This is a genomic window from Facklamia languida CCUG 37842 (assembly GCF_000245795.1).
Lineage (GTDB): Bacteria > Bacillota > Bacilli > Lactobacillales > Aerococcaceae > Facklamia > Facklamia languida.
The window spans coordinates 805,227-862,897 of sequence record NZ_JH601133.1 but is presented as its reverse complement, the minus strand read 5'-3'; the positions used below and the strand labels follow the sequence as shown (position 1 = coordinate 862,897).

At 46.3% G+C, this 57,671-nt stretch carries 45 protein-coding genes, 2 tRNA genes and 3 rRNA genes (1 of these 50 only partly in view); 13 read left to right on the top strand and 37 right to left on the bottom strand.

From position 1 onward, the window contains the following. On the bottom strand, window positions 1–331 hold the 5' portion of the coding sequence (locus tag HMPREF9708_RS03925; RefSeq protein ID WP_006308798.1) for a LysM peptidoglycan-binding domain-containing protein. Its footprint begins 962 nt before the window's first position; the window shows 331 of its 1,293 coding nt (coding positions 1–331); its start codon is at window positions 329–331; the stop codon falls past the left edge of the window. Between the two features lie 262 nt (window positions 332–593). Here HMPREF9708_RS03925 and HMPREF9708_RS03920 point away from each other — a divergent pair, with 262 nt between their 5' ends. The 3 genes from HMPREF9708_RS03920 (at window position 594) to HMPREF9708_RS03910 (ending at window position 4,306) form a co-directional block, all read left to right on the top strand. After that, window positions 594–2,618, top strand: a complete 2,025-nt coding sequence (locus tag HMPREF9708_RS03920) for an acyltransferase family protein (protein WP_198004228.1) — start codon at window positions 594–596, stop codon at window positions 2,616–2,618. Between the two features lie 43 nt (window positions 2,619–2,661). After that, on the top strand, window positions 2,662–3,315 hold the full coding sequence (locus HMPREF9708_RS03915; protein WP_006308796.1) for an IMPACT family protein: 654 nt from the start codon (window positions 2,662–2,664) through the stop codon (window positions 3,313–3,315). A gap of 319 nt (window positions 3,316–3,634) precedes the next feature. Further along, window positions 3,635–4,306, top strand: a complete 672-nt coding sequence (locus HMPREF9708_RS03910) for a VIT1/CCC1 transporter family protein (RefSeq protein ID WP_006308795.1) — start codon at window positions 3,635–3,637, stop codon at window positions 4,304–4,306. 82 nt (window positions 4,307–4,388) lie between these two features. Here the strand turns inward: HMPREF9708_RS03910 and rlmH are convergent, their stop codons facing one another. Next, a complete protein-coding gene (rlmH, locus tag HMPREF9708_RS03905; RefSeq protein WP_006308794.1) occupies window positions 4,389–4,871 on the bottom strand; it encodes a 23S rRNA (pseudouridine(1915)-N(3))-methyltransferase RlmH in 483 nt (160 codons plus the stop codon). An 82-nt stretch (window positions 4,872–4,953) separates the two neighbouring features. Here rlmH and HMPREF9708_RS08600 point away from each other — a divergent pair, with 82 nt between their 5' ends. Next, window positions 4,954–5,079, top strand: a complete 126-nt coding sequence (locus tag HMPREF9708_RS08600) for a hypothetical protein (protein WP_006308793.1) — start codon at window positions 4,954–4,956, stop codon at window positions 5,077–5,079. 78 nt (window positions 5,080–5,157) lie between these two features. Here the strand turns inward: HMPREF9708_RS08600 and HMPREF9708_RS03900 are convergent, their stop codons facing one another. The 10 genes from HMPREF9708_RS03900 to HMPREF9708_RS03855 all read right to left on the bottom strand — a co-directional run bounded on the left by HMPREF9708_RS03900 (window position 5,158) and on the right by HMPREF9708_RS03855 (window position 18,699). After that, window positions 5,158–6,447 (bottom strand): S1C family serine protease, encoded by a 1,290-nt coding sequence (locus HMPREF9708_RS03900; RefSeq protein ID WP_006308792.1) that lies wholly within the window; start codon window positions 6,445–6,447, stop codon window positions 5,158–5,160. Between the two features lie 144 nt (window positions 6,448–6,591). Then, window positions 6,592–7,419: an MBL fold metallo-hydrolase gene (locus HMPREF9708_RS03895; protein WP_050814300.1), complete on the bottom strand. Its 828-nt coding sequence runs from the start codon at window positions 7,417–7,419 to the stop codon at window positions 6,592–6,594. 92 nt (window positions 7,420–7,511) lie between these two features. Then, the gene (locus tag HMPREF9708_RS03890) at window positions 7,512–9,425 is read right to left on the bottom strand and encodes a DUF2207 domain-containing protein (RefSeq protein WP_006308790.1); all 1,914 of its coding nucleotides are present in this window, start codon (window positions 9,423–9,425) and stop codon (window positions 7,512–7,514) included. Between the two features lie 20 nt (window positions 9,426–9,445). Beyond that, the gene (locus HMPREF9708_RS03885) at window positions 9,446–11,329 is read right to left on the bottom strand and encodes a DUF2207 family protein (RefSeq protein ID WP_006308789.1); all 1,884 of its coding nucleotides are present in this window, start codon (window positions 11,327–11,329) and stop codon (window positions 9,446–9,448) included. 112 nt (window positions 11,330–11,441) lie between these two features. Then, window positions 11,442–12,332, bottom strand: a complete 891-nt coding sequence (gene yycI / locus HMPREF9708_RS03880; protein WP_006308788.1) for a two-component system regulatory protein YycI — start codon at window positions 12,330–12,332, stop codon at window positions 11,442–11,444. Between the two features lie 52 nt (window positions 12,333–12,384). Next, complete coding sequence (gene yycH, locus HMPREF9708_RS03875; protein ID WP_006308787.1) at window positions 12,385–13,809, bottom strand: two-component system activity regulator YycH; 1,425 nt, start codon at window positions 13,807–13,809, stop codon at window positions 12,385–12,387. After that, entirely contained in the window at window positions 13,806–15,671 is a 1,866-nt protein-coding gene (locus HMPREF9708_RS03870) for an ATP-binding protein (RefSeq protein WP_006308786.1), read from the bottom strand. Before HMPREF9708_RS03870 ends, yycH begins: the two co-directional genes overlap by 4 nt. A gap of 12 nt (window positions 15,672–15,683) precedes the next feature. Beyond that, window positions 15,684–16,388, bottom strand: a complete 705-nt coding sequence (gene yycF / locus HMPREF9708_RS03865) for a response regulator YycF (RefSeq protein WP_006308785.1) — start codon at window positions 16,386–16,388, stop codon at window positions 15,684–15,686. A 157-nt stretch (window positions 16,389–16,545) separates the two neighbouring features. Beyond that, the gene (locus tag HMPREF9708_RS03860) at window positions 16,546–17,235 is read right to left on the bottom strand and encodes an O-methyltransferase (RefSeq protein WP_006308784.1); all 690 of its coding nucleotides are present in this window, start codon (window positions 17,233–17,235) and stop codon (window positions 16,546–16,548) included. A gap of 75 nt (window positions 17,236–17,310) precedes the next feature. Then, window positions 17,311–18,699, bottom strand: a complete 1,389-nt coding sequence (locus HMPREF9708_RS03855) for a hemolysin family protein (protein WP_006308783.1) — start codon at window positions 18,697–18,699, stop codon at window positions 17,311–17,313. A gap of 242 nt (window positions 18,700–18,941) precedes the next feature. Here HMPREF9708_RS03855 and cbpA point away from each other — a divergent pair, with 242 nt between their 5' ends. After that, window positions 18,942–19,577 carry a cyclic di-AMP binding protein CbpA gene (cbpA, locus tag HMPREF9708_RS03850; RefSeq protein WP_006308782.1) on the top strand — a complete coding sequence of 212 codons (636 nt, stop codon included), beginning with the start codon at window positions 18,942–18,944 and terminating at the stop codon, window positions 19,575–19,577. 45 nt (window positions 19,578–19,622) lie between these two features. Here the strand turns inward: cbpA and HMPREF9708_RS03845 are convergent, their stop codons facing one another. The 8 genes from HMPREF9708_RS03845 to HMPREF9708_RS03810 form a co-directional block, all read right to left on the bottom strand. Continuing rightward, window positions 19,623–20,249 carry an MBL fold metallo-hydrolase gene (locus HMPREF9708_RS03845; protein WP_006308781.1) on the bottom strand — a complete coding sequence of 209 codons (627 nt, stop codon included), beginning with the start codon at window positions 20,247–20,249 and terminating at the stop codon, window positions 19,623–19,625. A gap of 39 nt (window positions 20,250–20,288) precedes the next feature. After that, window positions 20,289–20,690 (bottom strand): holo-ACP synthase, encoded by a 402-nt coding sequence (gene acpS / locus HMPREF9708_RS03840; protein WP_006308780.1) that lies wholly within the window; start codon window positions 20,688–20,690, stop codon window positions 20,289–20,291. A gap of 3 nt (window positions 20,691–20,693) precedes the next feature. Further along, entirely contained in the window at window positions 20,694–22,193 is a 1,500-nt protein-coding gene (locus HMPREF9708_RS03835) for a DEAD/DEAH box helicase (protein WP_006308779.1), read from the bottom strand. A gap of 79 nt (window positions 22,194–22,272) precedes the next feature. Next, window positions 22,273–23,667, bottom strand: a complete 1,395-nt coding sequence (locus tag HMPREF9708_RS03830) for a UDP-N-acetylmuramoyl-tripeptide--D-alanyl-D-alanine ligase (RefSeq protein ID WP_006308778.1) — start codon at window positions 23,665–23,667, stop codon at window positions 22,273–22,275. Between the two features lie 12 nt (window positions 23,668–23,679). Then, a complete protein-coding gene (locus HMPREF9708_RS03825) occupies window positions 23,680–24,768 on the bottom strand; it encodes a D-alanine--D-alanine ligase (RefSeq protein WP_006308777.1) in 1,089 nt (362 codons plus the stop codon). Beyond that, complete coding sequence (locus HMPREF9708_RS03820) at window positions 24,765–25,544, bottom strand: hypothetical protein (RefSeq protein ID WP_006308776.1); 780 nt, start codon at window positions 25,542–25,544, stop codon at window positions 24,765–24,767. The genes HMPREF9708_RS03825 and HMPREF9708_RS03820 overlap by 4 nt, the downstream gene beginning before the upstream one ends. A gap of 104 nt (window positions 25,545–25,648) precedes the next feature. After that, window positions 25,649–26,206: a LemA family protein gene (locus tag HMPREF9708_RS03815; RefSeq protein WP_006308775.1), complete on the bottom strand. Its 558-nt coding sequence runs from the start codon at window positions 26,204–26,206 to the stop codon at window positions 25,649–25,651. Window positions 26,207–26,305: 99 nt separating this feature from the next. After that, entirely contained in the window at window positions 26,306–27,019 is a 714-nt protein-coding gene (locus HMPREF9708_RS03810; RefSeq protein WP_006308774.1) for a glucosamine-6-phosphate deaminase, read from the bottom strand. Between the two features lie 209 nt (window positions 27,020–27,228). On the opposite strand from HMPREF9708_RS03810, the gene HMPREF9708_RS03805 reads away from it, so the two are divergent. The 3 genes from HMPREF9708_RS03805 (at window position 27,229) to HMPREF9708_RS03795 (ending at window position 29,289) form a co-directional block, all read left to right on the top strand. Continuing rightward, entirely contained in the window at window positions 27,229–27,906 is a 678-nt protein-coding gene (locus HMPREF9708_RS03805; protein WP_006308773.1) for a hypothetical protein, read from the top strand. A gap of 31 nt (window positions 27,907–27,937) precedes the next feature. Continuing rightward, window positions 27,938–28,303 (top strand): ArsR/SmtB family transcription factor, encoded by a 366-nt coding sequence (locus HMPREF9708_RS03800; protein WP_006308772.1) that lies wholly within the window; start codon window positions 27,938–27,940, stop codon window positions 28,301–28,303. A gap of 167 nt (window positions 28,304–28,470) precedes the next feature. Next, entirely contained in the window at window positions 28,471–29,289 is an 819-nt protein-coding gene (locus HMPREF9708_RS03795; RefSeq protein ID WP_006308771.1) for an AraC family transcriptional regulator, read from the top strand. 88 nt (window positions 29,290–29,377) lie between these two features. Here HMPREF9708_RS03795 and glmM read toward each other — a convergent pair whose 3' ends face one another. From glmM to yidD, 4 genes are all read right to left on the bottom strand, one after another. After that, the gene (glmM, locus tag HMPREF9708_RS03790; protein ID WP_006308770.1) at window positions 29,378–30,739 is read right to left on the bottom strand and encodes a phosphoglucosamine mutase; all 1,362 of its coding nucleotides are present in this window, start codon (window positions 30,737–30,739) and stop codon (window positions 29,378–29,380) included. 40 nt (window positions 30,740–30,779) lie between these two features. Continuing rightward, the gene (locus tag HMPREF9708_RS03785) at window positions 30,780–31,811 is read right to left on the bottom strand and encodes a CdaR family protein (protein WP_006308769.1); all 1,032 of its coding nucleotides are present in this window, start codon (window positions 31,809–31,811) and stop codon (window positions 30,780–30,782) included. After that, window positions 31,804–32,658: a diadenylate cyclase CdaA gene (gene cdaA / locus HMPREF9708_RS03780; RefSeq protein ID WP_006308768.1), complete on the bottom strand. Its 855-nt coding sequence runs from the start codon at window positions 32,656–32,658 to the stop codon at window positions 31,804–31,806. Before cdaA ends, HMPREF9708_RS03785 begins: the two co-directional genes overlap by 8 nt. Window positions 32,659–32,720: 62 nt before the next feature. After that, window positions 32,721–32,981, bottom strand: coding sequence for a membrane protein insertion efficiency factor YidD (gene yidD, locus HMPREF9708_RS03775; protein ID WP_006308767.1), 261 nt, complete (start codon window positions 32,979–32,981; stop codon window positions 32,721–32,723). An 85-nt stretch (window positions 32,982–33,066) separates the two neighbouring features. Here yidD and HMPREF9708_RS03770 point away from each other — a divergent pair, with 85 nt between their 5' ends. Then, window positions 33,067–34,164: a M24 family metallopeptidase gene (locus HMPREF9708_RS03770; RefSeq protein ID WP_006308766.1), complete on the top strand. Its 1,098-nt coding sequence runs from the start codon at window positions 33,067–33,069 to the stop codon at window positions 34,162–34,164. A 41-nt stretch (window positions 34,165–34,205) separates the two neighbouring features. Beyond that, the gene (locus tag HMPREF9708_RS03765) at window positions 34,206–35,012 is read left to right on the top strand and encodes a biotin--[acetyl-CoA-carboxylase] ligase (RefSeq protein WP_006308765.1); all 807 of its coding nucleotides are present in this window, start codon (window positions 34,206–34,208) and stop codon (window positions 35,010–35,012) included. 78 nt (window positions 35,013–35,090) lie between these two features. Here HMPREF9708_RS03765 and HMPREF9708_RS03760 read toward each other — a convergent pair whose 3' ends face one another. From HMPREF9708_RS03760 to HMPREF9708_RS03730, 7 genes are all read right to left on the bottom strand, one after another. After that, the gene (locus tag HMPREF9708_RS03760; protein ID WP_006308764.1) at window positions 35,091–35,897 is read right to left on the bottom strand and encodes a formate/nitrite transporter family protein; all 807 of its coding nucleotides are present in this window, start codon (window positions 35,895–35,897) and stop codon (window positions 35,091–35,093) included. Window positions 35,898–35,978: 81 nt separating this feature from the next. Then, window positions 35,979–37,304 (bottom strand): polysaccharide deacetylase family protein, encoded by a 1,326-nt coding sequence (locus tag HMPREF9708_RS03755; RefSeq protein ID WP_006308763.1) that lies wholly within the window; start codon window positions 37,302–37,304, stop codon window positions 35,979–35,981. A 220-nt stretch (window positions 37,305–37,524) separates the two neighbouring features. Then, a tRNA-Thr gene (locus HMPREF9708_RS03750) sits at window positions 37,525–37,597 on the bottom strand. A 118-nt stretch (window positions 37,598–37,715) separates the two neighbouring features. After that, window positions 37,716–37,788, bottom strand: a tRNA-Asn gene (locus tag HMPREF9708_RS03745). 19 nt (window positions 37,789–37,807) lie between these two features. Further along, window positions 37,808–37,923 (bottom strand): 5S ribosomal RNA (gene rrf, locus HMPREF9708_RS03740). 74 nt (window positions 37,924–37,997) lie between these two features. Next, window positions 37,998–40,867: ribosomal RNA gene (locus HMPREF9708_RS03735) — 23S ribosomal RNA — on the bottom strand. Window positions 40,868–41,101: 234 nt separating this feature from the next. Then, window positions 41,102–42,650: ribosomal RNA gene (locus tag HMPREF9708_RS03730) — 16S ribosomal RNA — on the bottom strand. The 16S, 23S and 5S rRNA genes sit together here with 2 tRNA genes alongside, the layout of an rRNA operon. 729 nt (window positions 42,651–43,379) lie before the next feature. Between HMPREF9708_RS03730 and HMPREF9708_RS03725 the strand changes: the two genes are divergently transcribed. Next, window positions 43,380–44,042: a prepilin peptidase gene (locus tag HMPREF9708_RS03725; RefSeq protein WP_006308762.1), complete on the top strand. Its 663-nt coding sequence runs from the start codon at window positions 43,380–43,382 to the stop codon at window positions 44,040–44,042. A 39-nt stretch (window positions 44,043–44,081) separates the two neighbouring features. Here the strand turns inward: HMPREF9708_RS03725 and rpoC are convergent, their stop codons facing one another. From rpoC to HMPREF9708_RS03700, 5 genes are all read right to left on the bottom strand, one after another. Further along, entirely contained in the window at window positions 44,082–47,738 is a 3,657-nt protein-coding gene (gene rpoC, locus HMPREF9708_RS03720; protein WP_006308761.1) for a DNA-directed RNA polymerase subunit beta', read from the bottom strand. A 100-nt stretch (window positions 47,739–47,838) separates the two neighbouring features. Then, complete coding sequence (gene rpoB / locus HMPREF9708_RS03715; RefSeq protein WP_006308760.1) at window positions 47,839–51,438, bottom strand: DNA-directed RNA polymerase subunit beta; 3,600 nt, start codon at window positions 51,436–51,438, stop codon at window positions 47,839–47,841. A gap of 429 nt (window positions 51,439–51,867) precedes the next feature. Continuing rightward, window positions 51,868–52,533, bottom strand: coding sequence for a potassium channel family protein (locus tag HMPREF9708_RS03710; RefSeq protein WP_006308759.1), 666 nt, complete (start codon window positions 52,531–52,533; stop codon window positions 51,868–51,870). Between the two features lie 18 nt (window positions 52,534–52,551). Further along, complete coding sequence (locus HMPREF9708_RS03705) at window positions 52,552–53,895, bottom strand: TrkH family potassium uptake protein (RefSeq protein WP_006308758.1); 1,344 nt, start codon at window positions 53,893–53,895, stop codon at window positions 52,552–52,554. 166 nt (window positions 53,896–54,061) lie between these two features. Further along, entirely contained in the window at window positions 54,062–54,673 is a 612-nt protein-coding gene (locus HMPREF9708_RS03700; protein WP_006308757.1) for a class I SAM-dependent methyltransferase, read from the bottom strand. 97 nt (window positions 54,674–54,770) lie between these two features. Here HMPREF9708_RS03700 and HMPREF9708_RS03695 point away from each other — a divergent pair, with 97 nt between their 5' ends. Beyond that, window positions 54,771–55,607, top strand: a complete 837-nt coding sequence (locus HMPREF9708_RS03695) for a Cof-type HAD-IIB family hydrolase (RefSeq protein ID WP_006308756.1) — start codon at window positions 54,771–54,773, stop codon at window positions 55,605–55,607. Window positions 55,608–55,617: 10 nt separating this feature from the next. Beyond that, window positions 55,618–56,220: a thioredoxin family protein gene (locus tag HMPREF9708_RS03690; RefSeq protein ID WP_006308755.1), complete on the top strand. Its 603-nt coding sequence runs from the start codon at window positions 55,618–55,620 to the stop codon at window positions 56,218–56,220. A gap of 176 nt (window positions 56,221–56,396) precedes the next feature. Here the strand turns inward: HMPREF9708_RS03690 and HMPREF9708_RS03685 are convergent. Next, a partial coding sequence (locus HMPREF9708_RS03685) for a G5 domain-containing protein (RefSeq protein WP_006308754.1) occupies window positions 56,397–57,671 on the bottom strand: 1,275 nt, incomplete at its 5' end.

Genomic DNA, 57,671 nt, shown 5'->3' with positions numbered 1-57,671 from the left:
CACCTTCTGGTGACTGGATAGCCAGTTGGTCAACGTGGTGATAATTATCATATTGTGCAACGATCACTGTTCCCGGGAAAATCAAATCAACATTGTCAATATGATTGATTTCAGCTAAGTAGATCAAATCGACCCCTAAAGCCTTCGAAATGACCCCTAAAGTATCCCCGTATTTAACGGTATAAGCCACTTTGTTCTGTTCATCAACGTGAATATCAGCGGCTACTTGGTCAACGGTTCGTGCTTGCCATCCTTGGGCAGAAACAATGGCTGCTGGACCAAATCCTAAGACTAGGGCTGTCCCAATGAGTAATTTTTTCTTTAACTTCATGAAGCCGTCTCCTTTTCTTATTCATTTATTTTTAAAATTCATAATGATTTGATTTTAAATACTTTATTACTACATGACTCATTCTAAAGTCTTAGTGAGGGAACGACAAGCCCTTCTTCAGCTTTTTAAATCATTTGATAAGGGCTTGTAATATTAAGGTAATATTTCTCTTTTTTTGTGAAGATTTATAGTCGTGTCCGCTTGAAGGGTCATTTTTATGGTATAATTAGAGACGATTTTGACTTAATAAGGGTTGATGATGATGAAACATATAAAAGCTTTAGATGGTTTAAAGGGCTTCTCAATTATTGCAATTATTCTCTATCACCTCTGGCCTCAGTATGTTCCCGGAGGTTTTCTGACAGTTAACCTCTTTTTGGTAGTAGCTGGTTATTTTATGGCCAACAAATTTGCGAGCTCGGATGTATTGGATGACCGTCGAGCAATGGGTCAAACCCTCAAGAAGACCATCGCAAGAATCTGGTTTCCTTTACTTTGGCTATTAATTTGGATTGTCATTGGCTTACTACTCTTCAATCCCGACCTTCTCAAGTCCATGCAGAATGAGCTGCTGGCTTCTTTATTTTTCTTAAATAATGCCTTCCAGTTAGCCAGCCAGAAGTCTTACTTTACGGACATGGCCATTGCGTCGCCACTGACTCATCTGTGGTATATTGCAATATATGTCCAATCCTTCCTAGTCTCACTGCCACTCTTATGGTTATGTCAGCGTAAGATTCACTCTAATAACTTCAAAGCCATCATCTGGCTATTAATCTTTGCAGCTTGTTGTTACATCAATTATAGCCGCTACATCCCACATGCAGACCCAAGTCCGGTCTATTACAGCCTACTTACGCGCTACGCTTCCTTTGCGATGGGCATCGCGACTTTTTACCTGATTCCCGTTATTAAACAGGCTCTACAAAATGTGACACTCTTTGAACGACGACTCTTTTATTTCTTAATGACCCTGGGTTCTTTTATCCTGATGATCACGCTGATCTTAAAAGTAGATGACCAGAGTCCAGACACCTATCAGGTTTGGCTCCTCTATTACAACCTATTAGCTGCTTTTTTCATCATCGGGGCCCAGCAACAGTTCGTCATCCTTGAGCGGTTGATTGGGAATCCCATCTTGTCCTGGTTCGGTAAAAGGTCCTATAGTTTTTACTTGTGGTACTACCCGGTGATCGTTTATGGGTTGAACTTTACCCGCGACTTCCAAAGCCATGTAGATTGGTTGAAGGCACTCATCTTAGTTGGAATTCTCTTCACTGGCTATGCCTTCTACCTCTTCTTTGAGTCTAAGCGCTTTGATTTCTTATTCGGAAGTAACTTTAATTTCAAGGAAAATGGTCAGAAATTAACCCAAGCCCTACAAGCCCCTCTCACCCATTTAGGTTTGTTAAGTCGTCTCCTCTTCTTCATTATCTGCATGGGCTACTTCGTGACCGGGCTCGTTTATGCTGACAATAAGATCCCTCTCGCTCTGTTAGAGTTAGAGTACGGCCTTTACCGTGCGAACCCTGCCCCCTTCTACCCCTATCCCTTCTACCAGGTCGAAGGCGAAATGAAGACGACCCGGCAAACACTTAAAGATTTCGATCAGACCTTTGATACCCACTTCCTACTACCAAGTAAGGCCAGCCACCCGATTGAGCAAGCCTTCAAGGAAGATATCCGGTCATCCGTTTCGGCTGATTTAACCCAATTATCTGAAAATAACCAAACGATTCTGGCTGAAGTTGCCAATCTTAATCCCGACTTCTTAGACCTCCTAGAACCTACAGAAATTATCAAGTCCTATGACCTGCCGGTCACCTTGTTTGGTGATTCCCTAGCTAAGCTCACAGGCTATACCTTCAGCACTCTCTTTACTCAGAGTGAGACCTACGGCTATCCGAGTATGGATATCTGGCATTCTTATGATCGCTTCCAGGCCTTGTTGGATGAGGGGCTGGTAGCTGATACCCTCGTCATCAACCTTGGCACAAACTCAGGTCTCGATGACGAGGGGATGGATCAGTTGATTGCCATGGCCGGGGATCGTGAGATCTATTTTGTCAATACGAATTCCGCTGTCCAGCACGTCGACATTGTAAATGACTGTATTAAGACAGCCGCCAAAAAATATCCCAATGTCCACGAGGTTGATTGGCACAGCCTAGCTCTCGGCCACCCTGAATATTATATGGATGATGATATTCATTTGTCCCTGGAAGGTGAAATTCTCTACACAGCCACGGTTGCTAAGGCTATCTATCAGCAGTCGCTCAAGCCCTAACCCCATCTGAAACTCTTGTCATCATAAGATTAAGGAGGACCATATGCTCAAGCGTTTTATCAGTGTTCAAGAAGGGACGGCTTCCCAGACCCTCATCAAGCAATCCTCTTTCTTCTGTCACTTGAAGATGACGCTTACCGTTGAGGAAGCGGATGCTTTTATCCGTCAGACCAAGCGCCAGTATACTGGACATACAAATTGTTCAGCCTATATTGTGGGCAATAGCGGTGAATTTCAACGGGCGCGGGACAATGGGGAGCCTTCTGGTTCTGGCGGCCTGCCCATTCTTGAGACACTGAAGCAGTATCACTTGTCAAATGTGACAGCAGTCGTTAGCCGAAAGTTTGGTGGCCAGCTGCTTGGCATCCCTGGTCTTAAGCGGGCGTATGGGGGAGCGGTCAATAAGGCCATTTTAGAGTTAGGCTTGGCTGAATGGCGCTTGCAGACACAGATCAGCTGCCATATTCCTTATCATTTTGTCAACCAGGTTGACCAAGCCATTCATGAAACAGATTGGATCTTCCTAGAAAATATTGACTATCTAGAGCAAGTCTGCTTGACTTGCTTTGTCACCCATGAGGACCTGGATTCCTTTCTTACCCTGTTGAAAGACTTAACCAATGGCCAGGTTGAATTCGCTCAAGGGGATCAGCGATATGTTCCCTATCCGCTGAGTGACAGTCTGACTTCAAGCTAAGCCACCCTTTAACCGATCCTCCTCTCACATCTTTGACCTAAGAACGCTTCACGATGACATTCGACCGAGTCATTATCATTTAAATTTGAAACTTTATTTAAATGACAGATAATATTTGACAATTTTAATTTCTTGGTATATAATTACAATCGAAAGTTAAATAATTTGAGCAAGTGGAAGACAGACGTCTTCTGCCCGGTTGAACCGTGAGAAGTTCGACAGCAGATCTAATGAACACATCTGTGAGACAGTATCAATACTGTCCACCGGTGTGTTCTTTTTTAACTTTCAAATATTTTTCAGTTAGGAGTTGTTTTTGATGACAGAAAGAGCATTTAATAAGGGTGAAGGCCTTAAGAGTATGGTTTACGGTGGATTAGATGGGGCGATTACGACTTTCGCAGTCGTAGCTGGTGCTACAGGTGGTGAACTAGATATGAGGGTTATCATCATTCTCGGCTTTGCTAACTTACTCGCTGATGGCATTTCCATGGCTGTTGGGGATTACTTATCTAGTAAGTCTGAGAAGGAATATGATGAGAACAACCGCAAAAAGCAACAAGCCCTATCAAGTAGCCCCCAAGGATTAGCCCAAGTCTACCAAGACAATGGGATGCAGGCGGAGGATGCGCAAAAGGTCGCAGACATCTTGTCTAAATACGACCAAGACACACAGGATGAATTAATCGGATTTAATTCTGAACCAGAATCTCATCCGCTTTACAATGCCCTCATCACCTTCTTCTCATTTGCAATCTTTGGACTTGTTCCCCTCTTGGTCTTTATCGCTTCTTACTTCAATCCCGGTCTTATTCCTTATGCCTTTCCAGTTTCCATTACCCTCACCTTTGTCACCCTCTTTATCTTAGGGACTGTTAAGGCCTTTGTAACAGATGGCCATGTGGTGAAATCAGGGATGGAGATGCTAATCATAGGTGGTTTAGCAGCCGTTGCTGCTTATGGAATCGGCTTCTTCCTAGGTGGCATCTAGTGCATTTCGCCTGACCTATTGGCTGAGTCTAACGACTAAAGGGCTTCGAGCTTTTAATCAAAACGCTCGAGGCCCTTTTGACTTATTTATGGTAAGCATGGTGGTTGATGATCCGGAAGGCACGATATATTTGTTCAACCAAGACCAGCCGGATCAATTGATGGGGGAGGGTAATCCGGCCAAAGGAGACCGCCCAGTCGGCTTGCTGCTTTAATTGGTCCGCTAAACCGAGGGAGCCCCCAATCACAAAGCAGACCTTTGAATGCCCATAGGTCGCATAATCGGATAATTGAGCGGCCAGGTCTTCCGATGAGACCAAGTCCCCTTCGATCGCCAGCACCACCAACTTATGCTGGGGTGTAATTTTTTGTTGAATTCTTTGAGCTTCAATTGCGAGAATTTGCGCCTTCTCAGTCGAGGAGAGGGCATCAGGTGTTGCTTCATCGGCCAACTCATGAATTTTCACATGAGCATAAGCTGATAAGCGCTTTAAATACTCTTCTATGCCTTGCTTTAAATATTTTTCTTTCAGCTTACCCACACATACGATATCAATTTGCATCATCTCAATCCCTCTTTTCTATTTGTGGCTTCCTATCCTAAGCTTTATGTTATCATAAGAATAGACGAACGAACAGGAGGCCCTTATGAAACTCACCCTTGGTCCCCGCCAGTGGTCCATCCCTTTTATGATTAAGCTGAGCTTTGTGGTCCTCGCAGTCGCCAGCCACCACACCTTTGAAAAATACGATTATCTCGGCTATTTTAATTAGTTATCAACAGATTTATCCACAAAACAAAAAGATATCCACAGCATCTTGGTGAAGACTGTGGATATCTTTTTAGTTTGCCTAAAAATCAAAGGGTAAATCTGGTTCGGTTGCTTGTTCTTGCTCTTGTTCCTCTTCTCCGAAAGGTAGCGGTTGTGCATTTTGATTGTCGATTGCATCTTCCAAATGAACAGTCAGGTCAATCTCTTCTTGTTGGCGGCGGACCTTAATCGTGATCGTATCACCAACCTTATATTGGTAGAGTTTTTGCTTCAAATCAGTATAACTTTCAATCGCTTGCCCATCTACTTCGGTAATTAAATCATATTTCTGAAGGCCAGCCTTATCTGCCGAACTGTTCGGTACCACCTCTGTCACAAAGGCCCCTTTGGTATCCTTCTCATCAAGTCCCATAACAGAAGTTCGATATTCTGGATTCACAATGGTCAGACTCGTATAACGCACTCCTAGAGATGGACGGACCACTTCACCGTTGGCTTCTAATTGGCTCACGATATCCACAACATCAGAGGACGGAATCGCAAACCCCATTCCTTCAACCCCCGTTGCAGAGAGTTTACTTGAGGAAATTCCAATCAGCTGACCGGTTGAATTAATCAAAGCACCCCCTGAATTACCTGGGTTGATCGCAGCATCAGTCTGCAAGAGATTCATATCCCAATCGGAAATGCGATCCCCATCTGTATCCACAGGCACTGAACGGTTCAAACCAGACACAACTCCCTTGGTAACGGAAGAAGCAAAATTACTTCCTAGAGGAGACCCTATTGCAATGGCTGTTTGGCCAGGTTGAATTTCATCCGAATTCGCAAATTCCAGGGTCTTATCAACAGACTTGGCATCAATCGTGAGGACCGCTAAGTCAGAAATCGCATCGCTACCTACTAGGTCTGCCTTAACGACCTCTCCATTCTTAAGGGTCACATCCAGGGCTTGAGCCCCTTCAACCACGTGATGGTTCGTCACAATATAAGCTTTGTCTCCTACAATTTTATAAACAACACCTGAACCCTCTCCAACAGTTGTCAAGCTTTCGTCTTCCTCACCCGGATTAAAATACTGGTTTCCTTGATAATTGGAGAAAGGATCTGAAGCACGGCCTTGTTTATTGGCAATGGAAACAACCGCTTCACTAGCCCTTTTGACGGTATCAACAATTTGCTTTTCTTCGCCAGCTAATTCATCAGGAGCAACTGTTTGAACAGCCGGATTTTCTTCTTGCGAGAAGATATGTGACATATTACCTGTTGTTACCCCCGTCGCTAGTAAAACGGCTAAAGCTGTGCCTGAGATTCCCATACAAATTCGTTGCCAACGTTTGGTATCATGACTCCATTGATTATCTTTCATATGTTTTGTCCTCCTTTTATTTACATATTGGAGTATAGCACTCGCTTATTAAGAAAGTGTGAATTAAAAAAGGTGAAATAACTATCTAAAAAAGAAAAACTAGCCTCTCTTCTTCAAAAAATATGAAGAAAGGAGGCTCCTTAACTACAAATCATGCAAGAGAGTGGCTTGGCTAGGGTCCGTCATATGTAAGGTCAGGTCTGATTGAGCATCAATATCATACTGGTTTAAAACCCTCGTCACCGTATCCAAGGCGAGCTGCTTGGTGTTATTATCGCGACTCAGATGGCCCAAGTAAATGTGTTTAGACTTTGGCCCCATCAGATCACGAATGGCCAAGGCGCCATCTTCATTCGATAAATGCCCCTTATCCGACAGGATGCGCTGCTTCAAGGACCAGGGATAAGCGCCATAGCGCAACATTTCAATCTCATGGTTGGATTCAATCAAGTAGGCATCAGCATTCTTCAATTGCCCACGCAAACGATCCGGTAAGTAGCCCGTATCGGTTAGCATGACAAATTGTCTTTTACCTTTCTGAAAGGCATAGAATTGTGGATCGGCCGCATCATGGCTCACTGGATAGCTGAGGACGTCAAGATCTCCAAATTCTAAGAGGGTTCCAGGCTCAATATAGCGCTTATTTTCCTTGGCAATCGGACCCAACATGGGTTCCATGGCCAACCAGGTGGCGTGATTGGCGTAAATAGGTAGATTGTAACGACGGGATAGGACCCCAACCCCATGCACATGGTCCTTATGTTCATGGGTCACAAAGATGGCATCCACTTGCCGGATATCACGATTGATGGATTGAAATAAGGCTTCAATCTTCTTGCCGCTCAAACCAGCATCCACAATAATGCGCTTTTGCTTGCTTTCAATATAGGTACAATTTCCACTTGATCCACTCGCGAGGATGGAGAACTGCAGATCAGGGGAGGAAGGGCATAGAGGAGAGGACCCCGTCATGAGATCAGGCTTTTGATAGAGTTGGGCCAATTGATCAGCAAATGGACGCGAACTTTCTCTCATTCTCCATACCTCCTCTTCCTAATACCTGTCTAAAATCCACCAGAACTTGTTCCTCCACCAGATCCCCCCATTGAACCGCCAGAAAAACCACCACCAAATCCACCTGTATTGGTCCCCGAAAAGCCTCCCTTGGACCCTTGGCTAGCAGGAGTCGCTGCTTGGATAGACCGGCCAATTTGTTGAGAGACCATGTTGGATAACCAGTAAGAATCCAGATAGCCCCCTCCATAAATAGTTGTTTGAGTCTGAAGCTCTTCTGCCGTGAACTCCATTTCAAGGGCCTCAGCGACTTTGTCCGCCACACCTAAGCTAGTGGCATAGACCAAATACTCTTCCCATAAAGGTAGGGAAGCAATTTCTCTCATTTTAAAATTCCCAATATCCTTAAGCATCCGCCTAAAGGCTTGCCATTGGTTATATTTTAAGTCTTGATCATGGGTCCGAAGGGGATGCCGCGCACTCTTAATGGCGACAAAGAGGACTAAAATGACCGTGACCACTAAGGAAATCAAATAGTAAGCTAGAAACTGGTCAAGCGGGAATCCAAAGCCCCCTAAAAGAGCTAAAGCCAACCCCATGCCAATGATAGGTGCCACACCAGACAGGATGAGGAGGAATTTTAGAAAGCCTTGATAGTTTAAGGTCTTACCGCGATAGCGTTCTCCCTCAACTGCCAAATAATTACGAAACTTTTGCCAAATACCGAATTGCTGTTTCTGCAAGTGGCGGTCTTGATCAATGAGGTGCTCAATTTCCTTCAGGCTAATCTCTGACACTGTCCCATTGAGTGTCACATAATCATAAACATATTGTTCATGGGGTAACAATGCTTCTAATTGCGACTCAGTCGCTTGACTAATGATCCGGACCGTCTCATCCTTCTTACGGTCTCCCCTGACCTCTTCCAGTCGGATCAGACGTTTTTGCGCTAAATGCAAGAGAGTCGCTGCAAAATCATCTTCCGACGGACTCCGTCTGAGATGGTGGGTGGCAACTTCTCCAGGACTGATCGCTTCTGGCATTTCATAGAGATAGTCTGGCACATAGGCCGGCTCTGGATTCAATTTCCGCCGGTTTCGATAATAGAAGACCAGCGTGAAGATAGCGAGTACCGGGGGAAAGAATGGAACGAGAGCCATTATCCATTTCACCCTGGCCTGGTCTCGTTCCAAGGCTTCTGCATCTTGTTGAACTTGTTGGTCGGCTGCTTGAATAATCTGGTCCAGCTTATTTTCATTGACTTGGTTAGGATTTTGAGGGGTTAAGGCCGTCGGAAAGACCACGTCGCCTTCAACAAATTGATCAGAAGTCCGAGCTGGAACACGCAGGTAGACCACACTCACTCCTGCTTCTTCAGCTAGCTCGACCTCACCTTGTGGGGCTCCATAACCCCAAGCCCTGAAGTTGTTTTTGCTCTCGACTCGACCCGGCAACTCAATTCGGACGGTCACATCAGTTGTTTCTTCACCCCTGCCAAAAAACTTCCGCAAGAGGCGTGCCGTATCCTGATAGTTGACGACCAAGCCTTTCAAGGTATAACGATAGACAAAGTATTTCGATTCATCCCGCAGGGGATAATAGACTTTTACCTCGCGAAAGCCATCTTCAACACGTTGGCTGTATGTTTTTCGATTCTGCGAGTTGGAACTTTCCAACCACTCGACGGACCCCTTTAAGGAGTCTGCGACGCCAACTTGAAAGTCAGTCAATTCATAGCCTTGGTGATCTAGAGTAAACCGCGCCCCATTCATAAAATCTGCTTGGTATTTCTGATAGTCCTCAAAAGTCACACTCCCATCTGGGTTGACTTTGGCCTCAATCCATTGTTGGGGAATCGAAAAATTAACTTCTTGCCCTTTCACTTGACCTCCGGTCAGCCCTAAACTCAAAAAGATACAAGTTAAAGCAAGGAACAACTGCCAGCATCTCTTTAATTTGATCATAAGAATACCCCTTTCAGAAACTAAGGATAGGATTTCCCTTTTAGGAAGTCCTTCCATTGACTCGTCTTCGGCTGAATATAGGTGACAAATTCGCGAACAGAGGGTAGGAGGATATCCGCAATCGCTCCATGCACCCGATAGAGGTCAGCATTTTGACTATTGGAAACTTTCTGTAAGTCCGCCATATCAAATTGATAGGTGAAGCTCTTCTGAATGGTTGACGTTGCATCCAGGACAATCGCATAAGGAATGAGCGCTTCCCACTGGGCTATATCAGCATATTTTTCAAGTGCAAGTTGGTCTGAACGTTGGAAGAGACGTTTTAATTCTTGCCAACGCGCCTGTTGCAAGGCTTGCTCACTCGTTTTGAATTGCTGACGGGCGATCACAATCAAGACCAGAATCAGGACGAGACAGTTGACCAAGGCCAAGGCAAGGCCCCAGGGTAAAGCAGACGTTAAGTTCATGGCGATCGCATCATAACAGAGGATTACGAGAAAGATCACAGAGATCACGAGCCAGACTGAACAGGCCATCACCAGCCGTCGCTTCGACCGGTTCCTTACGGGGGAAAGACTGGCAATTCTTAGATGGATCGCATTCACAAATTTAGTCCAAGCTGTCTCGCAAGCCTGCTTCTTCTTTTTATGATGCTTGACCTGGTAGACTAATTCCTCAATCGTCACGGTCTCCTTGGTCTTATCCGTAAACAGGGCATAGACTTGCCGTTCATGGGTTTGTAAGAGGGTCAGAGGAGGCGCTCCTTCCACTCGACTGATGGCGAGAGTATAGCCACTGCGCGTTTGACTATTGCTGCGCCGGACCATGCGGACAGGAACAATCTTAAGATAACCCTTGCGCCCTAATTCGAGTAGGGCTGCGCTTAATTCCTTAGCGGACAAGGATTCTTGGTAAACAACAGGATTAACCATCGTCGCTAATAAGTCTTCTGGTGGCAAATGTAAGCTCTTGATCAAAGGGGCTGGACTGAGAAGCTGCTTGGCGTAGCGCCGATAAGCGTACAAGATCACACCCGTTCCTAGGATCGGAAGTACCAGCCACATAGCAAAGCGGAGATACCGTTTCATTAAGTCTGACTTGACCTGGGCTTGATAATCAGCTAAGCGCTGGTTCTCGTGATCTTGGATGGCTGTTAAACGGTTTTCCTTCACTTGTTGGGGATTATCCGGCGTCGCTTGCCTAGGAAAAACCAGGTCCAATCCAATCTCCTGGGCCTGATTAGGGTCATAGACGACACTTAAGTGAATCTCTGATCCTTGTGGCGTCGATTGAATGCGATCGATTTGACCAGGCTGTCCATGAATCCATGCTTGGATCTTATCGGATTGAACCGACTGAACAAGCTGGACAGTCAGATCAAGTCGGTCTCCCTCCTCCATATCTGCTAGCACCCAGCCGCCTGACCAAAAGGCTGTATCCTCATAATTGAGGGCAAGCTGATCAAGGGCATAGTCGACCACTAATTCACTTCCCTCGGTAAAAGGATAAGACACCTCCACCTGGGCTGTTTTTTGACCCTGGTCGACTTGGTAAGATCCCATCACACCACTACTCGTTTCTTGCAACATGCGAATCTCAGAATCGTCTTTCGTCCGCACACCCACTTGATAATCGAGGAGTTTCTGAGAGAAAGTGGGAAGAGTGACACTGACTTGATGAGGCGCTTCTTTATCATAATGGAAGACCAGCTGAATGGCGGTTTGTCCCTTACTATCTATTTCCACATTAATCGTCTTATTTGGAGACGCCTGCAAAGCCTCAGACTCCTGTGCAAAAAGGCTCCCTGTCATCCCATATAACACCAGTAAGAGGGCCAGGATCCCTTGATAAAACAGACCAAACATCCTGGATCTTCGGTCCTGATTCTTATTTAATTCTTTCATGGCTACTTTCACTCACCTTACTTTCGCTTCCATTTTATCAGTTTATCAACTGGAATGACAATGACTGGATCAAAAAATAATGACTAGAAGATTGTCTTCGAGCCATTATTACCTATTGCATAATATTCTTACTTTCAACGACTTTTCCCTTAAGTGCGTCCACTAAAATGGATTGCGCCTGGCCATTCTCCTGGCGATAGTAAATCACTTCCCATGCTGGTGAATAGATATTAAAGTTGGAGGTTGCAACGGATTGATAATAACTGAGTGATAAAGAAAAGATCTTGGCATCATTCGGTAAGGTTGTATCAATCCGATTCTCAATCGTCTCAATTGCTTGATAAGAAGAGATCAATGGGCCAGTCTTCTCAAGCGCCACCATCGGAGCCTGGTAGGTCTGGATATAAGAAATCATATTATAATCATCATCGAGCAGGATTCGGATTTCTGCTGTACTATCGGCAATGGTCAATTTAGGAGACTGACCATCCGTCTCAGGCAACTCAGGAGTAACCATCCGACAGATAATAATTTTATCTTGAGGCAGATACCAAGCATTAGTATAAAGGTCACCATGAATGAAGAGACTCGGATCACTTAAAATATTCTCCTGCATCCATTTAAAGTCCTCTTGCGTTAATTGGGAGGACTTGCCTTCACGACCTAGACTAATGTCTAGTTCAACAGGCTGGTCAAAGTGACTAGTCAGGATTCCTTCTGGGTCAATGCTAACTTGCTGGTTGATTAATTGTTGCCGGTTGGCTCTCAATTCACCGCTCGGGGTATTCTTCAAGACCCACAAGTCCTCCTGGTCTTGGTTCAAATTGATATAGGGCGCAATCGTGACGCCACGATTTTTCATTTCCTGGACCGCATTGACTGGGGTGGCCGCATTATTGGCTGTCTGGGAGAAGCTCCCTCTTTCTGACAAAAGAAAGGCTAAATAGAGATCAAAGACAACAAAAAACAAAATCAGCAAGACCTGTATTCGCTTAAAATCCATTGACTTCCTCCTTTCGATTCACTCGGGCAATGGGTGGCCTCTTGATCAAGGCTTACATGGCAGTTAAATCGCTCGATCCTCCACTCACTTCTTTAAGCGCCGCTCGGACTGTTCCATCGCGGACTTGATCAATCGAATAAAACTGGTTCCCGACTTGGAAGTACCATTTAGGGACAAGAATCACCTTTTTAAGATTCTCCATCTCCTTCTGCCACTCCATGCCTATGAGAATTTGATTAAATTGAGAGAATTTGAGCCCTTCATCTTCCAAGATTTGGCTGATCTCATCAGCAGATTCTAATTTGACCTGCTTACTCTGGTCAGGGACATGCACCCCTAGCATCAAGAGAGGCATTTGGAGACGGCCGAGTTCCAGGCGACTCGCTTGCTCACCCAAGGTCATCCGGGTTACGCCATAATCCGCCTCTTCAATCTCCGGTGCAGAAAAAATTGGAATCCCTTCTAGGGCTCTACGAAAAACAAATTGATTATTATTTTCACCTGCATAAAAGACACCCTTGTCCCAATAGGTAAATTTCTTGAGAAAGTCTAAGGCCTTGGTAACCTTTTCCTTTTGGGTCATTAAATTACCATCTTGATTCAGGCTACTTGTCCCCTGATTTCGGCTCTTGGTGAGGGTCATCATCCGTGTCGTATCATTAATTCTGAGACTGGTATTATAATTTTGCAGGATTCGTTCGTTTTTGACATCCGGTTGGGTGATATCGAAATTCTCACTACCAAAGATTGGATGGACCAATAAATTCTCAGGATTTTTTTCCAAGGTAAAGACCTGGCTGGGTGAAAGCAAGGCTGATTTAGGTAGGTAGACAGAATCACGGTTGATCGGATATTCGACCACTTCAATCTGGTCGGTATGGGTCGCGTCCATTTGTCCGAGAATGGCTTCCATCCGTTTGGCATCTGTCAATCGGGCTTGGAGATAGCTTTTTTTCTCCGAATCAACCAGATACACACTGCCTTGATCATCCTTAGCAAAGACAATCCGATTAACCGCAAATTGAGTTGACTGGTCTTTGGGGACCTCTACCAAATCACTCAACAAAGGAATAGAAAATTTGGTGAAAAAGAGCAGCTGAACATGATCCTGGTCAAGGATATGAGCTAAACCAACTGGATCAATGATCGGCGTGTTATCCACCAAGCTTAAGAGGGGTGTTGAATCTTCTTGGTCTAAGATATCTTGCCAGATGCTGGGCTTAGGTACGCGATAGAGCTTTCCTTGATCACGGACAATGACCGATGTTGGCCCTAACAGGTCCATCAGGTCGAGGTCTACCAAGTGATAATAAGGGTCCTCCACTTCTCTTTGAACCACTGGATTGGATTTGCGATTCTGCCTCAATTGCTGGGCAAATTCGTAGCGTGCTTGGCTATTAAACAAGTAAAAAATTAGGAACATATTAACAATAATCAAGCTGACTAGGCCAACTGTTAACCATGACGCGCGTTTCACATTAAGCCCTCCCACTCATCTTCCAATTCAAATTCAGTATAGGGGAGCGAGAAATGGAAAGTCGATCCCTTATGCTCCTCACTTTCAACCCAAATTTGTCCACCATGAAGTTCAACCACTTCTTTAGAAATCGCTAACCCTAGACCCGTTCCTCCCTGTTGGCGGGACCGTGCCTTATCCACCCGGTAAAAACGGTCAAATAGGAAGGGAATATCCTTTTGTGCAATTCCCAGACCACTGTCCTGGACACTCAAGACAATACGGTCACGATAATCCGCTAGGGTCACGATGATTTCACTCCCATCTGGTGAATATTTCATCGCATTATTCATGAGGTTGTCAATCACTTGTGTCATCCGGTCTTGGTCGATTTCAACATAGACCTCTTTTCGGGTCAAATTACGGGTAATCTTATACTTACCTGCTTGTCCCTCATTCTCAAGCGTAAATTCAATCCGGTCCAGAATAAAAATAACCAGTCGCCTGAAATCAACAAATTCATAATTGGGCTTTATTTGCCCTCCATCAAGCTTAGAAAGGTCAAGTAAATTTCCAATCATCCGAATCATCCGGTTACTTTCCGACTGGATGACCTTGAGAAAGTCAGAAGCGATCGTCGGATCTTGCAATGCCCCATCGACTAGGGCGTCCGAGTAGGATTTGATACTGGTTAAAGGGGTCCGTAATTCGTGGGACACATTAGACACAAAGTCTCGACGTTCTTGCTCGTTCTTCTCTTGCTCGGTCACATCCTGCAGCACACATACCAAGCCCGTTACAAATCCCGTCTCTCGACGAATGATGGAGAATTCACACTTCAAGGTTGAATGCTGACCCTCGATCGTCTTATGGACAAACAGCTCATGCTCCCCTTTGTCCCCCTTCAAGAAGTCAATTAAATGGTACTCTTGGTCAATCCCTAAGACTTTCAGGATCGGTTGCCCTTCTGCTTGCTTATGATACATATCTAAGAGCTCCAGCGCCCTCTCATTAACGAGCAGAATATTCCCCCGGCGGTCGGTTCCAATAACGCCATCGGTCATATGCTTTAGAACTCCATCCAAGCGCTGCTTCTCAGATTCAATCGATTCTTGTGCGTCGCGGACCTTGACCGCCAGTTCATTAATGGTTACCGCCAATTCACCAATCTCATCATGCCCGAAGACCTCCGCTGGATAGTCATAGATCCCCTCTGCGATTCGCAGGGCTTGCTGACGCATGTTCTCAATCGGTGTGGTAATCCCCCGTGACAGAACAAAGGCCAGGATAAATCCAGCCACAATTGCTAAAGCAATCGCCCTCAAGAAGAGCTGAATCACTTCATCACGTTGTTCACTCAACCGGTCCATCTCGGCTTCAACTGCAATCACACCTAGCAATTGCTGTTCACCTTGCCGCTGAGTAAACAAGGGCTTGACGATAGAATAGGGCTGTCTCAAATTAATAAACTCATCATCTTCAATCGCCCGGCGATTAATCAATACATCGCGGACTAATTCATCATTGGTCCGCAGTCCAATACGTGAGCGTTCACCCAACTTATTGGTCGCTAATAAATAGTCTTGAGCATTGACCAGTCGAATGGTGGTCGGATAGGTTGTACTGAAAGAATCCAGCGCCTGATTAAGGCGCTGGTCACGGTCATTTATAGCCAGATCATCATTCTCCAAGATGGGCACCACATTGTTAGCCAGAAAGTCCACTTGGGTACTGATCTGTTCTTTCATTGTTGCAACTGTTTGGATCTCGAATCGGTCAATAAAGAAAACACTGACAAATTCAAACACAATAAATAAAATAACAACAAATAAAAGCGGTATTTTTACATAGATCGATTGGATCGCTGAAAAAGAACGCTTCATCTCGCTTGACTCCTATTCTTGATCAGGGTTCTTGAGGAAATAACCGACACCCCGGCGGGTAATAATAAAGTTCGGATAGCCTGGTGTATCCTCAATCTTCTCTCTCAGACGTCGAATGGTGACATCGACTGTTCGAACATCGCCAAAATAATCATATCCCCAGACCGTCTCTAATAGGTGCTCACGTGTCATGACTTGGCCGATATGCTTGGCTAAATATAAAAGCAACTCAAACTCACGGTGAGTCAGTTCAATCTCTTGTCCTCGCTTGGAGACGGTATAGGCATCTTGGTGAATCGTCAGATCGCCAACTTCAATATCATTCGACTGAGATTCAACTGTTTCTTCTTCTCGTACTGCGCTCCGGCGAATATTGGCCTTTACCCGGGCAATCAATTCACGGTTGGAGAAGGGCTTGGTGACATAATCATCCGCTCCCAATTCCAAACCTAAGACCTTATCAATCTCAGAGTCCTTAGCGGTTAACATAATAATAGGAACAGTACTTGTCTTACGAATCTCACGGCACACCTCAAGTCCCTCAATTTTGGGTAACATGAGGTCCAAAATAATGAGGTCTGGATTTGATTCATTGAACTTTTCAAGGGCCTGTTCACCATCAAAAGCCGCTACTACTTCAAATCCTTCATTTCTCAAATTAAAGCTAATAATATCTGAAATAGGCTTCTCATCATCCACAACAAGAATACGCTTCATGCTGTTTCACTCCTTTATAAACTAAACAGTCCGTTTAGTGAGAATCTTTGTCCTAGGATCGACCCAAGAGTGGTCCTTAACGGTCTTGGTCATTAACCTTATTATACTAATATCCCTTCATTAGTCAAAAGATGGCGACTAGCGGTTAACTGGTCCCTTACTTGATAAAGTCAGGACAATCACTTTCTTTACGAATCATCAAAACACCATCACCTAAGGGCAAGAGACAAGAACGATGATTCTTAGCAGGTAAGACCGTATCTAATAACTCATTCAAGCGGCGGTGAATGGTCCGTACCCGTCTTGGTATTTCCGCTTCATCTGCCAGAACAGTCCCCCCCTGAAAGACATCGTCAATCAGAAGTAGCCCCCCCTGGTTCAAGAGGCGCATACATTCAGGTAGAAACTCAATATACTTGGCCTTGGAGGAATCCATAAAGATTAAGTCATAAGGGCCCTCTAGCTGGGGCAGCAGGTCTGCCGCCTCCCCCTCCATCAGGCTGATCTGGTCTTCTAGGCCGAGAGTTTTGAAGTTCTCTTTAGCCCGTTCGAACATCTTAGGGTAACGATCAATCGTCGTTAAGTGGCCTCCCTGGCTAAGGTGTTGAGCCATCAAACTCGCCGAAAAGCCGATAGCAGTTCCAATTTCTAGGATCTGACTCGGCTGGAGTGTCGCACATAACAAGTCCAAAAACTTAGCCGTCTCGTGGGGTATAATTGGAATCCCACGTTCATTCGCATAAGCTTCAATCGCGGCCAGTCCCCCTTCAAAGGGAGATAATTCGGACCGCATATAGTCAACTATCGCCTCCATCACAACCGGACGGTGCATCATTTCATTTAACATGTTTCCTCCAAACAAAAAGGAACGAGATCGTAAGGCTCGTTCTTTTTTTAGCTTTTATTTTATCGGGCTTGGTTACTAATCATCCAGATCGAAATCATTCTCACGTCGATCGTTCTCTTTTAAGAAAGCATTGAGACTATACTCTGTCTCTAAAGAATAATCCGGATCATGGATCACTTGGATGCCTCGAATCCGTCCATTCTCAACATTCGATGTCGTCAGCACATAGTCATGCATGCGAACCGATACCCGCTCATCATCCTCGGGCACATAGCCGATGACCATAATCATCAAGCCTGCGATGGTATCAACTTCTTCAGATTCAAGGTCTTCATCAAAGACATTGTTGTATTTCTCAAGGGTGATAACCCCATTAATATAATAATTGGCATCATCAATCTTGCGGACAACTGAGGCAGTAATATCGGATTCATCATTAATATCCCCAACAATCTCTTCGATCAGGTCTTCAAGGGTGACAATTCCTTCGACCCCACCATATTCATCCCGTAAGATCGCCATGTGGGTCTCTTCCCGGCGGAATTCCAAGAGCAGGTCATCAATATACGCAGTTGAGGGTACAAACAGTGGCTCATTGGCAATCTCCATAAAATCAATATTGTCAAAGCCGTCTCGACTAGCCTTCTTGAGCAATTGCTTAACATGTAAGACCCCAATCACATTGTCCTTATCTTCTTCATAGATCGGTAGTCGTGAATAGGGGGAATCAAGGATCTCTTGCAGGATCTCTTGATAATCATCTTCGATATCAATCATCTGGGTATCGGTCCGCGGTACCATGACCTCTCGCGCTAGCTTGGAATCTAAAGACAAGACCCCCTCTAGCATCGCATACTCGGCTAGGTCAATCGCGCCTTCCGCTTGACTCTGGGTTAGAATCGCGACCATCTCTTCGCGGGTGAACCGCTCCTTATCGGCATTAAAATCAATAGGGGTGATTCTTTTTAAGAGACCAGTCGAAACGGATAGGAGTTGGACAAAGGGCCTGAAGACCCGCTGCACTAACTCAACAAAACCACTCGTTGCCATGGCAATCTGATCCGGCATCTGAAGAGCTACTTGTTTGGGGTAAAGTTCCCCAAAGACCAGGGTAATATAAGACAAGATGATGGTCACAACCACAATCGAAATGGTATAAGCTGCCGGAAAGTCTGGTAACCAACGGGTAATATATTTCGCAAAGCTGGTCGCAGCCGAAGCACTGGACAAGAATCCAGCCAAGGTGATCGCAACCTGAATGGTTGCCAAGAAATCATCTGCATTGTCAATCAAGCGCAGGACCCTTTGAGCCTTGGGATTCCCTTCTTCTTCAGCCAGAGTGCGCATTTTTGATTGATTAATCGATACGAAAGCTATTTCTGCCGCTGCAAAAAAGGCATTGATAGCCGTCAAGATTAAAATGACAACCAATTGTAATATCAGTGAATTCCCCGAGGAGTCCATAATTCTATTCATTTCTCCTTTAATTTGTCAATAACTGTACAATATTTCAACTATGTTCATAATAGAAAACTTCAGTTAAAAAAGCAATACTTGTTAGGACGAACACCCAGGCGATTAACTTGTCATGAGAAAATCATTGCCTTTTTCTTAAAATATGCTAAAATAGTTAAGATTAAATGTTCCACCCCTCATTTTGATCCAACTTTCATATCTACCTTACAGACTAGGAGGAAGCCATCCGAATGATCAAAGATTTAATAACACCTAAAGAGGACTTAATTACCCTATCCGAAGCGGCAAGCGCGGTTAAAGCCTTAACCATCCTCGAAGGAGAAGGTCTCCGTTGTGCACCAATCGTCGACTCGAGTCAGACGATTTATCGAGGCACCCTCTATGCGCATCATGTCTATAAGTATTTCTACCATCATCCTGAGGCCGATCTGAACCAGATGGGGGTCACCCGATTCATGAAGAATGTGACCAAGATCGTCCACTTGAATGATTCCTTATCTGACTTGTTATTCTCGCTCAAGGACTTGCCTTATATTGCCGTCCTTGATCAAGACCAAGCCTTCCACGGGGTTGTCAAGCATCAGACACTCATGGACTATCTCTACCAAGCTTGGTCCCTCCCCCATGTCGGCTATACCCTCATCGTCGATAGCCAGACAGATAAGGGGCAAGTGAGTCGGGTCACCCGTCTGATTGGCCGCTATTCTAAGATTCTATCGGTCATTACACTGGCTGCAAGTGACTACCAAGAATACCCTGCCATCCTCTACCACCTACCCAAGAACTTGGATATCCTGACCTTCCAAGCCCTGATCAAGGACCTGGAGAAGCGCAGATACCGCGTCCACTTCTGGGAATATGACTAGTTCAGTCATTCCAGACCCCCTGCTTTTTACCAGGGGGTCTTTTTATCAACTCAAGAAAGGATTCTTTTGCCAGGCTTCTGCCAAAGTAAAGGCTGGACCATGGCCAGGATAAAAATGGTAGGTCTCTGCCAGGGGATTCACTTCTCGATGAATGCTCTCAAAGAGGTCTTGCGTATTCGCCTGGGGTAAATCGGTGCGCCCCACACTTGCCTTGAAGATCAAGTCGCCGCTGATGGCGATCTGGTCCTCTTCAAAGAGATACATCACATGACCCGGACTATGACCAGGCGTAAACCGACGATTGAAGGTAAAGGGCCCGATCGAATAAGGTCCCATTTCCTGCCATAGTAGGTCCGCAGGTCGTTGAGTCAGTGGTTGGGGGGCCATTTGGGATAAGTTAAACTCGGGGTTTGTTAGAAATTCTGCTTCATTCTGGTGTAGATAAGCCGGAATTCCAAATTGGTCCCGCAGAGCATCTAAAGCCCCGATATGATCAAAGTGCGCATGGGTCAAGAGAATGGCCAGGGGCTGCCAAGCTTGCGCTTGGATCCACGCAATCAGTTGGTCAGCATTGGCTCCTGGATCCACAATCAAGGCCTCCTTCGCTTGGTTATGAATGACGTGGGTGTTTTCTTGAAGCCACCCAACAGTTTGGCTGGAAACTTTTAACATGATGATCGCTCCTTCTGATTAGATCGCCACAAGTCGACTTTACTCCGTCTCTTTCATCTGCCAATAAAGGTGCAAGCGCTCCTCAATCTCCTTCTGGTCTAAATCAAGATAGACCACGGCAGTCGCATAATGGTCGGCGTGGCTAATCGATAGACTCACCTCTTGGATGATCGGACCGCTCGCAAGGTAGGGTTTACCTGTCGGGCCTGGTAAGACTTGGATTTCAGCCAGGGTCAATCTTCCAATACCACAGCCAAGTGCCTTAGCGTAGGCTTCCTTGGCTGCAAACCGCCCCGCTAAGAACTCGGTCTGCCGCTGGCCCTTTAGAGGATCATAGACCAGACGCTCCTGGTCACCAAGTACTTTATCCACAAATTGTGGATAATTTTTTTGAATTTTTCGGATCCGGTCGATCTCCACTAGATCAATTCCCACTTCCATGATTTATGCATCCTTTGCTTTGTTTTTCTTGATTTTAAACGGTTGCTTGACCCCTTGGGATCCTCGCTTGGAACCACTTGTCTGCTTATTTCTTTCCCCTCTGGGCTTATGATGGGATTTTTTTCGTCCCCTGCTACGCTTATCCTTGGCATAATCTTGTGCCCTTTGTTTCCGCTTAGCCTTAGGAAGTGGCTTTTGTGGGGAGATCGAAACGGGAATCTGCTGGTTATCCACGATCAGCTGGTCCAGCAGAGCCGCCACCAGATCATTCGCAGGATAGTGATCTAATAGAATTTTTGCCGTATTCCGGTGAGGTTCGACTTGTCCCTTGTCAATCTGGTCGTTAATTTGGTCAATAATTGTTTGCACTTGTTGATGCTGCGCCTCTTGGAGGGTAGGCGGTCTCATCGGTAACATCTGCTTACCGATTAATTGCTCAATCTCTCGCAGATAGGCCATCTCATTAGGCTGAACCAGGGTCAGAGAGATCCCTTCATTGCCTGCCCGCCCTGTCCGTCCAATTCGATGGACGTAAGATTCTGGGTCTTGTGAGATATCATAATTATAGACATGGGTCACTCCCGATATATCCAGCCCCCTTGCTGCGACATCGGTCGCTACCAATAATTCAACTTCTTCTTTACGGAAGGCATTAATGACACTGGTCCGTTTCTGCTGTGTAATATCGCCATGAATCATTTCCGCTTGATAGCCCCTCAGACTGAGCCCCCGTCCTACTTCATCCACCCGTTTCTTGGTTCGACAGAAGATAATGGCTTGCTTGGGAGTTTGAACATCCAGAAAACGCGTCAAAAGATCAAACTTCTCATCATCTCGACACTTTGTGAAATATTGTTCAACCAAATCGGCTGTCATCGATTGTGCCTCAATCTTGACTAATTCGGGCTGGGTCAAGAATTGTCCAGACAGATCGCGAATGACAGGTGGCATCGTCGCCGAGAAGAGGAGCGTCTGCCGGTTCTTGGGTGTCGCCTGGATAATCGCCTTGATATCTTCAATGAAGCCCATATTTAACATCTCATCCGCTTCATCCAAGACCAGCGTCTGCAAGTGGTTGAATTTTAAGACCTTACGCTGGATTAAGTCTAATAAACGCCCTGGTGTCCCTACAATAATTTGTGGCTGTTGCCGCTTAATTCTTTCGATCTGCTTGGATAGAGAGGTCCCGCCATATACCACATACACACGGGCCCGAACCCCCTTACCCAGTCGGTAAAGTTCTTCTTGGACTTGAATCGCCAGCTCACGAGTCGGAGTCACCACTAATCCTTGTATGGCTGACTGGTTACGATCCAAATGCTGGAGAAGGGGTAGGCCGAATGCGGCGGTCTTTCCTGTACCAGTCTGGGCTTGCCCGATCAAGTCCTTGCCTTGTAAAGCAAGCGGAATCGCCTGCTGCTGAATCGGAGTCGGCTCTTCAAAACCCATCTGAGTCAATGTATCCAATAGTTCTTTTTTTAATAGTAAGTCTGTAAATTTCAATGATTTCCTCTTTTCTTATTCTCATATTAAAAGGGACGGAGTGGTCTACCCAATCCCCATCCCTTGACCTGACCAGGGGTCAGGCTTGTGTTAAAGCTGTTACCACTTGAAGCAGGTCCACGCCAAAGCTTGATTTCACTAGAATCACATCTTCTGGCTTGATCGCTCTTTGCAGGGCCTGGATCAAGGTTTGGTGGTTGTCTCGTTCATAGAATAGCCGATTCTCAGGATACTGTTCCTGTAAGACCTCATAGAGGTTCACCATCTCGGGGCCAAATAAGTAGACCGCTTCAATCCGTTCTGGATCTAATTCCTCAGCTAAGCCGCGATGGTAAGCTGCACTATGTGCTCCTAACTCTAGGATATCACCTAAAACCGCTATCTTGCGCCCACCACCTTCGACTTCCACATGACCTAGGGAATGAAGGATCGCCCGCATCGAGGTTGGGCTGGCATTATAAGCATCATTCAATAACTTCGCACCATTATGGGTTTTTAGCCATTGAACCCGGTTAGCCGTCAACTCAAATTGGGATAATTGAAAAATAGCCTGTTCAATTGGCACTTGCAAGAATTGGGCAAAGGTCAAGGCAATCAAGGCATTACTGACATTATAAGAGCCAATGATAGGGATTGAGCTCAGCACATTTCCATCAATTGATGTTCGGAAATAAGTCTTATTGTACTCCTCATGAATATCATAAGCATAGAAATCATCTGCCGGATCAAAGCCAAAACGATAACAGGTGATCGCAGTCGGGGCTTTCTCCAAGGCTTGATCAATTAACGGCTCATTGCCTGGATAAACCAAGACGCCACCTTGCTGCATACCTGCCAAAATTTCCAACTTGGCTTGGGCGATCCCTTGACGGCTGCCCAAGAACTCAATATGACTCTCTCCTATCAGGGTAATCGCCGCATAATCAGGCTGAGCAATCTCACTTAAGCGCTGAATTTCACCGAAATGGTTCATCCCCATCTCAAGAACCAAGACTTCTGTCGTCTCAGGCATGGAGAGAATCGTATACGGCATGCCAATTTCATTATTGAAATTGCCCTGGGTCTTGTAAACCTGATACTTAGAGGTCAAACTCATGGCCGTCATATCTTTTGCTGTCGTCTTCCCATTCGATCCCGTAATACCGATCACGATGGGATCGATGAGTTGACGATAGTAATGAGCCAGGTCCTGCATCGCTCTTAAGGTATCCTTAACAAAAATCACCTGGATTTGATCAACTGGGGCTTGATCAGGATTGGCAGACCAGAAGCAAGCCACTGCCCCTTGGTCAATGGCCTGTTGAACATAATCATGCCCATCCGTGTTGCCGCCTACCAACGGAACAAAGAGTGCTCCAGGCGTCACCTTACGAGAGTCAAATTCTACCGACTCCACTTGGACATCTTGGTCCACTGGATGAATCGCCGATGCCCCGACACACTGAATAATGTCCTGAATACGGATTGCTTTCAAAAAATATCTCTCCTAATCAATCAATGCTTGGGTCAATTGCCTACGAGCATGATACCTTGTCATGGCCAATTGTAACAATTCTTCAATCAGGTCGCGATAATTTAAGCCGGTTGCCTGCCAAAGACTGGGATACATTGAGAACTGAGTAAAACCTGGCATGGTATTCAACTCATTAATGTAGATATCATAATTGCTCGTCACAAAGAAGTCAGCCCGGGCTAAGCCAGCTCCATCAATCGCTAAATAAGCGCGCTTGGCATAGTTTTGAATCTGGTCAATGACATTCTCGGGTAAGTGGGCTGGAATTTCCATCTCGATTGTATTATTGACATATTTTTCATTATAGTCATAGAAATCTTGCTTCTTAACCAAGTGTCCCACAGTTGAGACATGAATATCGGCATTACCAAGAACAGCAACTTCGCACTCTTCGGCTTGAATTCCCTGCTCCACTACAATACGGCGGTCAAATTTCAAGGCTTCAGTTACAGCTTCAATCAGGCATTTTTTATCTTGCACCTTGCTGATTCCTACACTCGACCCCATATTAGCGGGCTTAACGAATAAGGGATAGAGGAGAGTCCCTTCAACCTTTTGGATGAGGGCTTCTTGTTGCAGCTTCCATTCGCTATCTGTAAAAGCAACATAAGGCACTTGAGGGATTCCCGCCTGGTTAAATAAGGCCTTGGTGATAATCTTGTCCATCCCTGTTGCGGAGGCTGTAATCCCGGCACCTACATAGGGCATATCAAGCACTTCTAGAAAGCCTTGAATGGTGCCATCTTCTCCATTAGGCCCATGTAAAACTGGAAAGACAATCGCATCCTTTTCCTGGATGGCTCCAGGTGCAATTTCAATCCCTTGGGAGGGGGTATTCGCATCAGACCAACCCATTTGATCACTACTTCTTAAGATCAATTGTTGGTCTCCTAGCGAAGGCTGGTCAAGGACTTCTCCCTTAATCCAGCGTCCATCTTTCGTAATATAAATCGGTTGAACCGTATAAACTGAATACATGATTGCCTGCAAGATACTGTGCGCCGATAAAAGCGAGATCTCATGCTCTGCACTCTTACCACCGTATAAAAGAATAATTTTCATTCTATTTCCTCCACATCATCCGACTCCAGCTTCTTAATGACGAGATCCCATTTTCCACTGTCTGATTGATAGCTTAGACTGCCAATTGACTGATCTTGGCTTAGATTGCGGGTCAAATTTGTCAATTCATCTTCAATAATATAAAGTGGCAAAAACCACTGACCATCAACTCGATCCGCCTGCTTAAAATCCACCTTCAAACCTGAAACAAACAAAGGGGACATGGCTTCAAGAATCACAAGTGGAAGCCGATTGGCCTCCTTCTCCTTTCTATGAAACCAAGCCCGGTTCTCGTTCATCAGTTGCGTCATATGGTGACTCAAAGCCCGTTGAAATCTCGGATAAAAGTGGGTCATATGCCGATAGTAAGTCTTATTCAGACCGTTTGGCATGGTCAGATACACATAGTTGTTCTGCAATTTATAGAAAAAAGGTGACCGTAGGGCCTTCGAAGCATGGAAAAGATAGAGCAACTCTGAAATCTCAAAGGGGGCAAGCTGGTGCATCATTTCGATACTATCGAAATCAATCCAATTCGAGAGTCGCCTGCCTTCCTTGTGACACAGATCAAAATAGTCAACGACTTCATCTTGTCCGCGCAGAATCTTGAAGTCCGTTTGAACATCGTAACGGCCAAACTCTTCTGGGGCGTTCGCTAAAATAATATTCTGTGGCATATATTGTTTAGCAAAATCATTCACAGTCAAGTCTATTCCACGCGTCATAAAATAATTCGTGACCACATCATAATGAATATATAGATTTAAACGCCCCAAATACTTACCTCCTTTCAAGAGAGTTCATTGAACCTATTCTACTCTTTTCTTCTTGATCTGAAAAGTAAGGGTTGATCACGTTTGTGTATCAATTTGATTAAATATTAAAATTCTACCTTGGGTGCTTGCTTCGCTTCAGCGGGTGCTTCTAAATAGTCCTTCGTTGTAAAGCCATGAACATTAGCGATTAGACTATTTGGAAAGACTTGAACCTTCTGATTAAAGGTCTGAACACTTGAATTATATAATTGACGAGCCACCGCAATCTTATTCTCTGTTTCCTCCAGAGTGGACTGCAATTGTTGGAAATTCTGGTTGGCTTTCAATTCAGGATATTGCTCAGCCACAACCAATAAGCGTGATAAAGCATTTGATAAGTGATTTGATTGCGCATTAATCGCTTCTGGGCTGGCATCCTTAGGTAAATCCACTAATTGCTGACGGGCTTGGGTCACGCTTTCTAATGTGTCCTTCTCATGGTTCGCATACCCTTTAACTGTCTCAACCAAGTTGGGAATTAAATCATTACGACGTTGCAATTGGACATCAATTTGACTAAAGGAACCTTCGACACCATTTTTTGCTTTAATCAGGCTATTGTAAACACCCATCCAGACAAGCGCTAGAACAACAACCACTGCTATAAGAATCCACCACATCATATTGTCACAACCTTTCTATGTTATTACCTCTATTATAATCAATTTTATTTAACCTGTGAACTCTCAACGAAGCTCGACTAGCCGAAATCGACAGCCAATTTACTCCACGCGAGTCAACTCCTGGGCCGCTTCTTCATCTAAGAGAACGGTGACATGGGGATGGCTTTGCAGACAAGTCACAGGCAGGTCCTCACTCATAGGCCCTTCGATCAGTCCTTTAATGGCGGCAGCCTTCTTCGCCCCAAAAGCCATCAGAAGAATTTGCTTGGCCTTCAGAATGGAAGCAATTCCCATACTCAATGCTTCTTGTGGAACCGCCTCTTGACTCGAGAAGAACCGTCCATTATCCGCAATCGTCTGGGACGTCAGCTGTACCGCATGGGTCGTCCGATCAAAAGGCGTTCCAGGCTCATTAAAGCCGATATGACCATTGGAACCAATCCCCAATAACTGTAAGTCGATGGGATGGGCATCGATGATTGCCTCATACCGTTCTGCTTCTGCTTGAATATCTTCCGCCAAACCATTCGGAATATAAGTTGCTCCGAAGGGCTTCTTATTAAATAAGTGGTCCTGCATAAAGTAAGCATAACTCTGAGGATCTTGAGGGGCTAATCCGAGATACTCATCGAGATTTATGGCAATATCCTGCGAGAAATCCAGGTCACTGGCCGCCAATAAGTGATAAAGAAACTCTGGCGTAGAACCAGTTGCTAGTCCAAAGACTCGCCCGCCTTTTTCTTTTACCTCTTTAAATAGTTCTAAGGCTTGATAGCTCGCTTCTTCTGCTGTTTTAAATATTTTGATCTCCATTCAATTATTCCTCCTCTGGATCGTTATTGTCATTGGTTTATTGTAACACGAATTCATTTAAATAAGAATATTGGAGCATTTCATGACAGAAGTCACAATTTTACAACATTCTAGTTACAAAAGACTCATTACTCTGATAATCATGATACACTAGACTTAATCGATGACGAATTTTATCCAAAAAATCTTTCAAAAAAGGAGGTTCACTTATGAAAAAGCATCCAAAAACATCATCCATCCTCCGGGCTTTGTTACTTACCATCCTGCTGGTTGGAGGATTGACTGGCTTCTTAGACCATCAATCATTATTAGCGAAGAGTCCTGAATTGCCTTTGCTCACCCACGACTCAGACACCAACCAGCCACTGGCTCCTAACTCCCCCAATGATCAAACGGAAGAGCCCAAAGAATCCACAACCACCTCCCATGAGGGGACCACAACAACGACTGAAGAGACGACAACCACTCTCGAAGTGATTCCTCCAACCCCGCCGATCACATTTGAACCGGAAGAAACCACTAAAACAACTGCAGAGCCCGTTCAGCCAAGCTCTACCAAGGAGAACCAAACAAAAGAAACCGAAGAGACCCAAACGACTCGTGAATCTCAAGAGGAAGCGAGGCCGACTACCTCTTCCCAGTCAGCAGGCAGTCTGGTGGTCATCTCTAAGCAGACGGTTTCAGTCGACTACTTGATCTCTTCCTACTTAAAGCTGGCTCAAGAGAAGGCGCGAGCCTTAAAGCAGGCTTATTATTTGATCAGCTTGCTTACCCGTCAATTTTCCTTCTTCCCTGATGCAAATACTTTAAGGGTCCTGGACTTGCAAGTCACCGACTGGTGGATCCAGTGTCTTGACTACATGATTGTCACCAATAATATCAGCTAATGGACTACGATCATTGAAAGGAGGTCTGACCTTGCCAGAGTATTGTTGCTATAGTGGCCATGAATTGAACCAAGAGAAGAAGCGGGCAGCCGACCTGTTACAAACTTCCATGATCGAAAGTAAGGCGGCCTTATTTAAGATTCTAGGTGACTGTAACCGGCTCAAAATTATTGAACTACTGATGAATTATGACAAATTGTGTGTATTCGAAATTGCCAAATTAATCGATGTCTCGATCGCCACCACCTCTCACCATCTCATCACACTCAAGAATTATCAAATCATTCACTCCCACAAAGAAGGAAAGCATGTGATCTATTCTTTAAATAACCCCTTAATCACAGACCTGATAGAACTCGCTAACCGAGTGGACATCCCCTCAAATGGTTGCTTATAGCAGCCATTTTTTACTTGTCTGAATACTAGAAAGTTCCAACAAGCAAAGTATTCCTCACCCACTATCAAGATCTTTAAAACAAAAAAACGATTACATTTTACTTCCGTTTGGTGTATGATAAGATTGTAATCAAGCAATTAACTTATATCTTTTGAGGGGGACAGATTATGTACATTTCGAATATCAATTCTGCTTCGATCAAACTCGAATCGATTCAATTAGAAAAAGTCCCGACCAATCGTGATATCACTGTTGGCTCTCAAGACCAATTAGTGATGATCTACATGCATAAAGGGGCTGCCAACTATCGCTACCAAGAAGCAATGGGTGAGTTAAAGAAACGGGACATCATTATTCTTAATCCCAACCAAGAGTTTACCATCCAGCCGATTCGCAAAATCGAATGGTTTAAGATTAATATCTCAGGCATCGTTTTTACGTCTTCTTCTGAGATTGAATCACAAGAGCAGCTCTTCATCGTCCAAGACCATACCCAAACCATAAAATACTATCTCGACCTCGCCCTGCTAGAGTTTAACCAGCTCTTCCGCGGTTCAGACCTCGTCTTACGTAAGTTAATCGAATGTGTGATGGTTCATGTGCTGCGTCACCATGAACTATCCATCAAAGATGCAGCTGTCCAGATTCGTCACGACGAAATCGAAAAGATTAAGCAGTATATTCGAGACAATTATAATCAAAAGGTCACCCTAGACGAGCTCGCTGACCTCGTGGATATTAATAAATATTACCTGATCCGACTCTTTAAACAACAGACCGGTCTTTCCCCCATTGACTACCTCATTCATGTCCGCTTATCCGAAGCAGAGAAGCTCCTGACCCATTCATCGGTGACAATCTCCAAGATCTCGGATATTGTCGGCTTCCATTCCCCTTCTCACTTCTCTAAGACCTTCAAGGAGAAGAACAATATCACCCCTTCGGCTTTCCGCCGCCAATACGCCAACCAAGGCTCTCAATATTAATTGATTGAACCAAAAGAAGGATCCAGCACTTTAGCTGGATCCTTCTTTTCTTGATCTTTATGTTGGCAGAAGAGACTTTTCCAAGGGCTTAGTCTTTATCCAGTCCTCGAACCCTTTGGATGACTTGGGCAATTTGGTCGACATATTGCGCCACCAATTCCTCGGTCTCGGCCTCCGCCATGACACGTAACAAAGGTTCTGTCCCACTTGGGCGGACTAAGACACGTCCCTTACCTTGCATCTGATCCTCCACCGCTTGAATAGCCGCTTGTACCTCTGGCTCATCTAGGACGGTTGCCTTGTCATGAACTCTTACATTCACTAACTTCTGGGGATAAGTCGTTACTTGTGAAGCCAGCTGAGAAAGGCTCTGCTTAGTCTCTTGCATAACTGCCATCAGTTGCAGGGCAGACAAGAGGCCATCCCCCGTGGTATTAAGATCCAGGAAGACAATATGACCCGATTGTTCGCCCCCAATTGTTAAGCCCTGGTCGCGCATCTTCTCAACCACATACCGGTCTCCCACTTGCGTTTCCAATGCAACCATGCCATGGGCTTCAACTGCTTGATGAAAGCCAATATTACTCATCACGGTTGAGACAACCGTATTTTCCTTCAAACGTCCCTTATCTTTGAGATGGTTGGCACAAATAAACATGATCTTATCGCCATCCACCAAATTTCCTTCTTCATCCACTGCGATCAACCGATCGCCGTCCCCGTCAAAGGCCAAGCCGAGGTCTACTTCCTTCTCCTTGACAAAGGCCTGTAAGGCTTCAGGGTGAGTCGAGCCAACCCCATCATTAATATTTAAGCCGTTTGGCCGGTCGCCCATCGTATAAAAATCTGTATCCAAGTCGGCAAAGAGCTGATTAATCAGAGGTGCAGTTGCACCATTGGCTGCATCAATTGCGACTTTTAGGCCGGTCAAGTCCGTCGATAGGGTCGATTGAAGGAAATTAAGGTATTTAATGGTTCCCTCATGGAACTCATCAATGGTACCCAAACCTTGGGCACTGGGTCGCGGTAAGTCATCGGTTGCTCGATCCAGTAGGGCTTCGATTTCCTCTTCTTGATCATCCGATAATTTAAAGCCATCTGCCCCGAAGAATTTAATCCCATTATCTTCAACTGGATTGTGGGATGCTGAAATCATAATCCCCGCAATCGCATTTTGTGTACGGGTTAAGTAAGCCACGGCTGGAGTCGGAACGACTCCTAGCTGCATCACTTCGATTCCCACTGATAGTAGGCCGGCGGTCATTGCCGCTTCTAACATTTCCCCCGAGATACGGGTATCCCGTGCGATGAGGACACTTGGATGCTCAACTTCTGGAGCATGCTGCCTTAAGACATAACCCCCACAGCGTCCTAATTGGTAGGCGAGTTCTGCCGTTAACTCTTGGTTAGCCAGACCTCTAATCCCATCCGTTCCAAAATATTTTCCCATGATTCTCTCCTATCTTGTCACTCGATCGATGACGATTAATCTATTCTTGATCTTGTGTCTCATCTTGTTTATCCAACTCAACTGTTGAATTCACTTCCGCTGTTGTCGTAGTATCAATGGCTTCAATCTTCACCTTGATCGGAACTTGGTTGGTACTTGCATTCGATATGCCACTAGGAAGATTCAACATGCCAACGATTTCTTGTGAGGCTTGGATATTAGAGACATCCACCACTACTTCAACAGCTTCTAAGGCGTTTAACACGGCTTCACTTCCATACAAGGTCACACTCTCTTGGTCAAGGAAGGCATAAGAGTAGGTATATTTCGTATTATCCTCTCCAAGCGCGACGAGTTTTAGTGGCAATTCTTTAGAATGTTCGACCACTTCTACCTTCACCTTAATATCTGAAGTTTCTGTGTTGACATCCAAGAGCTCACCCTGCTTATCTAAGATCTGAATTCGGTAGACATCTGAGAAGGTCTCCTTGACAGGCTGGGCAGAGCTAATATTGATTCCAACAAAATCAATGGCTTCGATCATTTCTTTACTGCCCGTCAGCTTAACTTCTTTGGGGTCCATCTCAACGGAGGCAACTTGGTAGCCGTCCTCCACCTGTAAACCATCTAATTTATATTGGACAGGTAAGGTGACAACCTCCCGCTGCTTAACGGAAACCTTCACTCGTCCTGGTATGATACGATAATTTACTTCATTCGGCAAGCCCTTAATCGTGAGGGCCAGGGTAGTTGTGCCGATATCTTCTCGCGAAATAGACTCTGTTTGCACCACAAAGCTTTCTTGGGTCACTTGGTTCAAGATATTACGTGGACCTTCTAACTTAACAGTAACTTTCTCTTGTAAGTCACTGACATAGAGGTCATCGGGATGAGGCCCCAAGTAAAGCGGGACATTATATAGGGTTTCACTCGAATTGACACTCGTCGCAATTTGTGAATTAATCGCATTATTGCGTAACCGATTCTCATTTGTCACTAAGGAATAAATCACAATCGCAAAGAGGAGTGAAATCAAACGAACAGCCCATTTGTTCTGCCAAATCTTATCCATTCTTAGACCTCCTCTTAAACTTACCCTCGATCGCAAAGAAGTCCTTGAGATACTGCCATAGATCGCGATTATTCGCCTTCTCTTCTTCATAGAGGTACTTAACTAACAAGTTATGCAGGGCCTCTCGGTCCAGATCGCGGTGCAAGAAGTCGTGCTTAACGACACTAATAGCCCCCGTCTCTTCCGAAACGATCAGGGTCAAGGCATCTGTTGCTTCCCCCAGACCAATGGCCGCCCGGTGGCGTGTCCCTAATTCCTTAGGAATCGTCTTGCTCTCTGAAAGAGGCAAGTAACAAGAAGCTGCAGCAATCTTGAAATTATGGATAATAACGGCACCATCATGCAAGGGGGTATTTGGAATAAAGATATTAATCAGGAGTTGACTCGAGATCTCGGACTCTAAATCAATACCAGTAGAGATGAACTCCTCCAAAGGATCTTCTGCTTCAATCGAAATAAGGGCACCAATCTTCCGCTTAGACATATAGAGTAGAGAGGTCTCTAAATCCTCAATCAAATCCTCACTGGGGTTTCGTTTAGATGAGCGCGAGGTAAATAGATTCCGTCCCAAATTCTCTAGCACTCGCCTTAGCTCTGGCTGAAAGAGAATGATGAGGGCAATCACACCCCAAGAGATAATTTGGTTCAATACCCAATCAATAGTCTGTAGACCGACTGCTTGACTGATTGATTTCGCGACAAAGATCACGGCCACACCCTGCAAGACATTCATGGCTCTTGTCCGCTGAGCATACATAATCATACGATAAATAATAAACCATACAATGGCAATGTCTAATAGACTGACTAGGGGCTTGGCCCCTAAAAATTGATTGATCCAGCTCAAACCTTTCCACCTACTTTCAAACTCTTTATTATTCTACCATATCTGACTGGGATCCACAGCAGTTACTTCTTATTTTGTGGCCGATAGGAGGGATGACGTCGTAAGGTGAAATAATCCGGAACAGGATCCTGTCCCCCCTTGATCAAGGGGTGACATCTGAAGATGCGCCCCATTCCCATGAGAAAGCCCTTAAAAGCTCCATGCTTGTTAATCGCTTGAATCATATAGTTGGAACAAGTCGGTTGATAGCGACAAGAAGGAGGAAAGAGCGGTGAGAGATAGCGCTGATAGGCTTTAACAAGTTGAATAAGGAATCGCTCCATACTAAGACCTCCGACTTTAATCTGTTATTATCTGTTATTTCTATTATAATAGTTTACAAAAGAGATACAAACTGGAGGGACTTTTATGGGCAACCCATCAATAAACAAGCTACAAGCAACCATGCAGAGCCAAGAAATTGCCAACCTACTGATTAGTGATCCAATCAGTATTGGCTACTTAACTCAATATCAAGTTGGACCCGGCGAGCGTCTTCTATTATTGATTCTCAAGGCCGATGGCCAAATGTATCTAATCTTGAACCAGCTCTTCCCTGCCTACCAAGGCGACCAAGAGAACCTGGAAGTCATCACCTACCATGATGGCCAAGCTATCATGTCCCAAATTGCGAAGATTTTGGATCCTGGCCGAACCGGAGTAGATAAAACCTGGCCAAGTGCCTTTTTATTAGAATTAATGCAAGAAAGACCAGCCTTGACCTTCCTGAATGGTAGCCCCTTGATTGATGATTTGCGGGCTATTAAGTCCCAAGACGAAATTGATCGCATGCGGGAAGCTTCCCATCGCAATGACCAAGCCATGGCCCAAATGGTCGAATTAGCCAAACAAGGTCTCAGCGAACAAGCGATGCGGGACCACCTGGCTAAGATTTATTCTGATTTAGACTGCAATGGTTTCTCCTTTGAACCGATCATTGCATATGGTTCAAACGGGGCAGACCCCCACCATGAAACAGACCACACCCTACCCCAAGCTGGAAATAGTCTGGTCATTGATATCGGGTCTTCATACAAGCAGTACTGCTCCGATATGACCCGGACACTGTTCTATGGTCCGATCAGTGACCGAGATCGAACCATCTATGAGACGGTTCTGGCAGCTAACCTGGCGGCCATTCAAGCGGTCAAACCTGGCGTAACCTTCGCTTCCATTGACCGGACAGCCCGTCAAGTCATTGAAGAAGCAGGGTATGGTGAATATTTTACCCACCGGTTAGGTCATTCGATCGGCCGGGATGTGCATGAAGCAGGGGATGTAGGTCCCTTCAACGAGGACTTAATTCAAGTTGGTCAGGTCTTCTCGATCGAACCAGGTATTTATATTCCTGGTGAAATGGGGGTTCGAATCGAAGACCTAGTGGTGGTCACTGAAGACGGATGTGAAGTCCTCAACCAATACCCTAAAGACCTCCTCATCATCGACCTCCCACAAGCAGAGGACTAAAATCACATATTCTATCGGAAGGGAGGCTTGTTGGTCGCAAAATGTTTTCACTTCATCAATTTAAAGGTCAGCTGATTCCTGCCTGGAATGACCTTAAGGTCCATTACCAAGCCGAGGTGGCATCCACCAATGACCTTGCTAAAGATTATCTTGCGGATGATCCAAAAGCTCCGGGCCTTTTCGTCAGTCACCACCAAACTAAAGGGCGCGGTCGCTATGGTAAAGCCTTCTACTCTCAATTGCGCCATGGCCTCTACTTCAGCCTGGCCTTGCCCATCCGATCAAGTCAGACCTACCCAGTCGACCAAATGACCCTGATGACGGCCAGTGCCATAGTCGAAGCTTTCAGCCCCTACCTAGAAGGAGCTTTAGCAATCAAGTGGGTGAACGACCTCTTCTACCAGCAGCGGAAGGTGGCAGGGATTCTGACAGAAGGAGTGCTGGATTCGTCTACCTGGGCAATCAAAGGTCTTGTTATCGGCGTAGGACTGAACTTAGCTGGCTCCTTCAGCCAGGCGGACCCTTGTCTTCATGCGCTTGCGGGTACCTTTTTTGGTCAGACTTTACCTGATTCTTTTAAACAAGAAGAATGGCTGGCCCAATTCCTGAACCTCCTGCACAATCTATTAAGGGGAAATCATGAACCAGACTACCTGACTATTTATCGTAGCCACTTAATGGGGGTGGGCCAAGTCATTACTTACCAAGATGCTCACCAAACCAGCCGAGGGATCCTCCGAGGCATTAACGACCAAGGCCATCTCCTCATTCAAAAACCAGACCTATCCATTCAAAGCTTAACCAGTGGACAAATCCATCTGGGCAGCCAACAGTTTCGCAATTTATAAGCGCACAAAAAGCCTGAGAAACCATGGTTCCTCAGGCTTTGATCATGCTCTAATTATCGAATAAGATTCGATTTTCACTTAATCTTGTAGGGATAAGCCATCCTCGTTGAGCCAAGCATAGACTAAGCCCATCACCAGTCCGCCTCCAATAAAATTACCAATCCAAGCCATGAGCCAAGCCATCAAGACGGGTACAAATTGAATGGCTTCAGAAGTGTAATTCGAGAAAGCGACAATACTAAAGGAGCCAAAATTGGCAATCACGTGTTCATTCCCCAGGAATACAAACATAAAGATCGCCCCAAAGACTAAAATTAATTTAGCCACTTCATTCTTCGCCATTAAGTAGCTTAAAATCGCAATGTTCACAAAGATATTTGCCACAATAGCCTCAATAAAGATCTGTAGTAAGTCTTTTGCCAACTTCCCTTCGACCGTCGTCACAATAAAACTCTCAGCGGTTAAGTGGCTCAAGGCACCTGTGTTATCAATCAACCAAGCGGCGATTACAGCCCCTACGAAATTCCCTAAGGTACAAAACAGCAGAATCTTAGTAGCCTTACCCGGCTTAATCAGGCGATGATAGACACCAACTGTTAAGTACATCATATTTGAAGTCGCTAATTCCTGGTGTAGGAATAAAATAAAAGATAGGCCAAAAGCAAATAGGAAGGAGTAAATAAATTTACCCAGGTGTGGAGCATCCACATTAATATAATCAGCTGCATACACCCCGCAGGCTGTGGCTAAGACCAGCATCGCACCCGCATACATGGACCGTACGAAATAACGCGCCTTACTTTCTTCATAAAGGCCTTCCTTCTTACCAATCGCACCCTTAATCGTATTCACGAAATTTGAGTGTTCCATCACGTTCTCTGTCATTCCAAATCTCCTTTATCAATTCATTCACTCCCAAGTGTAGCACTTAGGTTGAATTATTCAAGAGCTATTTAATGTTTACCCTTATTCAGCAAAATACCGCATTTTGAAGGAAAGGTCTTGGGGTTTGGCGAACTGGTAGCCACGCTCTTGTAACATTGGAATTAGCCGGTCTAAAGCGGGGGCAGCTGCCGCATGCGTATCGTGCATGAGCAACAAGCTATGCTTCTGCAAGGCGTTCTCTGTTTCTTGAACAATCGCATCAGCATCATGTGAGGACCAATCTAATGTGTCAATATTCCATAGAATCGAGGTCATGCCTTCCTTCTCCATCAACTTGACGACCCTCGCTCCTCCGGTTCCAAAGGGTAAGCGATAGATGTCTGGACGGAATCCGACCGCATCTTCGATCACTTGTTGACACCATTCGAACTGTTGCAGGACTTCTTCATCACTTAACTTGCTCATATCAGGATGGCTATAAGAGTGATTTCCAATTTGATGGCCTTCTTCAACAATCCTTTGAACAATTTCAGGATGCTGCTCAACGTAGGCTCCCATTAAGAAGAAGGTCGCTTTGACATTGTATTTCTTCAAGACATCCAGGACCTCTGGCGTATGGTCAGGGTTTGGCCCGTCATCGAAGGTGAGCGCAATCAAGGGATCGTTATCATACATTGTCCCCTTTAATTCCTCTTTAAGAAAATGACTCTCATTCATCGCTGCAATTTGTTCGTCATCATAATCACCATACTGACTAGCCGCCTTAATGCCTTCAGCTAGTTGATGAGCATACTGGCTTAACTTATCACGCAAGACTTGCCCTTGGGGTTGGTCCAGTTCATGTTGGTACTTGTCCTCAATCGCACCCAAGGCTTGGACTGCTTCAATTAAGTCCCCTCGCACCGATACCTCTTGTGGCAATTGGTCGATCGCCTGATCGGCTTCATCAATCTTGGACAGAGTCGTTTGCGCTTGACTGTAAAGTTGGCAAGCGTTACGTGTTAAGGCACCCCGCTCACATTCCTTCACCATTGCTTCTACCTTGTCAACATCCAAATCAGAGACTAGATTGCCATTTGAATCAAAGAGCTTTTTAGCCGCTTGATAATTATCATACTGTCTTTGTAGGTCATCGACTTGGTTCGAATAATAAGCACGACTTAAGACGGGTAGATGGTCGACTTCCTCTTGTAGCTGATCAATTTGCTTCTGTGTGATCTTCGAATTTAAAGTCAAAGCCTCTGTCATAGTATCGTAGAGCGCTTCGATCTGCTTGTCCATCTGGGCACCTGACACCACAAAAGAAGTTGCCTGCCAGATACTAAATAAAATTAAGGCCACTACTGCTCCGATTATCAGAATGGTTCGGTTCAAATGAGCGGTTGTTTGGCTTGGTTCCTGATCCATTTAAATACCTCCTAAAATAGATCCTCTCCTATCTATTATAGTAACTTTTTTCCTAAATTGGTAGACAATCCGAGGGGAAATAACTATAAAATAATAGAATTCACACTTTATTCAAGAATGGCCATTATCCTTTCCCAAAAATCAAAAAACCACAAAGGGCTATAGAGCGCTTTGCGGTATTAAGTAAATAATTTAAATATCTTCTTTTTGCAAGTAAATAAGCCACCTGCCGGGATTGAACCGGCGACCTCATCCTTACCATGGATGCGCTCTACCTGCTGAGCTAAGGCGGCAATAGAATAAAAGCGAATCACTTAACCATCATACCATAAAAAGCTAATACTGTGAATGATTCTTGGTCATAAAGCTAAATAGGATAGTCAAAAGTCATTTCTTTACAAAAAAAAAGAACTCCGCCAGTAGGGCTCGAACCTACGACATCATGATTAACAGTCATGCGCTCTGCCAGCTGAGCTATGGCGGAATAAACATAAATGAAAAACGCGTGGCAACGTCCTACTCTCACAGGAACAAAGTTCCAACTACCATCGGCGCTAAGAAGCTTAACTGCTGTGTTCGGCATGGGAACAGGTGTGTCCTTCTTGCCATCATCACCACACGTCTTCTTTATGTCTTAGAGCGTCTCTCGATCACTCAAAACTAAATAACACCTCACAAAACCTTAAAATCTTTATGGTTAAGTCCTCGACCGATTAGTACTAGTCCGCTCCATATATCACTATACTTCCACTTCTAGCCTATCTACCTGATCGTCTCTCAGGGGTCTTACTTCTTTCGAATGGGAAATCTCATCTTGAAGCTGGCTTCCCGCTTAGATGCTTTCAGCGGTTATCCATCCCACACATAGCTACCCAGCGATGCTCCTGGCGGAACAACTGGTACACCAGCGGTGTGTCCATCCCGGTCCTCTCGTACTAAGGACAGCTCTTCTCAAATTTCCTACGCCCGCGACGGATAGGGACCGAACTGTCTCACGACGTTCTGAACCCAGCTCGCGTACCGCTTTAATGGGCGAACAGCCCAACCCTTGGGACCGACTTCAGCCCCAGGATGCGATGAGCCGACATCGAGGTGCCAAACCTCCCCGTCGATGTGAACTCTTGGGGGAGATAAGCCTGTTATCCCCAGGGTAGCTTTTATCCGTTGAGCGATGGCCCTTCCATGCGGTACCACCGGATCACTAAGCCCGACTTTCGTCCCTGCTCGACTTGTAGGTCTCGCAGTCAAGCTCCCTTCTGCCTTTGCACTCTGCGAATGATTTCCAACCATTCTGAGGGAACCTTTGGGCGCCTCCGTTACTCTTTAGGAGGCGACCGCCCCAGTCAAACTGCCCACCTGACACTGTCTTCCGCTTGCTTGGCGCGAGTTAGAGGGTTCATATCACAAGGGTAGTATCCCACCATCGCCTCCATGCATACTGGCGTACACACTTCTTAAGCTCCTACCTATCCTGTACATGTCACACAAACACTCAATATCAAGTTGCAGTAAAGCTCCATGGGGTCTTTCCGTCCTGTCGCGGGTAACCTGCATCTTCACAGGTACTATAATTTCACCGAGTCTCTCGTTGAGACAGTGCCCAGATCGTTACGCCTTTCGTGCGGGTCGGAACTTACCCGACAAGGAATTTCGCTACCTTAGGACCGTTATAGTTACGGCCGCCGTTTACTGGGGCTTCAATTCGCACCTTCGCTTGCGCTAAGCACTCCTCTTAACCTTCCAGCACCGGGCAGGCGTCAGCTCCTATACATCATCTTACGATTTAGCAGAAACCTGTGTTTTTGATAAACAGTCGCCTGGGCCTATTCACTGCGGCTGACTTGCGTCAGCACCCCTTCTCCCGAAGTTACGGGGTCTTTTTGCCGAGTTCCTTAACGAGAGTTCTCTCGCTCACCTTAGTGTTCTCCACTTGACTACCTGTGTCGGTTTGCGGTACGGGTTGGGTGCACTCACTAGAAGCTTTTCTCGACAGTTTGATTATCCACCTTCGCTACTTCTTGCTTCGCTCCAGGTCACAGCTCGTCGTTAGAGATAAGCCTTTCACTCTTCTCCCGCTTCACTGCTTCTACAGACGCTTCCATCCGTCTGCGTGGATTCACCTCCTGTGTCCCTCCATCGCTCAAACGTTACCCCAAGTACAGGAATTTCTACCTGTTATCCATCGCATACGCCGTTCGGCTTTTGCTTAGGTCCCGACTAACCCAGGGAGGACGAGCCTTCCCCTGGAAACCTTAGTCTATCGGTGGACGGGATTCTCACCCGTCTTTCGCTACTCATACCGGCATTCTCACTTCTATACGCTCCAACACTCCTTACGGTATGCCTTCTCCGCCTATAGAACGCTCTCCTACCATTCATTGCTGAATCCACAGCTTCGGTGTACTGTTTAGCCCCGGTACATTTTCGGCGCAGAATCACTCGACTAGTGAGCTATTACGCACTCTTTCAATGATGGCTGCTTCTAAGCCAACATCCTAGCTGTCTGTGCAACTCCACATCCTTTTCCACTTAACAGTAACTTAGGGACCTTAGCTGGTGGTCTGGGCTGTTTCCCTCTCGACTACGGATCTTATCACTCGCAGTCTGACTCCCAGAGATAAGTCTGTGGCATTCGGAGTTTATCTAGATTCGGTAACCCGGGAGGGCCCCTCGTCCAAACAGTGCTCTACCTCCACGACTCTTACTCTGAGGCTATACCTAAATATATTTCGGAGAGAACCAGCTATCTCCAAGTTCGATTGGAATTTCTCCGCTACCCACACGTCATCTAAACACTTTTCAACGTGTCCTAGTTCGGTCCTCCAGTGCGTCTTACCGCACCTTCAACCTGCACATGGGTAGGTCACCTGGTTTCGGGTCGACGACCTATAACTTGCGCCCTATTCAGACTCGCTTTCGCTGCGGCTCCGTTTCTTCAACTTAACCTCGCTACAAATCGTCACTCGCCGGTTCATTCTACAAAAGGCACGCCATCACCCCTTAACGGGCTCTGACTACTTGTAAGCACACGGTTTCAGGTACTCTTTCACTCCCCTCCCGGGGTGCTTTTCACCTTTCCCTCACGGTACTGGTTCACTATCGGTCACTAGGGAGTATTTAGCCTTACCAGATGGTCCTGGTGGATTCCGACGGGATTTCTCGTGTCCCGCCGTACTCAGGATCCTCCGCAGTTCGCCAATCTTTCGTATACGGGAGTCTCACCCTCTTCGCTGCTCCTTCCCATGAGCTTCTACTAGATCTTTGAATCTTTATCGGAGTCCTACTACCCCACTGTGCATGCACAATGGTTTGGGCTCTTCCCCGTTCGCTCGCCGCTACTTAGGGAATCATTCTTATTTTCTTTTCCTGCAGGTACTTAGATGTTTCAGTTCTCTGCGTCTACCTTCCTTGCGGATAATGATCTTTCAATCATTGGGTTCCCCCATTCGGAAATCTTCGGATCTTAGCGTACTTACCGCTCCCCGAAGCATATCGCTGTTCGTCGCGTCCTTCATCGGCTCCTAGTGCCAAGGCATTCACCGTGCGCCCTTTATTGCTTAACCACAATACTTTCGCTTTCTTACTCTATAACTTACGTTATAGACTCGGTCAATTTCTCGGTTCATTATATCTTTTTAAGAAATAATGGATCTCTCATAGCTCGCATCGAGACTATGATCAATCTTGTTTGGTGTTATTCAGTTTTCAAGGATCAAGTTGAATGATCTTTGGGTTCCCCCTAAAGCTCACTCAAAACTAAACAAAGACAAGCCATTGTGTATTCCTGTACTCCTTAGAAAGGAGGTGATCCAGCCGCACCTTCCGATACGGCTACCTTGTTACGACTTCACCCCAATCATCTATCCCACCTTCGACGGCTCCCTCCTAAGTTAGGCCACCGGCTTCGGGTGTTACAAACTCTCGTGGTGTGACGGGCGGTGTGTACAAGACCCGGGAACGTATTCACCGCGGCGTGCTGATCCGCGATTACTAGCGATTCCGGCTTCATGTTCTCGAGTTGCAGAGAACAATCCGAACTGAGAATGGCTTTAAGAGATTCGCTTGCCCTTGCGAGTTCGCTGCTCGTTGTACCATCCATTGTAGCACGTGTGTAGCCCAGGTCATAAGGGGCATGATGATTTGACGTCATCCCCACCTTCCTCCGGTTTGTCACCGGCAGTCTCACTAGAGTCCCCAACTTAATGCTGGCAACTAGTGATAAGGGTTGCGCTCGTTGCGGGACTTAACCCAACATCTCACGACACGAGCTGACGACAACCATGCACCACCTGTATGGATGTCCCGAAGGACTTCACCTATCTCTAGGTTATGCATCCTATGTCAAGACCTGGTAAGGTTCTTCGCGTTGCTTCGAATTAAACCACATGCTCCACCGCTTGTGCGGGTCCCCGTCAATTCCTTTGAGTTTCAGTCTTGCGACCGTACTCCCCAGGCGGAGTGCTTATTGCGTTAACTCCAGCACTGAAGGGTGGAAACCCTCCAACACTTAGCACTCATCGTTTACGGCGTGGACTACCAGGGTATCTAATCCTGTTTGCTCCCCACGCTTTCGAGCCTCAGCGTCAGTTTCAGACCAGAAAGCCGCTTTCGCCACTGGTGTTCCTCCATATATCTACGCATTTCACCGCTACACATGGAATTCCGCTTTCCTCTTCTGTACTCAAGTGACCCAGTTTCCAATGACCCTCCACGGTTGAGCCGTGGGCTTTCACATCAGACTTAAGTCACCGCCTGCGCTCCCTTTACGCCCAATAAATCCGGACAACGCTTGCCACCTACGTATTACCGCGGCTGCTGGCACGTAGTTAGCCGTGGCTTTCTGGTTAGATACCGTCACTCCGGTAACAGTTACTCTACCGGTCGTTCTTCTCTAACAACAGTGCTTTACGATCCGAAGACCTTCTTCACACACGCGGCGTTGCTCCGTCAGACTTGCGTCCATTGCGGAAGATTCCCTACTGCTGCCTCCCGTAGGAGTTTGGGCCGTGTCTCAGTCCCAATGTGGCCGATCACCCTCTCAGGTCGGCTATGCATCATTGCCATGGTAGGCCTTTACCCCACCATCTAGCTAATGCACCGCGGAGCCATCCTTAAGTGACAGCCGAAGCCGTCTTTCCTTCATTGATCATGTGATCTGTGATTCTATGCGGTATTAGTCATCGTTTCCAATGGTTATCCCCCGCTTAAGGGTAGGTTCTCCACGTGTTACTCACCCGTGCGCCACTAACATTGACTTGAACAAGTTCAAGTCGCTGTTCGTTCGACTTGCATGTATTAGGCACGCCGCCAGCGTTCGTCCTGAGCCAGGATCAAACTCTCATGAAAGTGTGACTTGAAGCTTATGCCTCAAGTCGTATTCATGAGTCCTTTGACTCATTTAAATACTAGCTTTGGATTTTTTAGAGTGTTCCTTCACTCGTCTCGAAATTTATTCGGTTGTGCGATTCCTTCGAATCGCCCCTACACATCTTGGTGTTTGTCTTTGTTCAGTTTTCAATGAGCTTGGTTGCCGCTCGTTTGAGTGACAACTTCTATATACTACCATGGATCGGAGTTCAGCGCAAGCGTTAATTTGGATTTTATTAAAATTCTTTTTAAACGTTTGCCTCCGCGTTTGGCAGGAACTATACTATACCATCTTATTTTAGGTTGGTCAAGTCTTTTGGCTTGATTTTTTGGAATAATTTTTAACCGCAAAGAGGCATCCCTTTCTGGCTATTATTAACGAATGGAAGAAGTGAAGACTGGGCTCTGTCTCCAATCTTTTTGCAAGATAATAAAAAGGCAAGTATTCGATCACCGGCGACCGAACTTGTATTGCCCTATGGTATCCATCTAAATCTAACCTGTGGGAATACCCTTGATAAGCAGGACCACTGGAGGGCTTTTCCCGGTAATGAAAGGTTGCAAGGATCTGCTAGTCGATGATAAGTTCACCATGATCTGGTAAGTAATTCATTTTTTGAAAGATTTAAACGGACAGTTGACCTCTTCTAACTTTTTGCATTAACGCTTATTTCCTTTCTGGCGTGTATTTTTCTATGAGGTGGTTTCATGAATTCGATTCTATTATTCTTATTAGGTGCCTTTATTGCTTCTTTCCTCTATTGCCTGGCCATGAATTACCCAAACCAGGCCATCTTGTCCACTCGAAGGTCAACTTGTGACCACTGTGGTCATCTTCTTTCCTTTTGGCATTTGATTCCTATTTTTTCTTTTTGTCTCTTGAGGGGACGGTGCTTTTATTGTCACCAAGTCTTGAGTTCCAACTACTTATTGAGCGAGCTTTTTTCTGGTTTTGTCCTGGCCTATTTCTTTACACACCATCCAGCCAGTCTTCAAAATTGTCTGCTGGTCATCTGCCTATTATCCATGGTTTGTTTCGACTTAGCGGGTATGTGGCTACCTGACATTTTACAAGGGGTTCTGCTAGGCCTCGGCCTCCTTCATTATCAAAGCTTTCCCTATTATGCACCCATTTACCTAGTCTTACTTGGCGGTTGTTTGATTTTATTACTGGTCATTAATTCCTCTGCAATTGGAGGTGGCGACCTTAAATTTATCTATGCTTCCCTCTTCTTCCTTCCACCTGATCTCTTTCCTTATTATTTACTGATTGCCTCTGTCATGGGCATGATCTACATCCTAGTTACGGGTAAGGACCGGATCCCCTTCATCCCCTGCTTGGTGGTCAGCCTTATCATTCTCTACCCATAAAAAAAGCCGCCCCACGTCTATCGTGAGGCGGCTTAGCTGTTATTTCATTTGTTGGGGTTCTTCTGCTGGTTCTTGATCTGATTGATCTTCTGCATCCTCTTCTGATGTGAAAGGCACAGTATCTTGGGTCGTCTCAATCTCCAGGTCACGGTAATAGGTCATACCGGTTCCGGCTGGGATCAACTTACCAATTATGACGTTCTCTTTCAGACCAATCAGGGTATCTCGGTCACCACGGATGGCCGCATCGGTGAGGACACGCGTGGTTTCCTGGAAGGAAGCAGCTGAGATGAAGGACTTGGTCTCAAGCGCAGCCTTGGTAATACCGAGGAGGACAGGACGGGCAGTTGCCGGTACTTCTCCACTGGTAATGGCTTCCTTATTGGCTTTGGCAAAGTCCGCAATATCCATCAAGGCACCTGGAAGGATCGACGTGGAGGCTGGGTCCATTACGCGAACCTTTCGTAGCATTTGGCGAACCATCACTTCAACGTGCTTATCGCCAATCTCTACCCCTTGGCCACGGTAGACCGCTTGAACTTCACGCATGAGGTATTTCTCTACGGTTAGAACATCTGTTACGGCCAATAATTCTTTCGGATCAATGGATCCTTCGGTGAGGGCTTGACCGCGACCCACTTGGTCGCCTTCGTTCACCTTGAGACGGGCCGCAAAGGCTACCTTGTAAGTCCGCTCATCGGTCACACCCTTGACCGTGATCTCCTTCACCCGCTCGCTGGCCTTCTCTTCAATGGAAGTGACCGTACCAGCTACTTCGGTGATGGTCGCTTGTCCTTTCGGATTACGTGCTTCGAAGATCTCTTGGATCCGCGGTAAACCTTGGGTAATATCGCCACCACCCGCAACCCCACCAGTATGGAAGGTCCGCATGGTTAATTGGGTACCAGGTTCTCCGATCGATTGAGCGGCAATCGTTCCGACTGCCTCACCGACTTCGACCTCCGCACCAGTTGCGAGGTTGCGGCCATAGCACTTCTTACATACCCCATGGTCTGTATTACAAGTGAAGACTGAACGGATGGTGACAGATTCTACGCCCGCTTGGACAATTTCACTGGCCATCGCTTCAGTAATCAAGGTCTGAGCTGGAACAATGACTTCCCCTGTTTCCGGATGGATCACCGACTTGTGGGTGTACCGCCCTTGGAGACGTTCTTCCAGGGATTCAATAATGGAATTGCCGTCCGCAATCTCTTGAATCTCTAATCCCTTGTCCGTTCCACAATCTTCTTCACGAATAATCACATCTTGGGCAACATCGACCAACCGTCTGGTTAGGTAACCGGAGTCGGCTGTCTTCAAGGCCGTATCGGTCATCCCTTTACGCGCCCCGTGAGTCGAGATAAACATCTCCATGACATTCAACCCTTCACGGAAGTTGGAAGTGATTGGAAGTTCAATAATCTTACCGGATGGCGCAGCCATGTTTCCACGCATCCCCGCTAATTGGGTAAAGTTGGAGATATTCCCCCGAGCACCTGAATCAGACATCATAAAGATCGGGTTCAAACGTGGCAAGCTCTTTTGTAGGTCAGATTGGATCTCATCCTTAGCCTGTTCCCAGGTCCGGATGACCCGCTCGTAGCGCTCGTCTTCTGTCAAGAGACCCCGGCGGCGGAGACGGGTAATCTCATCCACTTGCTTATGTGCATTTGCTAGGATCGCTGGCTTACTTTCAAGCTTCAAGACGTCAGCCACTCCGACTGTGATCCCTGATCGGGTTGAGATCTTATAGCCAAGGTCTTTCAACTTATCTAGCATCATGGAAGTTTCCGTAATTTGGAAGTGCTTGAAGACTTCAGCAATGATATTTCCGAGATGCTTCTTCTTGAAAGGCGCTACCGGTTCCATGGCTTGAATCGCTTCAGGAACATTGGTTCCAGGCTCTAAGAAATACTTGTCCGGTGTCTTTTGGGTTAAGTTCTCATTGGATGGTTCATTTAGATAAGGGAATTCCTCCGGCATTATGGCATTAAATAGGAGCTTCCCGATCGTCGTAACCATCAAACGTTCCTTCTGCCAATCGGTAAAAGGCTTGTTGGTTAGGGCTTTGGCTGGAATCGCTACCCGGGTATGAAGGTGAACGTAGCCATTCTGATAAGCCAACTCCACTTCAGACATTGAAGCAAGGATCATTCCCTCGCCCACTCGACCCGGCTCTTCAATGGTAAGGTAATAATTCCCCAAGACCATATCTTGAGAAGGGGTAACGACTGGCTTACCGTCCTTAGGATTCAAGATGTTCTGCGCACCCAACATAAGGAGACGCGCTTCGGCTTGTGCTTCTTGTGAAAGGGGCACGTGAATCGCCATTTGGTCCCCGTCGAAGTCCGCGTTATAGGCTTCACAGGCTAAGGGGTGGAGGCGGATGGCCTTACCTTCAATTAGGACCGGTTCAAAAGCTTGGATCCCCAAGCGGTGCAAGGTGGGGGCCCGGTTCAAGAGAACTGGGTGTTCCTTAATGACCTCTTCAATGACCGGCCAGATTGCATCATCTTGGACTTCAATCATCCGCTTGGCATTCTTGACGTTGCCAGCGATGCCACGTTCAACCAGCTCCTTCATCACAAAGGGCTTGAAGAGCTCAATGGCCATCTCTTTAGGAATCCCACACTGGTACATCTTCAGGAAGGGACCGACCACGATAACTGACCGGCCAGAATAGTCGACCCGCTTACCAAGTAGGTTCTGACGGAAGCGTCCTTGCTTCCCTTTCAACATATGCGATAGGGACTTCAATGGGCGGTTACCAGGACCTGTCACGGGGCGTCCGCGACGTCCATTATCGATGAGGGCATCGACCGCTTCTTGTAACATCCGCTTCTCATTCTGCACGATAATATTGGGAGCTCCCAAGTCAAGCAATCGTTTCAACCGGTTATTTCGGTTGATCACCCGCCGGTAGAGGTCGTTCAGGTCAGACGTCGCAAACCGTCCACCCTCCAATTGGACCATCGGACGTAGATCTGGTGGGATCACCGGTAGAACGTCCATCACCATCCACTCTGGCTTGTTGCCCGATTCATTGAATGAATCGAGAATGTCCAAACGCCGAATGGCACGAGTTCGCTTCTGACCGGTTGCTGTCTTCAATTCTTCTCGTAGCTGGTCGATTTCTCCTTGCACATCGACCGCTTGGAGCAATTCTTTAATCGCTTCTGCTCCCATCTTGGCATAGAAGCGATCGCCATATTCCCGCTTCTTCTCACGGTACTCTGTCTCGGTTAAGAGAGCCTTATATTCTAAATCGGTATCGCCTTTGTCAATCACAATATAAGAAGCAAAGTAAATCACTTCTTCTAATAAACGTGGACTCATGTCCAAGACCAAACCAATTCGACTTGGAATTCCTTTGAAATACCATACATGGGTTACAGGCGTTGCCAATTCAATATGACCCATCCGCTCACGGCGCACTTTAGCGCGGGTAACTTCCACACCACACCGGTCGCAGACACGCCCTTTATAGCGGATACGCTTCAACTTCCCACAGGAACATTCCCAGTCCTTGGTTGGACCAAAGATTCTTTCACAGAACAAGCCATCCTTTTCAGGCTTGAGGGTTCGATAGTTAATCGTCTCTGGCTTCTTTACTTCACCGTAGGACCAACTACGGATCTTCTCAGGGGATGCTAAACCAATCTTCATAGATTCAAATTTATTAACATCGATCAAGGGGCCGACCTCCTTCTTGATATTCAAGATCTGCTATCTGAGGATAGTGACCTTTATAGTTAGAGTGCCTTATCTCCAATGGCTCCAAGGCATTTATTTCTTATTCTTGTTCCGTCTCTGTTGCTTCAGCAACCGGTTCTTCACCAAATTCTTCTTGGATACGTTTCTCTTCGGCTGCCATTTGCTCTTCTTTGAATTTCTCTAATTTGTTGAAGTTAATGACATCATTATCATCTTCATCATCGAGGAGCTCAATCTCTTGATCTTGTGCGTCCAAGACCTTCAAGTCTAATCCAAGGGCTTGGAGTTCCTTAACGAGGACTCTGAAGGATTCTGGCACGCCTGGCTTAGGAATTGTTTCACCCTTGACGATGGATTCGTAGGTCTTCACCCGACCCACCACATCATCGGACTTATACGTTAAGATCTCTTGCAGGGTATAGGCTGCACCATAAGCTTCCAAGGCCCATACTTCCATCTCCCCAAAACGTTGACCCCCAAATTGAGCCTTCCCGCCGAGCGGTTGTTGGGTGACAAGTGAATAAGGACCTGTCGAACGCGCATGCAACTTATCATCCACCATGTGGGCTAGCTTGAGCATGTACATAACTCCGACGGAGACTTTCCGGTCAAACGGTTCCCCTGTTCGACCATCGTAGAGAATCGTCTTAGCATCGTGTTCAAGTCCAGCTTCCTTAACGGTCGCCCAGACATCTTCCTCACGTGCCCCATCAAATACAGGGGTCGCCATCTTAATTCCTAATTGACGACCGGCCATTCCCAGGTGCAACTCCAAGACTTGTCCAATATTCATCCGCGAAGGCACCCCTAAAGGATTCAACATAATATCGATTGGAGTCCCATCTGGCATGTAAGGCATATCTTCTTCCGGTAGGATTAAGGAGACAACCCCCTTATTCCCGTGACGTCCTGCCATCTTATCACCGACTTGGATCTTACGCTTCTGAACAATATAAACGCGCACGAGCTTGTTGACACCTGGTGAAAGTTCATCCCCATTCTCACGGGTAAAGACCTTGACATCGTGGACAATCCCGCCCCCACCGTGTGGAACACGAAGGGAGGTGTCGCGAACTTCACGCGCCTTCTCACCAAAGATGGCATGAAGCAAGCGTTCTTCTGCTGAGAGTTCCGTTACACCCTTAGGTGTCACCTTACCAACTAAGATGTCGCCATCGCGCACTTCCGCACCAATGGAGATGATACCGTCTTTATCAAGGAATTTAAGGGCATCTTCACCCACATTCGGAATCTCACGCGTGATTTCCTCTGGGCCTAACTTGGTATCCCGTGATTCGGATTCATACTCTTCAATATGGATGGAGGTATAGACATCATCCTTGACTAAACGTTCAGACATGATGACCGCATCCTCATAGTTGTAACCATCCCAGGTCATGAAGGCTACTAATGGATTCTGTCCTAGTGCCATCTCACCATTCTGCATGGAAGGTCCATCCGCAAGAATTTCTTGCGTCTCAACTTGGTCCCCTACTTGAACAATCGGACGCTGATTATAACAGGTTCCTGCATTCGAACGGGCAAACTTCGTCAGATGGTATTCATCCGTCGTCCCATCTTCTAATTGAACACGGATCTTCTTAGCATCCACATACACGACGCGCCCTGGACGTTCACAGATGAGACAGGCTCCAGAGTCGTGAGCAGCTGAATATTCAATCCCTGTTCCCACAATCGGTGATTGGGGCCGCACAAGTGGCACGGCTTGCCGCTGCATGTTCGCTCCCATAAGCGCCCGGTTAGAGTCGTCATTTTCTAAGAAGGGGATATGAGAGGTTGCGACGGCTACGACCTGCTTAGGTGAGACGTCCATGAAGTCAACTGTCTCACTCTTCACTTCCAAGTTCTGGTCCTTGAACCGGGCCATAACAGTATCGTTAGCGAAAGTCCCGTCCTCATTCAAGACAGAGTTGGCTTGGGCAATGGTATAGAGGTCCTCCTCATCAGCAGACAAGTAAACAATCTCTTCGGTCACCACTTGCCTGTCCTTATCCACCTTTCGGTAAGGCGTCTCGATGAAGCCATATTGGTTAATCTTAGCAAAGGTTGAAAGCGAGTTGATCAAGCCGATGTTGGGTCCTTCAGGGGTCTCAATTGGACACATCCGGCCATAGTGAGAGTAATGAACATCTCGAACTTCATAGCCTGCACGGTCACGTGTCAAACCACCTGGTCCTAAGGCAGATAGACGGCGCTTATGCGACAACTCACTCAAGGGGTTGGTCTGGTCCATGAATTGTGACAATTGGGAAGACCCGAAGAATTCCTTGATCGAAGCGACCACTGGCCGGATATTAATCAATTGTTGCGGTGTCATCGTCGCCACATCTTGTAGCGACATCCGTTCACGCACCACCCGCTCCATCCGAGAAAGACCGATTCGGAATTGGTTCTGTAGGAGTTCTCCGACTGAACGGATCCGACGGTTTCCTAGATGGTCAATATCATCGGTCGTGCCAATCCCATCATCTAAAAGAAGGTAGTAGTTCATTGACGCGATAATATCCGCTGGGGTTAAATAATGCACCCCTTCCAGGTTAGCATTGCCGACAATGTTGATCACACGGTCTGGGTCATTCGGCGCGTAGGTCTTGATAATCTGTAGGTCAACCGGTTCGCCTACTACCCCTTCTGGTGAAGGGGTATAAGTATAAACGTTAATCCCTTGGTCAAGATAAGGGATAAGGGTTTCTATCCGGTCCGCTGTTAATTCGGTCCCCTCCGTAAAGATCACTTCACCGGTTTCGGGATCCGCTAAGGTCTCAGCTAGGGTCAGACCCAAGAGACGGTGCTTGAGGTGGAGTTTCTTATTAATCTTGTAACGTCCTACCTTGGCTAGGTCATAACGACGTGGATCAAAGAAACGAGCGGTTAAGAGGTTACGAGAAGATTCAGCTGTCTTGGGTTCACCTGGACGCAGACGCTCATAGATATCCTTCAAGGATTCTTCTACCCGTGAATCCGCAATATTCTTATGGACATCCTTCACCAAGGTGTCATTCAATAGGCGGGTCTCGGATAAGATCTCAACAATCTCATCATCTTCACCAAAGCCAAGGGCCCGGATTAATTCGGTAATCGGCAATTTCCGCGTCCGGTCAATCCGAACATAGGCAATCCCCTTGGCATCTGTTTCAAATTCTAACCAAGCCCCGCGATTGGGAATGACGGTCGAACTAAAGGTATGGCGGCTCTTCTTATCCACCTTATCATGGAAGTAAACCCCAGGAGAGCGAACCAGTTGGGACACGATCACTCGCTCTGCCCCATTAATAATAAAGGTCCCCGTATCCGTCATAATTGGGAAATCGCCAAAGAAGACCTCTTGCTCCTTGACTTCCCCTGTCTCCTTGTTGACTAGACGCAAGTTGACATAGATCGGCTTGGAATAATTCGCATCATGGGCCCGTGCCTCTTCCACCGAATACTTGGCTTCCTGGAAAGAGTAATCATGGAAGTATAATTCAATCGTCTCTGTATGATCGACAATTGGGGAAATATCTTCAAACATTGTTCTTAGACCTTCCTCTAAGAACCATTGATAAGAATCGGTTTGGATCTCTGTAAGATTTGGCAGTTCAAGCACTTCATCAATGCGCGCGTAACTCCGACGTTGAGCTTTCTTACCATACTGAACGGTATGATGATGTTGACTCAAGTGATTCACCCCTCTTTAGTATTCACAAGCGTCAATGGATTCGTGCGGACTTGGGTTAGCTATCGGCTGATATAACAAATGCGTAACAATTATTACGTTTTAATGACAAGTAGCTTTTAGATCGCTTTTTAGGGCAAAAAAAAGACAAAAGAATTGAAAATTCTGCTAAATTAGCTGACTCAACCTTTTGTTCAACTTGCCAAAATCGCCGACCGGACAATATTTCGGTGCCATTTTGAATTCTGTATCCACGCTTTGCGTTATTCTATTATATAGACCCTAAATCGGCTTGTCAAGACCCTGATTCAAGGGCCCTTAATGGTTTAATGATAAGCAAAAGAGTTACTCCCTATCGTGAATGACCACCTTAAGAAGGCCATACCAAGGCTTAATTAAAGAAGCCCACCCTCATCCGAGGGCGGGTTGGTGCTATTTGTCAAGGGCTTTGAGGATCTGTTGGACTTCTTGATTATTGGTCAAGCCAATAAAGGTATCCTTGTCTTGAATTTGGTAGTTGGGGTCAATATCAACCTTGAACTCATCTTGACCCTGGGACTTAATGGCCAGCAGGTTCAATGAGTATTCCTGGCGGAAGTTGACCTGGTCGATGGTCTTGCCGACCCACTTGCCATGGGCGGTAAATTCCACCATCTGGTTAGCATTATCCAGCTGGATCAGGTCTAAGACGGAACCATTGGTCAATTCATTCGCAAAACGAACCCCCATATCAGCTTCTGGTAGAATCACCTGGTCAACCCCCAGCTTGAGGAGGACCTTACGATACTCTGCCTGCCGGGTCTTAGCAATGATCTGTGGCACCTCTAACTTCTGCAAGGCCAAGAGGGTCATAATACTATTTTCAAACTTGGAGGAGGCGATCACCACCACATCGGCTGAGCCAACTCCTGCTTCCTTCAAGACCTCATACTTAGAGAAGTCCCCTTGAACCGCATAGGCAACATGGTCGGCTAGGTTCTCCACCCATTCCATTTCCCGATCGATCGCAATCACTTCTTGACCATTCTCTGCCAGTGTCCGAGCCAAGGAAGAACCAAAGAGACCCAGACCGAGGACGGCGATTACTTTCTTTTTCATTTATTCGCTTCCTTTCAATTATCCAATCATCAAATTCCCCAAGGGATGCTTCACTTTACTTGGAGTCCGACTAAGGTTGATGGCCCAGAAGACGGTCAACAAGCCAATACGTCCAATTAACATCATGACAATCAATACCACCTTCCCAATCGCTGTCAGATTGGCACTCAAGCCCAATGACAAGCCAACTGTTGAGAAGCAGGAGACCACCTCCATCAGAATATATTCCAGGCCAAAGCCGGCTGGAATCTGCTCTGTCGATAAGAGGATAAAGGAGGCCAGGCTAATTAAGAGCATCCCGGCCGTAAACATAAAGACCGCCTTGACCATGGCTTCGCGCGAAATCCCCCGCTTAAAGATCATGGCCCCTCGACTGCGAACACCCGAGAAAGCTTGGACGATCAAGACTACCACCGTGGTCGTCTTCAAACCACCACCCGTTGACCCCGATGAGGCACCAATGAACATCAGGATGAGGGTCAGTAGGATACCTGCATGGGATAAGTGGGTATAGTCGATGGTCGCAAAACCAGCGGTCCGAGGCGTCACCGCCAAGAAGAGATAGTTCATCCAGCGGATGCCAGCCGGATGCCGGTCTAAGAGACCCGTCCCATGCTCGGTCCAAGCGAACAAGAGGGTGCCGCCCAACAAGAGGAGACCAGTTGCGCTTAAGACAATCTTACTATGCCAGAGTAATTGGTGGTTCTTGGGATATGCCAAGAGGTCGCGGCAGACAATAAAGCCCAACCCCCCAATCACAATCAAGGCCGTAATGGTCAAGACCACGAGGGGATGATCCTGGTAGCCCACCAAGGATTCCCCAAACAGGTCAAAGCCAGCATTACAAAAGGCGGACACGCTATGAAAGACTGCATGATAAAGGCCCATTCCCCAGCCGTGTTCAGGTACCCAAGCCCAGGCTAAGAGGAAGGCCCCGATCCCCTGGACCGTCATCGCAAAGCGTAGGATATAAGATAAGAGGGCATGGACCTGAGAGAGGTCCGAGATGTTCAAGGACTCCAGCACAACCTGCTGGGCCTTCAAGTCGACTCGCTTGCCCATGAAGACATAGATAGTGACCCACAAGGTCATAAAGCCAAGTCCCCCGACCTCAATCAAACACAAGATCACTGTCCAGCCCCAAATATTCCAATGGTCTAAGGTATTCACCGTGACATTCCCCGTCACGCAAACTGCTGATACCGCGGTAAACCAAGCATCAAGAAAGGGGGTCCCTTCCTGTGACTGCGTCACCCATGGTGTCGCTAAAAGACCAGCCCCTAATAAAGAAATTAAGATAAAGCCTCCCATAATAATTAGGGCAGGGCTCAAAGACTTGCGCTCAGTTAATCTTGATAGCACCGGTTTCCTTCCTCTCTGACCGTTCTTGCGATCTAAATAGTAGACATAATGTATCACACGCGGAGGAGTCTGACAATCTTTTTAATGTTAACTTCTTGCGGTCGATAATCAACAAGAGACTGGTCAGATAGCTCAAGCCATCCAACCAGTCGGCTCCTGATTGATATCAGGCCTTCTTAATGGCTCTTAAGATCCAATAGCCCTTGGACCGTTTCACTCGGTCAACCTGGTCAAAGCGCTGGTTCAAATAGACTTCCATCGAAGGTGCTCCTTGCTTCTTCTGAATGACCAACCAGAGTTCCCCTCCAGGTCTCAAGGCACGGTAGGCCTGGTCCGCAAAGGCTTGGATCACCGCTTTACCAGCCCGGATGGGGGGATTGGTCACAACGTGGGAGAAGTCCCCATTCCCCTGCCATTCCAGGACATCCGCTAGTTCAAAGGTCACGTTAGACGCCTGGTTGGCCAGCGCATTCTGCTTGGCTAATTCAAGCGCCCGTTGGTTCAATTCAAGGCCCATCACCGAGCAGGACGGATAGACCTTGGCCAGACTGATCGCAATCGGCCCATAGCCTGACCCTAATTCCAAGAGCGCATCAGGGGTAGCTTGGAGCTGGTCCACCAATGTCTCTACCAACAAGCGGGAGCCAAAGTCCATCCGGTCCTTGGAGAAGACACCTGCATCGGTCGCGAAGGACATGAACTGGCCAGCCACTTCGGTTGAGAAGGACTGGTAGTCGTGGTCACTGGTTGGCTGATGGGAGTAGTAATGATCAGGCATGGCGATTCCTCCTAATGATCTGTTCACGAACTTATCTTATCATTATTGAGGCAAAAGTGATACACTAGACCTAATCAAAAAATAAGGAGGCCACACCTTGATTAAATTATTTGCATCCGATCTCGATGGGACGCTCTTAGGCAAAGACCACCAGATCACCCCAGGCAATGCACAAGCCGTCCATGACCTGCAAGCCAGTGGAATCGACTTCATTGTGGCGACGGGACGGGACCTCTATTCCTGCCGTAAACTCTTAGCTGCAGCGAACATCCAATGTGATGTGATTGTCCTCAATGGCGCGGCTATCTATAACCGAGACGACCAACTCATCTTCCAACAAGGTCTGGACGTGGCGGTCACCCAAGCTCTGGTCAAAGACCTCAACCAACGCCAACTCGACTACTCAATCATGGGAGCGACCCACTTCTATGTCCGTAATATCCAAGACTTTTATAACCGACTGATGACGACCCTGCATGAAGACCCTCAAGCTGAGACCACCAATGCCCAATTAAGGGACCAATTCGGCATGGTGAAGTCGTTGGATGACTACTCCCTCGACCAAGACCCACCCTTCAAGCTGATGGTGATGTCTAAACAAGCGGCTGCCTTAGAAGCCTTCAAGGCTGAATGGCAGGATGAGGCCAGCCTTGATATTACCTCGTCCGGACCTGACAACTTGGAAATTACCCACCATCTTGCTCAGAAGGGTCTGGCCATCCAGCGCTACCTCCAGAATAAGGACTATGGCCTGGACCAGGTGGCAAGTATTGGGGATTCCCTCAACGATCGCTCCATGTTACAGATGACCGGCTATTCCTATGCCATGTCCAATGCCAGCTCGGCCGTTAAACAACTCGCCAAAGACCTCGCGGCCCCTCACGATGAAGACGGTGTCGCGCAAGTGATCCAAATGATTCTATCCAACCGCTAAGGAGATGCCTATGAAAAGAACCAGAAAATTCTTGACCCTCATTAGCCTGGCTTGCCTGCTCTTAGTAGCTTGTCAACCCACACCTCCCTCCTATACCTCAACCAAACCCCAAGAGAAGGCCTTAACCTTCGACCCCAGCCAACCCATCCGGTTTCCAGAGACTTTCCAGATCAAAGACCTCAAGCCAAACCAGAAGGCCGACCTCTACCAGCAGTTGGATGCTATTACCCGGTACGATGGGAGCCAGGAGCCAGACCCCAGTAGCTACTCACAAGTCCACCCGATCGAATCCCAGGCCGACTATGAAGCCCTGATTCAAGCTTCCGAAGACCAACCGATGGTCTTCGTGATCGGCTTCGATTCCTGCCCCTACTGCAAGGCCTTCGTCCCCAAGATAAATCAATTAGCCAAGGAAGCCCAACTGGCCGTCTACTACTACAACACTGACAAGCGACAAAATGATGACAACTTCGACCAAGTTATCAAAGAAGTCTTCCAGATCCAGACGGCACCCCACGCCTTCATTGTTCAAGAAGGCAAGGCCCGTCACCCCCTCAACGACCAATCCACCATGGCTGAAATCGAAGCCTTCGTGGAAGAAGCCAAGCATTAGACCTAAGGAAGATAGCCTGGATACTCCTAGCGAAACAGATACAACATCACACCCACCCGGATACTTTTGGGGTGGGTGTTTATCTATACACTGGTTCTAATATGTCGACCAGAAAGACCAGGAAATGAAGTTCCCTTCATCCTCCTGGTCTTAAATGGTCAGTTAATACGCTTATCTTAGTTAGCGGGGATACCGAGGTTATTGAGAATTTCTAGAACCGTATCGGTAAAGAAATTCAAGTTACTTTCCTTTGTTTCACCTTGTTTCGTGATCGTCATCACTTTTTTATAGGCTTCAATATCGGATAGCGGCTCAAGCATTGAATCATAATGGTTAACCATTGCCTTCATCCCTTCTTGGCTAAAGGAATAATTCGCTAGATCCTCAATCGCTTCGCGCAGAGTCGCTTCCGATTGACCAGATACCTGACGGTAATATTCCAACATTCTAGCAAGGGTATCTTCGCGGGTGATGGTCTCATCGTTGGTGATTGTCTTGAAGGATTCTTGCCAGTGGTCTAATAATGAATTTAGATTATTTAAAGTTTCCATCGCTGTATTTTTAGCGTCTAGACGTGGAGCATATGCCCCAAAATCACCATTATTCATTACATCCTTATATAAATTTTTTCCTCCAAACATATCTTTATTCATCATATTATTTACCATTAACCTCTTGTATTGTTCTGCCGTTTGCCCCGATTGGACTTCTGTAATACCTAATTTTTCAGCTGCAGCTAACACTAAAGTTTCATAAAAACCTCCAGTATTACCTTTGCTGGCCTTAACTATGTCTTCAACAATAATTGTTTCATCATCCTTCGACTTACGATAATAGTCAAGAATTGAAGCAAGAACAATCTTTTTCTTATTATTAGAATACTCAGCCAGAGCATCCAAATAGAACTTCTGTGTTCTTTCAGAATTATTAGGATTTAAAGCAATCGTCATTGCACCGAACTGATAGTTTGTTCCAAATTCATCAACGTCTTTCGCCATCTTATCATACACACTTAAAACATTACCTAAAGCCTCTTCACTCGGTTCAGGAGTGCCGTAGTCGACCGTCCACTTAACTAGCTGGTCTTTTTTGGTGCCAACTTCAATAATTTCCGTCACAGGATCGACTCTTTCAACAACGCGCACTTCCTGTCGGTTCGTCTCCTTGCCTTTGATATAGGTTACTTCGTACTCTTTGGTCACAGAACCTTCTTTACCTTCTTGAATAACACGCTCTGTTCCTTCATAAAGATCAGGATTCTCACGACGTTCTGTTTCAGGAGTCAGTGTTTCAGTTTCGGTAATCGTCTCGACACGCTTGATACCCGTATACTTGATGGCTGCAGTTCCTTCATCGATGACTTCTCTATTAATCATCTTTCTTGAAACTTCTTTGCCACGTTCGTAAGTGATTTCTTCCGTGATCTCCGTTACTTTAGGGCTGCCAGGCTC

What these genes read in the sequence shown, in the direction of transcription:
- HMPREF9708_RS03920 (WP_198004228.1), top strand. Translation starts at nt 594, where the DNA reads ATGAAACATATAAAAGCTTTAGATGGTTTAAAGGGCTTCTCAATTATT.
- HMPREF9708_RS03915 (WP_006308796.1), top strand. Translation starts at nt 2,662, where the DNA reads ATGCTCAAGCGTTTTATCAGTGTTCAAGAAGGGACGGCTTCCCAGACC.
- HMPREF9708_RS03910 (WP_006308795.1), top strand. Translation starts at nt 3,635, where the DNA reads ATGACAGAAAGAGCATTTAATAAGGGTGAAGGCCTTAAGAGTATGGTT.
- rlmH (WP_006308794.1), bottom strand. Translation starts at nt 4,871, where the DNA reads ATGATGCAAATTGATATCGTATGTGTGGGTAAGCTGAAAGAAAAATAT.
- HMPREF9708_RS08600 (WP_006308793.1), top strand. Translation starts at nt 4,954, where the DNA reads ATGAAACTCACCCTTGGTCCCCGCCAGTGGTCCATCCCTTTTATGATT.
- HMPREF9708_RS03900 (WP_006308792.1), bottom strand. Translation starts at nt 6,447, where the DNA reads ATGAAAGATAATCAATGGAGTCATGATACCAAACGTTGGCAACGAATT.
- HMPREF9708_RS03895 (WP_050814300.1), bottom strand. Translation starts at nt 7,419, where the DNA reads ATGACGGGGTCCTCTCCTCTATGCCCTTCCTCCCCTGATCTGCAGTTC.
- HMPREF9708_RS03890 (WP_006308790.1), bottom strand. Translation starts at nt 9,425, where the DNA reads ATGATCAAATTAAAGAGATGCTGGCAGTTGTTCCTTGCTTTAACTTGT.
- HMPREF9708_RS03885 (WP_006308789.1), bottom strand. Translation starts at nt 11,329, where the DNA reads ATGAAAGAATTAAATAAGAATCAGGACCGAAGATCCAGGATGTTTGGT.
- yycI (WP_006308788.1), bottom strand. Translation starts at nt 12,332, where the DNA reads ATGGATTTTAAGCGAATACAGGTCTTGCTGATTTTGTTTTTTGTTGTC.
- HMPREF9708_RS03870 (WP_006308786.1), bottom strand. Translation starts at nt 15,671, where the DNA reads ATGAAGCGTTCTTTTTCAGCGATCCAATCGATCTATGTAAAAATACCG.
- yycF (WP_006308785.1), bottom strand. Translation starts at nt 16,388, where the DNA reads ATGAAGCGTATTCTTGTTGTGGATGATGAGAAGCCTATTTCAGATATT.
- HMPREF9708_RS03860 (WP_006308784.1), bottom strand. Translation starts at nt 17,235, where the DNA reads ATGTTAAATGAAATGATGCACCGTCCGGTTGTGATGGAGGCGATAGTT.
- HMPREF9708_RS03855 (WP_006308783.1), bottom strand. Translation starts at nt 18,699, where the DNA reads ATGGACTCCTCGGGGAATTCACTGATATTACAATTGGTTGTCATTTTA.
- cbpA (WP_006308782.1), top strand. Translation starts at nt 18,942, where the DNA reads ATGATCAAAGATTTAATAACACCTAAAGAGGACTTAATTACCCTATCC.
- HMPREF9708_RS03845 (WP_006308781.1), bottom strand. Translation starts at nt 20,249, where the DNA reads ATGTTAAAAGTTTCCAGCCAAACTGTTGGGTGGCTTCAAGAAAACACC.
- acpS (WP_006308780.1), bottom strand. Translation starts at nt 20,690, where the DNA reads ATGGAAGTGGGAATTGATCTAGTGGAGATCGACCGGATCCGAAAAATT.
- HMPREF9708_RS03825 (WP_006308777.1), bottom strand. Translation starts at nt 24,768, where the DNA reads ATGAAAATTATTCTTTTATACGGTGGTAAGAGTGCAGAGCATGAGATC.
- HMPREF9708_RS03815 (WP_006308775.1), bottom strand. Translation starts at nt 26,206, where the DNA reads ATGATGTGGTGGATTCTTATAGCAGTGGTTGTTGTTCTAGCGCTTGTC.
- HMPREF9708_RS03810 (WP_006308774.1), bottom strand. Translation starts at nt 27,019, where the DNA reads ATGGAGATCAAAATATTTAAAACAGCAGAAGAAGCGAGCTATCAAGCC.
- HMPREF9708_RS03805 (WP_006308773.1), top strand. Translation starts at nt 27,229, where the DNA reads ATGAAAAAGCATCCAAAAACATCATCCATCCTCCGGGCTTTGTTACTT.
- HMPREF9708_RS03795 (WP_006308771.1), top strand. Translation starts at nt 28,471, where the DNA reads ATGTACATTTCGAATATCAATTCTGCTTCGATCAAACTCGAATCGATT.
- glmM (WP_006308770.1), bottom strand. Translation starts at nt 30,739, where the DNA reads ATGGGAAAATATTTTGGAACGGATGGGATTAGAGGTCTGGCTAACCAA.
- HMPREF9708_RS03785 (WP_006308769.1), bottom strand. Translation starts at nt 31,811, where the DNA reads ATGGATAAGATTTGGCAGAACAAATGGGCTGTTCGTTTGATTTCACTC.
- yidD (WP_006308767.1), bottom strand. Translation starts at nt 32,981, where the DNA reads ATGGAGCGATTCCTTATTCAACTTGTTAAAGCCTATCAGCGCTATCTC.
- HMPREF9708_RS03770 (WP_006308766.1), top strand. Translation starts at nt 33,067, where the DNA reads ATGGGCAACCCATCAATAAACAAGCTACAAGCAACCATGCAGAGCCAA.
- HMPREF9708_RS03765 (WP_006308765.1), top strand. Translation starts at nt 34,206, where the DNA reads ATGTTTTCACTTCATCAATTTAAAGGTCAGCTGATTCCTGCCTGGAAT.
- HMPREF9708_RS03760 (WP_006308764.1), bottom strand. Translation starts at nt 35,897, where the DNA reads ATGACAGAGAACGTGATGGAACACTCAAATTTCGTGAATACGATTAAG.
- HMPREF9708_RS03755 (WP_006308763.1), bottom strand. Translation starts at nt 37,304, where the DNA reads ATGGATCAGGAACCAAGCCAAACAACCGCTCATTTGAACCGAACCATT.
- HMPREF9708_RS03725 (WP_006308762.1), top strand. Translation starts at nt 43,380, where the DNA reads ATGAATTCGATTCTATTATTCTTATTAGGTGCCTTTATTGCTTCTTTC.
- HMPREF9708_RS03710 (WP_006308759.1), bottom strand. Translation starts at nt 52,533, where the DNA reads ATGAAAAAGAAAGTAATCGCCGTCCTCGGTCTGGGTCTCTTTGGTTCT.
- HMPREF9708_RS03700 (WP_006308757.1), bottom strand. Translation starts at nt 54,673, where the DNA reads ATGCCTGATCATTACTACTCCCATCAGCCAACCAGTGACCACGACTAC.
- HMPREF9708_RS03690 (WP_006308755.1), top strand. Translation starts at nt 55,618, where the DNA reads ATGAAAAGAACCAGAAAATTCTTGACCCTCATTAGCCTGGCTTGCCTG.